Annotated in this window: 50 protein-coding genes and 2 tRNA genes; 11 read left to right on the top strand and 41 right to left on the bottom strand. The window is 51.2% G+C overall.

The features are described from left to right. Positions 1–405: 405 nt before the first annotated feature. The 3 genes from JOD20_RS12430 to JOD20_RS12420 all read left to right on the top strand — a co-directional run bounded on the left by JOD20_RS12430 (position 406) and on the right by JOD20_RS12420 (position 6,025). Positions 406–942: an RNA ligase family protein gene (locus tag JOD20_RS12430; RefSeq protein WP_204755567.1), complete on the top strand. Its 537-nt coding sequence runs from the start codon at positions 406–408 to the stop codon at positions 940–942. Positions 943–1,199: 257 nt separating this feature from the next. Next, positions 1,200–3,284, top strand: a complete 2,085-nt coding sequence (locus JOD20_RS12425; protein ID WP_204755566.1) for a glycosyl hydrolase — start codon at positions 1,200–1,202, stop codon at positions 3,282–3,284. Positions 3,285–3,889: 605 nt separating this feature from the next. Continuing rightward, on the top strand, positions 3,890–6,025 hold the full coding sequence (locus JOD20_RS12420; protein ID WP_204755565.1) for a sensor histidine kinase: 2,136 nt from the start codon (positions 3,890–3,892) through the stop codon (positions 6,023–6,025). A 4-nt stretch (positions 6,026–6,029) separates the two neighbouring features. On the opposite strand, the gene JOD20_RS12415 is transcribed toward JOD20_RS12420, so the two are convergent. The 8 genes from JOD20_RS12415 to JOD20_RS12380 form a co-directional block, all read right to left on the bottom strand. Beyond that, the gene (locus JOD20_RS12415; RefSeq protein ID WP_204755564.1) at positions 6,030–7,283 is read right to left on the bottom strand and encodes a glycosyltransferase; all 1,254 of its coding nucleotides are present in this window, start codon (positions 7,281–7,283) and stop codon (positions 6,030–6,032) included. A 235-nt stretch (positions 7,284–7,518) separates the two neighbouring features. Next, positions 7,519–9,108: a glycerol-3-phosphate dehydrogenase/oxidase gene (locus tag JOD20_RS12410; RefSeq protein ID WP_204755563.1), complete on the bottom strand. Its 1,590-nt coding sequence runs from the start codon at positions 9,106–9,108 to the stop codon at positions 7,519–7,521. Next, positions 9,108–10,706 (bottom strand): FAD-binding oxidoreductase, encoded by a 1,599-nt coding sequence (locus JOD20_RS12405; RefSeq protein ID WP_204755562.1) that lies wholly within the window; start codon positions 10,704–10,706, stop codon positions 9,108–9,110. Before JOD20_RS12405 ends, JOD20_RS12410 begins: the two co-directional genes overlap by 1 nt. Before the next feature lie 18 nt (positions 10,707–10,724). After that, the gene (fadR, locus tag JOD20_RS12400; RefSeq protein ID WP_204755561.1) at positions 10,725–11,420 is read right to left on the bottom strand and encodes a fatty acid metabolism transcriptional regulator FadR; all 696 of its coding nucleotides are present in this window, start codon (positions 11,418–11,420) and stop codon (positions 10,725–10,727) included. A gap of 638 nt (positions 11,421–12,058) precedes the next feature. After that, entirely contained in the window at positions 12,059–13,129 is a 1,071-nt protein-coding gene (locus JOD20_RS12395) for a GH39 family glycosyl hydrolase (RefSeq protein ID WP_204755560.1), read from the bottom strand. Between the two features lie 42 nt (positions 13,130–13,171). Beyond that, on the bottom strand, positions 13,172–13,510 hold the full coding sequence (locus JOD20_RS12390; protein WP_204755559.1) for a hypothetical protein: 339 nt from the start codon (positions 13,508–13,510) through the stop codon (positions 13,172–13,174). 86 nt (positions 13,511–13,596) lie between these two features. Further along, a complete protein-coding gene (locus tag JOD20_RS12385; RefSeq protein WP_204755558.1) occupies positions 13,597–13,824 on the bottom strand; it encodes a hypothetical protein in 228 nt (75 codons plus the stop codon). Next, positions 13,821–14,267, bottom strand: coding sequence for an NADAR family protein (locus JOD20_RS12380; protein ID WP_204755557.1), 447 nt, complete (start codon positions 14,265–14,267; stop codon positions 13,821–13,823). Before JOD20_RS12380 ends, JOD20_RS12385 begins: the two co-directional genes overlap by 4 nt. A 232-nt stretch (positions 14,268–14,499) precedes the next feature. On the opposite strand from JOD20_RS12380, the gene JOD20_RS12375 reads away from it, so the two are divergent. Next, on the top strand, positions 14,500–15,030 hold the full coding sequence (locus JOD20_RS12375) for a TM2 domain-containing protein (RefSeq protein WP_204755556.1): 531 nt from the start codon (positions 14,500–14,502) through the stop codon (positions 15,028–15,030). Between the two features lie 105 nt (positions 15,031–15,135). On the opposite strand, the gene JOD20_RS12370 is transcribed toward JOD20_RS12375, so the two are convergent. The 14 genes from JOD20_RS12370 to JOD20_RS12305 form a co-directional block, all read right to left on the bottom strand. Beyond that, positions 15,136–15,774, bottom strand: a complete 639-nt coding sequence (locus JOD20_RS12370) for an ABC transporter permease (protein WP_204755555.1) — start codon at positions 15,772–15,774, stop codon at positions 15,136–15,138. After that, complete coding sequence (locus JOD20_RS12365) at positions 15,758–16,732, bottom strand: ATP-binding cassette domain-containing protein (RefSeq protein ID WP_204755554.1); 975 nt, start codon at positions 16,730–16,732, stop codon at positions 15,758–15,760. Before JOD20_RS12365 ends, JOD20_RS12370 begins: the two co-directional genes overlap by 17 nt. Positions 16,733–16,930: 198 nt before the next feature. After that, positions 16,931–17,875: a glycine betaine ABC transporter substrate-binding protein gene (locus JOD20_RS12360; RefSeq protein ID WP_204755553.1), complete on the bottom strand. Its 945-nt coding sequence runs from the start codon at positions 17,873–17,875 to the stop codon at positions 16,931–16,933. A gap of 21 nt (positions 17,876–17,896) precedes the next feature. After that, the gene (locus JOD20_RS12355) at positions 17,897–18,550 is read right to left on the bottom strand and encodes an ABC transporter permease subunit (protein WP_204755552.1); all 654 of its coding nucleotides are present in this window, start codon (positions 18,548–18,550) and stop codon (positions 17,897–17,899) included. A 61-nt stretch (positions 18,551–18,611) separates the two neighbouring features. Next, on the bottom strand, positions 18,612–18,998 hold the full coding sequence (locus tag JOD20_RS12350) for a lipoprotein (RefSeq protein WP_204755551.1): 387 nt from the start codon (positions 18,996–18,998) through the stop codon (positions 18,612–18,614). Between the two features lie 134 nt (positions 18,999–19,132). Next, positions 19,133–20,242, bottom strand: a complete 1,110-nt coding sequence (locus JOD20_RS12345; protein ID WP_204755550.1) for a S1C family serine protease — start codon at positions 20,240–20,242, stop codon at positions 19,133–19,135. Between the two features lie 232 nt (positions 20,243–20,474). Continuing rightward, positions 20,475–22,766: a proprotein convertase P-domain-containing protein gene (locus tag JOD20_RS12340; RefSeq protein ID WP_204755549.1), complete on the bottom strand. Its 2,292-nt coding sequence runs from the start codon at positions 22,764–22,766 to the stop codon at positions 20,475–20,477. 147 nt (positions 22,767–22,913) lie between these two features. Further along, positions 22,914–24,980 (bottom strand): proprotein convertase P-domain-containing protein, encoded by a 2,067-nt coding sequence (locus JOD20_RS12335; protein ID WP_204755548.1) that lies wholly within the window; start codon positions 24,978–24,980, stop codon positions 22,914–22,916. A 47-nt stretch (positions 24,981–25,027) separates the two neighbouring features. Continuing rightward, positions 25,028–25,633 carry a deoxynucleoside kinase gene (locus JOD20_RS12330; RefSeq protein WP_204755547.1) on the bottom strand — a complete coding sequence of 202 codons (606 nt, stop codon included), beginning with the start codon at positions 25,631–25,633 and terminating at the stop codon, positions 25,028–25,030. 230 nt (positions 25,634–25,863) lie between these two features. Continuing rightward, entirely contained in the window at positions 25,864–26,754 is an 891-nt protein-coding gene (locus JOD20_RS12325; RefSeq protein ID WP_204755546.1) for an aldo/keto reductase, read from the bottom strand. A 46-nt stretch (positions 26,755–26,800) separates the two neighbouring features. Then, positions 26,801–27,160: a 2Fe-2S iron-sulfur cluster-binding protein gene (locus JOD20_RS12320; RefSeq protein ID WP_204755545.1), complete on the bottom strand. Its 360-nt coding sequence runs from the start codon at positions 27,158–27,160 to the stop codon at positions 26,801–26,803. Between the two features lie 50 nt (positions 27,161–27,210). Then, positions 27,211–28,221, bottom strand: coding sequence for a DUF4938 domain-containing protein (locus JOD20_RS12315; protein WP_204755544.1), 1,011 nt, complete (start codon positions 28,219–28,221; stop codon positions 27,211–27,213). Between the two features lie 52 nt (positions 28,222–28,273). Continuing rightward, positions 28,274–29,308 (bottom strand): zinc-binding dehydrogenase, encoded by a 1,035-nt coding sequence (locus JOD20_RS12310; RefSeq protein ID WP_204755543.1) that lies wholly within the window; start codon positions 29,306–29,308, stop codon positions 28,274–28,276. A gap of 198 nt (positions 29,309–29,506) precedes the next feature. Beyond that, positions 29,507–31,393, bottom strand: coding sequence for an ABC transporter ATP-binding protein (locus JOD20_RS12305; RefSeq protein ID WP_204755542.1), 1,887 nt, complete (start codon positions 31,391–31,393; stop codon positions 29,507–29,509). Between the two features lie 140 nt (positions 31,394–31,533). Between JOD20_RS12305 and JOD20_RS12300 the strand changes: the two genes are divergently transcribed. From JOD20_RS12300 to JOD20_RS12295, 3 genes are all read left to right on the top strand, one after another. Beyond that, complete coding sequence (locus JOD20_RS12300; protein WP_204755541.1) at positions 31,534–32,241, top strand: zinc metallopeptidase; 708 nt, start codon at positions 31,534–31,536, stop codon at positions 32,239–32,241. A gap of 50 nt (positions 32,242–32,291) precedes the next feature. Further along, positions 32,292–32,414 carry a hypothetical protein gene (locus JOD20_RS26725; RefSeq protein WP_269083554.1) on the top strand — a complete coding sequence of 41 codons (123 nt, stop codon included), beginning with the start codon at positions 32,292–32,294 and terminating at the stop codon, positions 32,412–32,414. Between the two features lie 104 nt (positions 32,415–32,518). Then, positions 32,519–33,940, top strand: coding sequence for a protein kinase domain-containing protein (locus JOD20_RS12295; RefSeq protein ID WP_204755540.1), 1,422 nt, complete (start codon positions 32,519–32,521; stop codon positions 33,938–33,940). Positions 33,941–34,214: 274 nt separating this feature from the next. Here JOD20_RS12295 and JOD20_RS12290 read toward each other — a convergent pair whose 3' ends face one another. The 13 genes from JOD20_RS12290 to JOD20_RS12230 form a co-directional block, all read right to left on the bottom strand. Continuing rightward, on the bottom strand, positions 34,215–35,321 hold the full coding sequence (locus tag JOD20_RS12290) for an NADH-dependent flavin oxidoreductase (protein WP_204755539.1): 1,107 nt from the start codon (positions 35,319–35,321) through the stop codon (positions 34,215–34,217). Between the two features lie 147 nt (positions 35,322–35,468). After that, positions 35,469–35,696: a hypothetical protein gene (locus JOD20_RS12285; protein WP_204755538.1), complete on the bottom strand. Its 228-nt coding sequence runs from the start codon at positions 35,694–35,696 to the stop codon at positions 35,469–35,471. A 12-nt stretch (positions 35,697–35,708) separates the two neighbouring features. Continuing rightward, positions 35,709–35,936, bottom strand: a complete 228-nt coding sequence (locus tag JOD20_RS12280; RefSeq protein ID WP_204755537.1) for a DUF6504 family protein — start codon at positions 35,934–35,936, stop codon at positions 35,709–35,711. Positions 35,937–36,319: 383 nt separating this feature from the next. Next, positions 36,320–36,673 (bottom strand): DUF309 domain-containing protein, encoded by a 354-nt coding sequence (locus JOD20_RS12275; protein WP_204755536.1) that lies wholly within the window; start codon positions 36,671–36,673, stop codon positions 36,320–36,322. Continuing rightward, complete coding sequence (locus JOD20_RS12270; protein WP_239583830.1) at positions 36,666–36,899, bottom strand: hypothetical protein; 234 nt, start codon at positions 36,897–36,899, stop codon at positions 36,666–36,668. The genes JOD20_RS12275 and JOD20_RS12270 overlap by 8 nt, the downstream gene beginning before the upstream one ends. A gap of 40 nt (positions 36,900–36,939) precedes the next feature. After that, on the bottom strand, positions 36,940–37,434 hold the full coding sequence (locus tag JOD20_RS12265; protein WP_204755534.1) for a zinc ribbon domain-containing protein: 495 nt from the start codon (positions 37,432–37,434) through the stop codon (positions 36,940–36,942). 161 nt (positions 37,435–37,595) lie between these two features. Continuing rightward, positions 37,596–38,306 carry a dTMP kinase gene (tmk, locus tag JOD20_RS12260; protein ID WP_054535159.1) on the bottom strand — a complete coding sequence of 237 codons (711 nt, stop codon included), beginning with the start codon at positions 38,304–38,306 and terminating at the stop codon, positions 37,596–37,598. Positions 38,307–38,348: 42 nt separating this feature from the next. Next, positions 38,349–40,049: a R3H domain-containing nucleic acid-binding protein gene (locus JOD20_RS12255; protein ID WP_204755533.1), complete on the bottom strand. Its 1,701-nt coding sequence runs from the start codon at positions 40,047–40,049 to the stop codon at positions 38,349–38,351. 39 nt (positions 40,050–40,088) lie between these two features. Beyond that, the gene (locus tag JOD20_RS12250; protein ID WP_152976653.1) at positions 40,089–41,096 is read right to left on the bottom strand and encodes a hypothetical protein; all 1,008 of its coding nucleotides are present in this window, start codon (positions 41,094–41,096) and stop codon (positions 40,089–40,091) included. A gap of 631 nt (positions 41,097–41,727) precedes the next feature. Beyond that, on the bottom strand, positions 41,728–42,300 hold the full coding sequence (locus JOD20_RS12245; protein ID WP_204755532.1) for a hypothetical protein: 573 nt from the start codon (positions 42,298–42,300) through the stop codon (positions 41,728–41,730). 4 nt (positions 42,301–42,304) lie between these two features. Further along, entirely contained in the window at positions 42,305–43,720 is a 1,416-nt protein-coding gene (locus JOD20_RS12240; RefSeq protein WP_204755531.1) for a 4Fe-4S binding protein, read from the bottom strand. A 17-nt stretch (positions 43,721–43,737) separates the two neighbouring features. After that, positions 43,738–44,070 carry a FixH family protein gene (locus tag JOD20_RS12235; protein ID WP_338034187.1) on the bottom strand — a complete coding sequence of 111 codons (333 nt, stop codon included), beginning with the start codon at positions 44,068–44,070 and terminating at the stop codon, positions 43,738–43,740. A gap of 116 nt (positions 44,071–44,186) precedes the next feature. Then, positions 44,187–44,534 (bottom strand): hypothetical protein, encoded by a 348-nt coding sequence (locus tag JOD20_RS12230; RefSeq protein WP_204755529.1) that lies wholly within the window; start codon positions 44,532–44,534, stop codon positions 44,187–44,189. Between the two features lie 122 nt (positions 44,535–44,656). On the opposite strand from JOD20_RS12230, the gene JOD20_RS12225 reads away from it, so the two are divergent. The 3 genes from JOD20_RS12225 (at position 44,657) to JOD20_RS12215 (ending at position 46,279) form a co-directional block, all read left to right on the top strand. After that, complete coding sequence (locus JOD20_RS12225; protein WP_204755528.1) at positions 44,657–45,010, top strand: hypothetical protein; 354 nt, start codon at positions 44,657–44,659, stop codon at positions 45,008–45,010. Positions 45,011–45,102: 92 nt separating this feature from the next. Then, a complete protein-coding gene (locus tag JOD20_RS12220; RefSeq protein ID WP_204755527.1) occupies positions 45,103–45,597 on the top strand; it encodes a disulfide oxidoreductase in 495 nt (164 codons plus the stop codon). Continuing rightward, positions 45,590–46,279 carry a DsbA family protein gene (locus JOD20_RS12215; protein WP_204755526.1) on the top strand — a complete coding sequence of 230 codons (690 nt, stop codon included), beginning with the start codon at positions 45,590–45,592 and terminating at the stop codon, positions 46,277–46,279. The genes JOD20_RS12220 and JOD20_RS12215 overlap by 8 nt, the downstream gene beginning before the upstream one ends. A 54-nt stretch (positions 46,280–46,333) precedes the next feature. Here JOD20_RS12215 and JOD20_RS12210 read toward each other — a convergent pair whose 3' ends face one another. Then, positions 46,334–46,765 carry a MerR family transcriptional regulator gene (locus tag JOD20_RS12210; RefSeq protein ID WP_204755525.1) on the bottom strand — a complete coding sequence of 144 codons (432 nt, stop codon included), beginning with the start codon at positions 46,763–46,765 and terminating at the stop codon, positions 46,334–46,336. A gap of 76 nt (positions 46,766–46,841) precedes the next feature. Here JOD20_RS12210 and JOD20_RS12205 point away from each other — a divergent pair, with 76 nt between their 5' ends. Next, complete coding sequence (locus JOD20_RS12205; RefSeq protein WP_204755524.1) at positions 46,842–47,096, top strand: hypothetical protein; 255 nt, start codon at positions 46,842–46,844, stop codon at positions 47,094–47,096. 51 nt (positions 47,097–47,147) lie between these two features. Here JOD20_RS12205 and JOD20_RS12200 read toward each other — a convergent pair whose 3' ends face one another. The 5 genes from JOD20_RS12200 to fusA form a co-directional block, all read right to left on the bottom strand. After that, positions 47,148–48,818 (bottom strand): hypothetical protein, encoded by a 1,671-nt coding sequence (locus JOD20_RS12200; protein WP_204755523.1) that lies wholly within the window; start codon positions 48,816–48,818, stop codon positions 47,148–47,150. Between the two features lie 159 nt (positions 48,819–48,977). Further along, a tRNA-Met gene (locus tag JOD20_RS12195) sits at positions 48,978–49,053 on the bottom strand. 47 nt (positions 49,054–49,100) lie between these two features. Continuing rightward, positions 49,101–49,175, bottom strand: a tRNA-Met gene (locus JOD20_RS12190). A gap of 41 nt (positions 49,176–49,216) precedes the next feature. Further along, entirely contained in the window at positions 49,217–50,173 is a 957-nt protein-coding gene (locus tag JOD20_RS12185; RefSeq protein WP_204755522.1) for an STAS domain-containing protein, read from the bottom strand. Between the two features lie 128 nt (positions 50,174–50,301). Next, positions 50,302–52,407: an elongation factor G gene (fusA, locus tag JOD20_RS12180; RefSeq protein ID WP_204755521.1), complete on the bottom strand. Its 2,106-nt coding sequence runs from the start codon at positions 52,405–52,407 to the stop codon at positions 50,302–50,304. Between the last annotated feature and the right edge of the window lie 24 nt (positions 52,408–52,431).

The raw sequence follows: 52,431 nt of genomic DNA, 5'->3' as shown, positions 1-52,431 counted from the left end.
CCTCGGCTGGTTAGCGGATAGGGTTTGCACCATCCAGTATACCACCCGAGGTCGTTCTGTATCCTCGGTTTAAGCGTCCCTGTCCGCCCTTAAACACCTAGCGGGAGAGGGGCTTTTGGTTTAAGAGGGGACTTTGTAACCACGAGAATCCCCAACCTGCGACCGATTTCACTACAACTACTTCAGCCTATGCTTAGCAACGTTAACTTTTACGTGTAATGGTTTATTGCGTTAACGATGGATTGCCCCCTAACCCCCGCTCCCGCCCACGAGGCGAGGGGAACCACGAAAACAGTGCTCCCCTCGCCCGCGTTCAGTGGGAGAGGGGGCTGGGGGGTGAGGGCATGAATCTCGTTGCCAATCTAACGAACCACTATATGGACGTTCTATCGAATGAGGTGAACGATGAGTGATGAGTTTGTAGCCTTTCCCAAAATTGCCCGCCTAGCCCGCCAAGTCATTGTGACCGAGAAAATTGATGGCACCAATGCCTGTATTTCGATTAACCAACAGGGCGAGATTCGGGCTGGCAGCAGGAGCCGCTGGATAAGCGTGGATGATGATAACTATGGCTTTGCCGCGTGGGTTGCTGCCAACCACAATGCGCTGCTTGAGCTGGGTGTTGGTACGCACCATGGCGAATGGTTTGGCCACCGCGTTGGCAAGCGCCAATATGGGCTGAACGAACGGCGCTTTGCCTTGTTCAATACCTCGCGCTGGAACGCCGAGAATCGCCCTGCTTGCTGCGAGGTTGTGCCCGTGCTCTACGATGGTATTTTTGATACTGCCGCTATCGAGGCATGCATGGAAAATTTACGCCTCAATGGTAGCCGTATGGTTGCTGGCTTTATGCACCCTGAAGGTGTGATTATCTATCACACTGCTGCCGACATCTTTTTCAAAAAAACCATGCCCAACGATGGAGCTAAAGGCAAAGTCTAAATTGTACTGACATAGCAATTAATCAAAAAGTCGCTGGATAGATATTTATCTGGCGACTTTCTTCTTTAAGATTCTAAAGAAATACTTAAGATTTTAATTGACTCTTTACAAATTTATACTATTATCGCTGATGGGAATGTTCCTGCATTCGCTCTGGACTCTTGGACATTCGCACGTGTAGCCATCGCATCCTAGCTTCGTTCTACCCACGATTAATACCCAACGCTGAGTGTCCTCAATCAAAGGAGATTGTCGCTATGTGGTCGAACCTAAGCCGTTCGCGGTCGTTGTTGACCATTGCGCTCCTTGGGGTCTTGCTTGGTTCACTGAGTTTGTTACCAACGCACACCACCAAGGCCGCGATTACCGCCTATCAAGCCGCCGATCCGAATCTCGCCCCGTATGCCCAAAATGTGCTCGATCGTTTCGTTCAATACAAAGGTCAGTATTGGCTCGGCGGTCAGCAAGAAGTTCACTGGGATAATGGCCGCAAAGACGAAATGTCGAACGCCGTCTATGCCCGCACCAATCCGCAACGCTACCCCGCGCTGCGCGGCTGGGATTTTCCCATCGGCGGCGCATTGCCTAACGATGGTCAATGGATGATCGACGCGATCATCAGCGATTGGACCAACGCCAAAGTTATTCCAACCATCAGCCAACACTGGACACCTCTCGCGAGCCAAGGCACAAACCATCAAGATATGTTCACTGTGGTTGATATTGATCGCATGTTTGTTGATGGCACTGCTGAGCGCAATAATTATCTGATTTGGCTCGATAACATTGCCGATGATTTGCAACAACTCGAAGATGCCAACGTGCCAGTGCTGTGGCGACCATACCACGAGGCTGGTGGCGGTTGGTTCTGGTGGGATAAAGATAACGGCGCGACCAACTATCGCCGCCTTTGGGATGATATGTTCACCTATTTGGTGACCACTCGTGGCCTGCACAACTTGATCTGGGTTTGGACACCTGGGGTCAAAGGGGTCAGCACCGCTTGGTATCCCGATGGTCAAGCAGATATTTTGGGCAGCGACGTATACAACGAAACCTCGGGCAACTACGTCAGCTGGTACGAAGATCTTGGCCGTTTTTCGCAAACCAAAATTAAAGCCTTGAGCGAAACCGACTATATGATGGACCCAGCGCTTTTGAGCAGCGCCCCCTTTGCCTACTTTATGATCTGGCATACCGATATGTTTTATCGCAACACTGATAGCCGGATTCAAAGCACCTATGCCCACTGGGCAACCTTGAATCGAACCAATGTTGGCCAGCTTTGGAATGGTACGCTTGGGATCGCTCCCACAGCAACGCCAGGCACGCCAACCCCAACGCCATTGCCTGGCATCGTCGTCAGCGATTTCGAAGATGGCACGCTGCAAGGCTGGACTGGCTCGAATTTGGTTTCTGGGCCGGTCGTAACTACCGATTGGGCCGCCAATGGCCAACGCGGTATCAAAGCTCAAGTTGATTTGGCCGCTACGCCAGCAGCAATTCAGCTACCAATTCAGCTAAACTTGGCAGGCCAATCACGCATCCAAATTCGCTTGAGCGCCCAAAATGTTGGGAACGGTCTCAACGCCAAGCTCTACATCAAAACTGGCAGCGCTTGGAATTGGAAAGATAGCGGCACAGTTCTGCTTGATTCAGGTACGAGCTTGCTGACGATTGAATTAGCTGGCGTGCCAGATATTAACCAAGTGCGCGAGTTGGGGGTTGAATTCAATGCCTTGACTGGCAACACTGGCACGGCAACGATTTTCGCCGACTATCTGACGGTTGGCGTGATCAATAACAATCAGCCAACCCCAACCACGGGGCCAATCGCCACGGCTACGCGCACCCCAACCCAAGCGCCAACCGCCACTTCAACCAGCATTCCAACCGCAACCCGCACGCCAACGCAAGGCCCAACGTCGACCGCAACCAGCATTCCAACGGCGACTTCGACCAGCGTGCCAACCGCAACTCGAATTCCAACTCAAGTGCCAACCGCCGTCCCAACCAGCACTGGCGGTGCTTGTAAGGTCGAGTTCAAAGTCCCAAGCCAATGGGGTTCGGGCTTCATTGCCGATGTTACTGTGACCAACCTGCAAGCAAGTGCCTTGAATGGCTGGAACGTCAAGTTCAACTTGCCCAACGGCCAAACCATCAGCAACCTGTGGAATGGCACGGTCAGCCAAACTGGCAGCGCAGTCACGGTCAGCAATGCTGGCTGGAATGGCTCGATTGCAGGCAATGGTGGCAGCGTCAACTTTGGCTTCCAAGGTGTTGGTAGCCCACCAAGCTTGGCCAGCAGCGCCTTCCAACTCAATGGCGTAAACTGCCAATAAACTACATTTCAACGCACCAACGACGATCGCAGCAATGGGATCGTCGTTGGCATTTAAGCACCTCGATCATTACTCGTAGACTTTTGTTGGCCTGTACTACGGGAAGAGTTGAGTTAATAATGATGGGCTATTAATCTTGTTATACTTCGAACCAAAGCATGGTTTGTTCATTTCTCGATGATTACTATCCATTTGATGTCATTTAGGGGGTGCAGGGGGATGAAAACCCCCTGCGTTTCCCGCTGGCGGGATGGAAGGGTGGTGAACCCAGATTGCTCTCTAATGATTGATTTGTAATGCTATATCAGGTTAACCACCGCCTGATCCCCTCACCCCAACCCCGCTCCCGTCCGATGGGCGAAGGGCTTTACCGCTGTGGTTCTTATGCAATTCGTCGGTAAAAATCGATGCACCCCTCGCCCGCGTTCAGTGGGAGAGGGGCTGGGGGTGAGGGCATGAATCATGGTTACCAACCTCATGAACCATTACAATTGATTAAAAATCCTTTTTCCGTATTTTAGGCTTAGTATGAGGCAGTTCGTTTTGCACCTAGGTGCTAGCTTGCAGCTGGTATGATGAAATCATTGGCTTATAGGTAGCACTCAATGATTTTTATTCTGCAATCGATTGCCCTCGCAATTTCCATTTTTAATGCAATTATCTGTTTATGGTTGGGCATGACTGTCACGCTTGATGGCGGGCGTGAACGTGGCCCGCGCTTGGCAGCGGCTGGCTTGCTGATGGCTGGCGTGTTCTTTTTGATTCACGCGGCGATCATTGGCCGTGGCCCGCCGGTAGTTGATGTTGGCTTGCCCTTTTGGTGGCGGGTTATCAGCGTGGTTTCGTTGCTCGCACCCTATGCCTGGTATGCCACAATGATTTGGTATACCGGGGTTAGCGGCCAAAGCCTGCGCATTCATAAATTGCTACTGTTTACGATGGGCATTTTTATTGGGATTTTGGGCCTAGTGCTGACCGCAATTTACCCATTGCCCCAAGAAGCCCGTATTTTGGCCTTGAAATTCGTGCCCGCATGGCTGGTTGCCAACTTGCCATTTATCGTCGCAGGCTATCTTTTAGCTTTGATAATGTGTTTTAGCTTGCCAATTCATGCCTTGTTGACTGGCCCTGGGCGGCGCAATAACCTGCCACATCAAGCGTGGTTGCGGGTGCGCTCGTGGCTGATTCGCACCTCATTGCTTGGTTTGCTGGCGGGAATTGTGGCCCTGATCGGTGCCGTGGTGGTCTTTTCGCAAGGCTCCTCGGTGCGCACGCCAGAGGTGGCATGGCTGGCCGATCGCGCAATCGAACTTTTTTTTCAATTAGATGTGATGGTGCTGATTGTGGTTGCCGCTGCCTTGGGTGCTGCTGGCCAAGCAATGGGTGCCTATGCCGCCTTTACCGATCGGCCCTTGCCACAGTGGAACCGTATCGATCAATGGCGTTGGTTGGTGGCGATTGCAGGCGGTTTTGCCTTGATGGTAGGCGTTAGTTCTGCCTTGCAAGTTGCCTCGATCTATATTGTGTTGTTTGCGACAACCTTGGCTTCGTTGGCCTATGGCTTGTTGAGTTGGCGCTATCGGGTTGAGCACGAGGCCTTTATGGAGCGCTTGCGGCCTTTCGTCGGCAGCTTGCACTTTCAAGATCGCTTGCTCGATGGCGGAGCCAGCCTTTCGGCTTCGGTCGAGGGCCTGGTCGAGGCGATTAGCCGCGATGTGTTGCGCGCCGAACGGGCATGTTTGTTGCTGCGTGATGCAGTGCCTGGCTTGCCCAAAGTAATTAGCTATCATTGGGGCCAAACGCCAACCCCCATCCTTGAGCAATTGCCAATTTCCTCGGAACGCCGTACCTCGGGGATTCAATTAAAAGCTCAAAGTGGCGCTGAATGGGCCATTCCATTGTGGGATGGTCGCGGTTTGGCTGGGGCCTTGGTGCTTGGTTCGCCCCAAAGCGGCGCGGTGTATAGCGAAGAATTAATGGAAGTTGCGGCGGCATGCTGTGCGCGTTTAACCGATGCCTTGGCTGGCGAACGGGCGGCGCGCATGTTGGGCGATGTGTTGCGCCAGCGAATTGCCGAAGTTAAAGTCTTGGGCAGCCAAGGTCGCCGCACCTTGCACGACGATGTGTTGCCCCAAATTCACGCCGCGCTGATTCATTTGAGCGCGGTTTCGGCCAACGATCCACTAGCCCAACAAACGATTCAGGCTTTATCCGAGGCTCATACCAAACTTTCGGCGCTGATTCGCTCGTTGCCGCCTGCAACGCCACATCGTTTGGCTCAAGGTGGCTTGGCGCAAACCTTGCACGATATGGTTTTGGTTGATTTTGGCAATGCCTTTGATCAGGTAACGTATCGCGTTGCGCCCGCTGCTGAAGCCCGTTTGGCCGATACGCCACAATTTATTGGCGAAGTAATTAGCTATGCCTTGCAAGAAACATTGCGCAATGCAGCCCGCCATGCTCGTGGCAACGACCCACGCCGCCACTTGAATCTCAATGTTGAGATCGATTGGCAACATGGCTTGGTGGTCGATATTTGCGACGATGGCGTGGGCATGAGCGCAAATCCATCAAGCTCTGCTGGCAGCGGCAGCGGCCTGCGTTTGCACCGCGGCTTGTTAATGGTGATTGGCGGCAGTCTGACAATTTCCACTCCTGCCCAGGGCGGCACACAGATTCATATGCAAGTGCCTGAAGAGTTGTGGAATTTGCCAGTGCTTGAGCCAGAAGAAATTGCTTGAATGCTTAGCGACCTAATACCCGATGAATCTGATCGATTGCTTGGGCCGTGCCATGCTCAGCTTGAATCTGCTCGCCAAGCTGGGCTGCGCGCTCGCGAATCGCTGCGTGCTTAGTTACCTGATTGATTGCCGCCACCAAGCGATCGAGCGTCAGTTGCTTGCGCGGAATGGGCGCAGAACCCACGCCAAGCTCAGCAACCCGCCGCCCCCAGAATGGTTGATCGAAGGAAAATGGTACGACTATTGAGGGCTTGCCACTACGTAACGCCGCGCCAGTTGTGCCAGCGCCGCCATGATGCACAATCGCCGCCATTTGGGGGAAAAGCCAATAATGCGGCACATCCTTAACGAACAATAGCTGATCATTGGCATCCGTCGTTTCACCTAAAGCTCCCCAACCGCCAGCTAAAATTCCCCGTTGGCCAGTGCGTGCTAAGGCCTCGCTCACAAGTTTGGTTAATTTCTGTGGATCGCCGCCCATCATGCTGCCAAAGCCAATATAAATCGGCGCAGGCCCAGCAGCGAGAAAATCGGTTAGTTCAGCTGGTGGCGACCAGTCGCTAGGCGGCGGCAGAAACCAAAAGCCTGTAACTTGGTGTTGAGCGGGCCAGTCGTTTGGGCGAGGCATCACATAGTTGCTATAGCCATGCAATCGCAAGGCAACCTGCCCACGAATTTTGGCAAATGGGCTGCTGAAGCCATACGCTGGCAAACCAAGTACCTGCGTTCGCACCCGATTGACGGTAGGTCGGAAAATTTGCCAAAAAATCTGCTCAAATCCAAGGTGGGTCAGATAGTTGGCAAAGCCACCAAGTTTCAGCCAGCTTGGGGCAATCGGCGATGGAAATGCGCTGGTGGGAGTTACTGGTTGCAGCACAGCTTCGATAAACGGCACTCCGACTTTTTCGGCGAAGCTGGCAGTTTGGGGACCGGTGCCAATGATGCAATCAGTGCCTTGGCATGCGTGTAAGGTTTCGTGGGCAACTTGCTCAATCAGCTCATTCAGTTCATTGCGCAAGCTTTTTAACAAACGGATCGAATTGTTCGATTTGCCTAAACTTGCCATTCGTTCGCGCAAGTAGGCTTGGATGTCAACCCCAACCGAGGCAAACGGTACGCCTGCTGCTTTGCTCAAATCGGCGAAATTGGCAGGGCCAATCAGCTTAACAGTATGCCCAACGTGATGTAATGCTTGACTAAGCGCCAAATAGGGCTGTACATCGCCCCGCGAACCGTAACTCACAATCGTAATATCCATCGACGATACCTCATGTCTAGGGCATGTATGGATCGGTTTCGCTTGATTACTATGTAATAAATATCACAATCTAGGGCAGGTGTCTAGGATAAAGGGATGAATTGGTTGCGGAAGCAAAAAAGCAGCTAAAACCACAAACGGCTCGCATAATGGAGCCGCTTGTGGGAGAGAAGAGAGAGGAGAAGGTTTGATTGCATTATAGCTTGCTTGGCTGGATTGTCAAATTAGAGCAACATTAACGAGCCTCGCTTGGCAACCCATAATGCTGGGCAATTAATTGTTGATACTGCTGCCATTCGTTGGCCCAGCGCTGCGCATCCCAGCCCAATTCCTCGGTGCAGATCGCCTGAATTTGGGCCTGATAGGCTGCTGCGCCATTTGGCAGCAACATGCCCAAGCGACTGCGCCGCAACAGCAAATCGCCCAAATTGGTCACTGCTTCGTAGCGAGCAGCCCAGCGCATTTCGGCCCATAAACTTGGCAAGCCTTCGATGGCCGCAAACTCATGGGCTGGGAGTGTTTGTAGCATCGCTGGCGCTTCGGCGGCATAACGGCCTAACAAACGTTGTTTGATCTGTGATGCTAGGTTGCCAGCTAAATCAGCTGGCGCAGGATTGAGCCGTGGTGCATGCGGCCAAAGCTTAATCTGGGGCAAGCGTTGGCGTAAAAGCTTCAAGGCTTCTAGCGCAATTAGGCGAAAGGTCGTTAATTTGCCGCCCGTTACGGTGAGCAGCCCTTGCTCTTGCCACAAAACATAATCGCGCGATTCCTTGGATGGATCGCTGGCTCCCGTATCGACCACAGGCCGCACGCCGCTCCACGTTGAAATGACATGGGTTAAATCTAAACCCAAGCTTGGAAAGGCGGTTTGCACTGCTTCGAGCAAATAGGCAACTTCGGCGGGGCTGATACTTGGCTCTTGCCATAAGTCTGGTTCGTGATCAAGGTCGGTTGTACCAACGATGCTCACACCTTCCCACGGTACAAAAAAGACTGGTCGCCGATCGCGGGGATGCTCAAGGTTAATCGCTTGGGCTAGCGGCAATTCGGCATGGGCAAACACCAAGTGGCTGCCACGTAATGGCCGCATTTTAGCTGGTGCTTGAATCTGTTGCCGCAGCTGATCAACCCAAACCCCAGTTGCATTGATAATTGCTTTGGCTTTGAGGGTTTGCTCACGCTCGCTGAGTTGATCGCGCACCACAACGCCCACAACTTGCTCAGCTTCACGAACTAATTGCGTAACTGCTGCATAATTCAATAAGCTTGCACCTGCTGCCGCTGCTTCGCGCAAAATGCGCAAAACCAACCGTGCATCATCGGTTTGGGCATCGCTGTAGCGCAACCCAGCCGCTAATTTGGTTTCATCGAGGTAGGGCGCAAGCAAACGCAAATTGGGCAGGCTTAAATAATGGGCTTCGCTGCGCCGAGCCAAGGCATCGTAGGCCAATAATCCCGCCTGATAAACCCAGCGCTTCAGCGGCTTGCCTTGGGGCAGCCCAATCAAAAAGCCCAACGGCCCAACTAAACCAGGTGCTTCATTCAAAAGTTGTTCGCGCTCAACCACCGAATCGTAGGTTACCCGTACTTGGCCTTGGGCCAAATAGCGCAAGCCGCCATGTACTAATTTCGATGAGCGGCTTGAAGTTCCCCAAGCAAAATCGCGGGCTTCGAGCAAGAGCGCATTGAGGCCAGAGCGCGTCGCTTCGCGCAATAAGCCTGCTCCGGTGATGCCACCGCCAATGATGATCACATCCCATTCTTGCTGTAGCTCGCTCCATGTGCGTTCGCGCCAAGCAGCATTCCATTGCAAACGTTGGTTCATTAGCCGTCCTCATATAATTTGGCGGGGTTTAGCAAACCCTGCGGGTCGAAATGGTGGCCAAGTTGTTGCAACGCGCCAATTCCCAAACTCCCTTTTTCAGCCTCAAGATAAGGCCGATGATCAAGCCCTACGCCATGTTGATGGCTGATCGTGCCACCTGCGGCGACTATTGCTTGGCTAGCAGCGGTTTTGAGTTTTTGCCAACGCGCCATGGTTGCTTGGGCATCGTCGCTCAACCGAAACACATAGGTGGTGTAAATGCTTGAGCCTGTGGCGTAGAAATGCGACAGATGGGTGAAGACGTGCACTTGTTCGTGCTCAGCGGCTAAACCATTGCGCAAGCGATGTTCCAGTTGCTGCAATAAGGGGTCGACGTTTTCCCATGTTGTGGCGGTTTCGACCGTATCCACGCCATAGCCCAGCTCCCAGAGCCGATTACGCAGATAGGGTGCGCGAAAACGCCCAGCTTGCCACGCTTTGCCAAACGTTTGGCCGATATGAACCCCGCCATGCTGCCGAGTCAAGCTCAAAACAGCGTGCCGGCTCAAGGCAACTTGGGCTTTGCTGCCGATGAATCCAACCAATAGCATACATTTTTCGGCCCCAACGCCACGTAATTTTAAAAAGCCTTCTAGCAGGCCAATTGCCCGTTCGTGGCCAGCTAAAGCCAAGTTGGTCATGGTTTCGGTGGGCGTGCTCAGGCGCAGCATTCCCAACGGCACATGGGCTTGGGCAATCGTGCGCGCCGCAGTTTGGGCTTGCTGCCAGTTCGCAAAAAAGATCGCATGCACCACATCAAGCTCAGGAATTGGCCGAATTCGCACGGTGGCCTCGGTGATAATGCCATAGCGGCCTTCGGAGCCAAGCAGCATTTCGCGCAGGTCGGGGCCAGCCGCCGAAGCAGGAAACGGCGCTAATTCGAGCGCGCCTTGGGGTGTTTCAACGCGCCCGCCAGCCCATAATTGCTCAATGCGCCCAAAACCAAGTGATTGCTGACCACTTGAGCGGGTGGCAATCCAGCCGCCAAGCGTTGAAAGCTCAAACGATTGAGGAAAATGGCCGAGCGTAAAGCCCAAGGCTCGCAATTGGGCTTCGAGGTCAGGGCCTTTGATCCCAGCACCAAAGCGGGCCAAGCGTGCCGTTGGATTAATATCGAGCAAGCGATTGAGTTTGGCAAGGCTGACGGTTAAAATTGGCCGCTCGCCTGCAACAGGGTTGATATGGCCTGCTACGCTTGTGCCGCCGCCATAGGGAATCAAGGTTACATTATTGGTGCTGGCCCAATCGATCAACTCGCGCACTTCTTGGCTGCTTTGCGGCAAGGCCACGCCATCGGGAATTTGGCCCAAATCGCCGCTACGCGTAGCTACCAAATCGGCAAAGCTCTGGCCGCGTGCATGGCGAATTCGCAATTCAGGATCGGTGCTAATCAGATCGTGCTGGGGCAAGCGTGATGCTGGCACGTTGGCCAGAACATCAGCCAAGCCTACATCCTGCGGTGCTGTGCCAACCCCAATAAACTGCTTCAATAAGCCTAAAATGCCAGCTTTAACCGGATAATCTTTCGTTTCATCGCCCCAACCATTCCAACGACGCATACTAACCCCTTTGTTCAGTTATTGATTGGTGTTTGTGCTTAATTGTTGCCAAAGCTCGATGCTTTGGTGCATGGCTGCATAGCTGGCTTGGCGGGCCAGTGCCACATCGTGCGTCTTGGCTGCCTGCAACAGGGTTTGATAAAAATCCGCCGACTGTTGCCGCGCCTGCGCTAGCTCAAAATAGCTCAAGGCCATCATGCTATAGAAACCGCGAAAGCCATTTAAAATCAAGGTATAAATTGGATTCGTCGAAGCGATCGTTAGTTGATGCTGCAATTGCCAATCGAATGCTGCATAAGCCGCAGCAGTATCAGCCAATGGCAGGGCTGTTTGCAACAAGCCTACAATTTGCTCGGCATGATGTTGAATTGCCAGCGCCGTATAGCTTGGGGCCAAGTCGAGGCGCACCGCCAGCAATTGAGGCACAATTTGGGCTGGTAGCTCGGCGCTATGTTGCACCAAACTGCGTAGCACGCCTAGCCCGCCATCATGCCAAATATTGCAGACCATTGTTGGCTTGCCTTGTTGTACCACGAGCCAGCCATCACGCGCTAAGCGTTGAATTGCCTCGCGCAAGGTTGGCCGCGTAACGCCCAACTGTTCGGCTAGCTCGCGTTCGCTGGGCAAGCTCGTTCCAGCGGCATAGTTGCCACCAATAATCCGTTTGATCAATTGCGCTTCGCAATACGATGCAGGTCGTTGTAATTCGCTCATATTCACCAACTGGTCAGACCACTTACCAGTTGAGTATAGAGAATTGTGTGAACGCTGTCAAGATGCATAGGCGAATTGATCCACGAAGGGCACAAAGGATAGAAACCACGAAGGACGCGAAGTTGTATTTTTTTGCCACGAATTCCACGAAGGAAAATGATCGGGGGTTAGGAAATATAACAACAATCCACAAAATAAATATTTGGGGGTACAGGGGGCTGAAAACCCCCTGTGTCTCCCGCCTTGAGGCGGGACGGAAGGGTGGTGATCCTTGATGTAACAATATGCTTTTGAGAATCTTATCAAGGACACGAAGAGCACGAAGGATAGAAACCACGAAGGACGCGAAGAACGCGAAGTTGTATTTTTTAGCCACAGATTGGCAAAGATTGGCTCAGATTCATGTTTTCAACCGCCCATGGCAACAGCCATCATTTCTCTGGGCATCTGCGTTAAAAGATCGATCTACGAAGAACGCGATGGCTAGAAACCGCGAAGCTGTATTTTTTAGCCACGAATTGCACGAATTCCACGAATAATGTTCTGATAGCCACAAGCCCTAATTTTGACTTTTGATTTCTGCCTTTTGATTTTTGACTTTTATGCTCTATGTTCTATGTTCTATGTTCTTCATCCTTCTAATTCAGTTGGGTAAATTCCTGCACAGCATAATAAATTGCTTTGGGCGTGCCATCAGGAGCCACAAACGTATAGTTATCAGCATAGGTATAGGTCAAATTGGGTAACGAGAATTGCCAAAAACCGACAGTTTGCATCCATGGCCAATGTTCTTCGGCCCATGTATAGGCGGCAAGCGTATTTTGCACCCGAATTGGTGGCGCTACGGCGTTGGGCCAGCGCGGATGGTCGTTCCAGCCGCCTTCAGTAATATAAAACGGCACGTCGTAGCCCGCTGCTGTAACTAAATCATAAATCAGTTCTGTGCGACGAAAGTTGGTCGTGCTGGGTTCGGGCGCTTGCTCAGCAGGATTGATCGAGCCATAGGCATGCACCGAAACTGCATCAAAGGGTGGTTTTTCAGCTAAACATACTTCTAAAAAGCTCAGATCATTAACACTCAAGGTTTGGGGATCGATTGGCCCAGTCGGGCCACCAGGCGCTAGCCCAGCCAAGGTTATCAGCGCATCGGGCGCAACCGCTTTGACCCGTGGATACACCGCTTTCAAAAGGTTGGCATAGGCTACTGGATCGGGTGCACGGTCGCCCCATTCAAAGCGCAAATTTGGCTCGTTCCAGATTTGCAGCACCCGCACACCTTGCGGCACATAGCGTTGCGCAAACGCCGCCACAAAATCGGCATAAGCCGCATAGTGATCAGGATCGATATAGCGATCGTTGGTGTTGGCTGGTCGCGCCCATGCTGGCACAAAATCGAGCCGCGCAATCACCGTAAGGCCTTGACGTTGAGCGTGGGCAATCAACATATCGCTGCCTGTCCACTCGTAGCTATTGCCTGAACGAGGCTGAATAACCGCCCACGGAAAGAGATCGATGATGGTGGTTGCGCCCATCTCGCGCACTTGCTGCAACGTCCGCCGAATTGTCGCCTCATCCAAACCCATCAGGCGGGTGTGAATGCCAACAATTGGGTGCGTGGTTTGAACGCGAGCTGCTGTGGGCAGATCAAAGGCTGGTGGTACGCGTTGGCGATACAATTGCAAACCGGCGATGCTCAAAACTGCAATCATCAACAAGCTCTTGATTAATAGACTGCTTGATAACCGCATAACTTAGAGTTTTTCACGCAAAATTCGCAGGCCACCGCTGCGCATCGATTCTTTGCGCGAGGTCTGAATGGCATCGACTAAGGCAAAATTACCTGCTGCTTCTAATTCTTGCACCAATTGTTCAATTCCTTTGCGATCGTAGGAGACGACGACCGAAGGATTGGAGATTTGCAGCGTGCCAAAGCCGCGCAATTGAATTTTGCCGCCCAATTGATCAACCAATTCTGAGAGTCGCGCCCGAATAGCTTCGCGCTGTGCTTCAAGTTCGCTTAATTGATCTTCGACGGCGACAAGATCGTTGCAGAGGCTTTTGAGTAACAGTTGATCAGCGGGGTTTAGCATGGACGGCTCCTTCAAAAAAACTGCTTGCGCCATCGTACATGATTCGGCGGTGCTTGCCAACTAGCGCTTGTTGCGCCAGCAAATGCTCAATCGATTGCCAGGCCATCATTCAAAACCAAACTGCTGCTTGGGCTTTCCGCAACATCGACATTTGCGGCAAGTGGCGGCAACGGGCCTGCATTGATTAATTGGGTGCCGCACCACGGGCAGTACCAATGATCGCGGGGCGGAGCATCGCCAATGCTCCACCAGCCGCTACATGCGCCACATTGAAAATGGTGTAATTGCTCGATTGAAAAATGTACATGGCTCATTTATGTTCCTCATCACGTAGGGTTTGCCGGATTTCAACTAATAATTGCCCAAGCATATTTTTGCCTGAGCCATCAGCGCCGCAGCCCCAATAATAATCGCCTGGCGCGTTTTCGACGATTGGTTGATCGCCGGTTGCCAACAAAATCATCCGAATATCGGCATGGCTGCGAAATTTTGCCAGCAAGGCTTGGCGCATTACATCGTCTTTGATCGCTTCCCAATCGCGGCGCAGCGGTTGTTTGCGGCTGCGACCTAAGCGCGCGGCAATCGCTGGCGATTTGGCTAGCCGAATAGTCGTAGCATAGTCAGTGCCAGCAAACTTTTGGGCTTGAAAATAATGCTCGCTGGTTGGCCAATAGTGGCCATCAAGTTTAAAGCCGTGGGCCGAAAAGTTCGAAAAGCAGCCGAATTCTGCCGAAACTGCGTAAAAATAGATCGTCATGATTGTACTCCACCCAAACATTTGCGATGCTATTTTCGCTTGATTGCTGCTTTGAAGCTATCTGCATACGACCGATTTAAGCTGCATCTCGCGACTGATGATGAGCTAGGCATTTATTGGTATGCTATGCTTGAAACAAAAGATCTGCGCAAAACGTCTTAATTACAGACGCACTTTCAATTAAGTTTCTGCTACTTTAACGGCGCACTTGTTGGCGCTAAGGAAATTTATTATGACCCAAGCATTTTATAAAATTTGCCCAACCTGTAGCACCCAAACCCATCCTGATGTGATGTTTTGTACCAATTGTGGTGGCTCGATGCAAGGCAGCCCAGTGCATGGCGCGCAAACGGTCGCCTATCCGCAAAATCCCGTTCCAACTCCGGTTGCCTATCAACAATATGATCAGCCAGTCCAACCACCACCATATCAAGCCAGTTATCAACAACCCATGGTAAGCTACCAACAGCCCTACCAAGTGCCGCATGGCTATGCGCAGAGCGAAAAAAATAAAGTTGTGGCTGCTTTGTTGGCGTTCTTCTTGGGGCCATTTGGGATTCATGGTTTTTATTTGGGCAATAATCAAATGGGGATGATTTTCTTATTGTCGAATTTGATTTTTCTGCCCTTAACCTGTGTGGTAATTGGCTTTTTCGGCTATGCCATAACTGGGATTATCTGTTTGGTGCAGACGGTATTGTATCTGGTGGCCTCAGATGCTGAGTTCTATCAGAAGTATGTTGTGCAAAAAAGCTGGTTCTAAGCAGTTTATGGCGCTGCGGCGCTGCTCGTAACTATCGTATGGTTTGGCTATAATTGGAGCTTGCGCTAGCTTGCAATCGTTGTTGCAATCTGGGCGCGGCTCCAATTATATTTTTGGCGTTAGGCGTTGCTCCAAAAGCGCCAAAAGGCCATAACACACCAAGGCCAAAACTGCAATGCTGATCGTGCCAGCCCAAATCATATCGGCGCGATCGAAGGTAATGCCTTGAAACAGCAATTGACCCAAGCCGCCAACCCCAATCATCGCGGCAATTGAGCTAATTGCAATGCACATGATCGCGGCAATTCGCAAGCCAGCTAGCATAATTGGCAAGGCCAAGGGCAATTCAACTCGCCACCAAATTTGCCAAGTATTCATGCCTAAGCCCCGCGCCGCTTCGAGCACCGCCCGATCGATGCTTTGCATGCCAACCACAATGTTGCGCACCAAAATCACTTGGGCATAGATTACTAAGGTCACAACCACGGTGGTTTTGCTCAGGCCAAAAACTGCAATTAACATAATCAACATTGCCAAACTTGGCACAGTGTAGAGGATGCTGAGCAGCGCCATGACGATGCCCGCTAACCAGCGCACTCGCACCACGAGCAAGCCCAAGGGCAAAGCAATTAGGCTGGCAATGACCAAGCCAAGCAGGCTAATCGTTACATGTTGGCCAAGTAATTGCCACACATCAGCCCGTTCAGCAACCAAATAACTCAAGCCATCAACGATGTCGTTCATGGATGACCTCTGGGTGTAGATAGGCGTGAATTGCTGCCAACGAGAGCAGTCCAATTGGTTGATTGTGCTCGACGACCAGCAATTGGTCGCTGCTGCTGGCCAGTAATTGATTTAAACCGTCGCGCAAATTGTGGCTACTTTCAATGGTGTTGAGGCTTGCATCATAGCTCTTGGGCAATGGCTGAAGCACATGCCGCACCTGAATCAAGCTCAAACGGCGCACCAAATCATCGGCTCCCAGCAATTCGGCCACATATTGGTTGGCGGGGTTGCGCAATAAATTCAAAGGCGTATCGTATTGCACGATTGTGCCTTCGTGGAGAATTGCAATTTTATCGGCCAAGCGCAAGGCTTCTTCAACATCGTGGGTCACAAATACGATTGTTTTATGCAATTGCTGTTGAATACGCAACATCTCATCTTGCAAAATTGTGCGCGTAATTGCATCGATTGCGCCAAATGGCTCATCCATCAACATCACGCCAGGATCAGCTGCCAAGGCGCGGGCTAAACCAACCCGTTGAGCTTGGCCGCCAGAAATTTGGGCGGGATAGCGCTGGCGAAATTGAGCAGGATCAAGCTGAATCAGGCTGAGTAATTCATCGATGCGGCTTTGGATTTTGGGCTTGGGCCAGCCAAGCAACTTGGGCACGACCGCAATATTTTCGGCCACCGTCATGTGGGGAAACAAACCAACTTGCTGAATCACATAGCCAATCTGTTGGCGTAATTTGGTAGCGTTGACCGTCTGAATATCGACTCCATCGAGCAAAATTGTGCCGCTGCTTGGCTCGATGAGGCGATTGATCATCTTCATCAAGGTTGTTTTGCCACAGCCTGATGGCCCAAGCAAAATCACAAATTCGCCACGATTGATCGTCAGCGAAATATCGGCGAGCGCCGCAGTTGTGGCCTTGGGATAGATTTTGCGAACATTCTGAAACTCGATTGTGCTCACACCTGCAACTCCCTTTATTTTGTGACAATGGATGGTGAAAAAACGTTGACTCCCCCTCACCCCAACCCCTCTCCCGTGGCGCGGGCGAGGGGCTTTAACTCTCTGGTTCTCCCGCAACTCCTTGGCGAAAAACGTTGGCTCCCCCTCGCCCGCGTTCAGTGGGCGAGGGGGATGGGGGGCGAGGGAACGCTAATTCGTTTACTTGAGCAAGCCTTGAGCGGTTAAGAACTCTTTGGCCACATCTTCGTACTTGCGATTATTGCCACTGACTTCGAAGTTGAGTTTTTGCATGGTGGCATCATCGAGTTTCGGAGCCAAGGCGTTGAGCAACTCGGCCACTTTGGGGTTGGCATCTAAGACGCTTTGGCGAACCAAGGGCGCAATTTGGTAGGGTGGGAACATTGCGCGATCATCTTTCAAGACAACCAAGCCATAGTTAGCAATTTCGCCATCGGTGCCGAAAGCCACGACCACATCAGCATTGCCTTCGACCAAGCCCTTGTATTTGAGGCCTGGATCAACAGGCACATATTCTTTAAGCTCGAAGTTGCCATATTTGGCTTGAATGCCTGGCAAACCATCTTCGCGCTCTTGGAATTCTGGTGGGCCGATCATGCGCAATTCGCTCGCTTTGGCAGCCATATCCGAGATGGTGATAATGCCAAATTTTTGCGCGCCTTCTTTGGTCATGGCCAAGGCTTGGGTATTGTTCATTGGCGCTGGGTCGAGCCAAGCAATTTTGAATTGTTCGGCGTAGCCCTTTTTAACCGTTTCGTAGACGGCTTTGGGATCGGTTTGGGTGGGCAATTTGAGCACAGTCAACAACCCAGTTCCCGTGTATTCGGGATAAATATCGATTTCGCCTTTTTCCATGGCTGCTTGGGCCACATCGGTTGCGCCTAAGCCAATTTTGCGCTCAACTTTGTAGCCTGCTTGCTCCAAAATGAGGGCATACATTTCGCCAACAATAAATTGCTCGGTGAAATTCTTGGAGGCAATCCGAATCACTTGATTCTCACTGCCACTTGGTGCGGGAGTGCTATTGCCGCTTGGGACGCTGGTACTGGTTGCATTATCGCCACACGCCGCTAAGATCGTCATCAAGAGCGTGAGCAACACCGTTCGCTGGATGAAACGTCGCATGAATCCTCCTGTCCAAACAAACTAAAACTGTGGTGGTCGTACCCATCGCAACAGCCCCGCCATTACGATTTCGGCCACGATGGCCAGCAATGCCACCGGAATAGCGCCAACAAGCAAAATATCGACGCGGCTCATACTAAATCCTAAGGTGATAAAACTGCCCAACCCGCCAGCCCCAATAAAGGCCGCCAAGGTTGCGCTGGCAATCACCTCAACCAAGGCAATTCGAATGCCCGAGAGGATGACTGGCGCAGCTAGCGGCAATTCGACCCGCCATAATTGCAGCCATGCGGGCATGCCCATGGCTTTGGCTGCTTCGCACACTGCTGGGTTGAGCGTGCGAAAAGCAGCGTTGGTATTGATTAATATCGGAGGTAAGGCCAAAATCGTGAGTGCCACGATTGCCGAACGAATGCTCAGGCCATAGCCAGGAATCGCAACGAAGAGAAAGAGGATGGCAAGGCTTGGGATGACCCGCAGAATATTCGTCGTGTTGATTGCAAGTGCGCTAATGATGCGTGAGCGACTGCTCCACCAGCCAAATGGCAAGCCAAGTAGCAGTGCAATTGCCATCGCACTGGCCACAAGCTGCCCATGTCGACTGAGTGCCGCGCTTAATCGCGCCAAATTGCGCGGCTCAAGCGCATACGCCAAGGCCTGCTGAAATTCACTCACACCGATTCCTCTATGCTGGAAACCTCAAAAAGCATACCACAATTTAGGCCAAAAAGTAGCTCTAAAGTGCTTGTAATAAGGCCACTAATTGATCACGCAAGTCGGATAACCCTGCCCGAACTTCTTCGGAGCTTGGCAGTTCGACACTCAAGGCTTGGCTTAATCGGTCAAATTGGGCTTGAATATTGCTGGCAATATCGGGAAAGGCAGCCTCGACTGGCACGCGCAAAGCGTTCCAACCTTGCTCGACCGTGCTAAACAAGGCGCGAGTGCGTTCCCAATCGTTGTTGCGCACAGCTTCTTCGATGCCCGATAAACGATTAACCAAATCTTGGACTGAGGTTTCGCTTAATTGCTGGACTGTATCGGAAACTTGGGTAGCGATGCTACTGCCGGAACAGCCAGCGAGCAACAATACAAGGCTCAGACCTACAAACCAACGACGCATTATCGACCCTCCTTTGGGTTAAGTTACGTCTGTCATTCTAAACCGTGTGTAAAGGGCAAGTGCTATGCCACAACCAAAAAGCCCCTCGTTGGCAAACGAGAGGCTTTAATCCTGGGTTAAGGGCAGATTGTGGTTTAGGATGGACGTTCGGTGAGCGTAATTTGCACCTCTTGTTGTTGGCCGTTGCGCTCAATCGTGACGGTAACCATATCGCCTGGTTTATATTGCAGCAACAGGCGTTGCAACGAATGGCGTTGAGTAATTTCCTCGCCATTGACCGCCAGAATAATATCGCCACGGCTAACCCCAGCACGGCGGGCAGGTGTGCCTTCATCGACCTTGGTTACAAAAGCGCCCTTATCGTTGGCGATGCCAAGCTCGGCGGTTTCGGGTGAAAGCAGCTCGTAGCTAATGCCCATGTAGGGCCGCACAACTTGGCCATTGGCAATCAAGGTATCGCTGACTTCGCGCACAATATTCGATGGCACTGCAAAGCCCAAGCCTTGTGCTTCATCGACACTGCCAATATCACCGCGCACAACCAAGGTATTGATGCCAACAATCTCGCCTTTGAGGTTGATTAATGGCCCGCCACTGTTGCCATGGTTAATTGCCGCATCAGTTTGAATCAAGCCTTCCATACGATCGATGGTGCGATCGAGGGCGCTGACCACCCCAACCGTGACACTATTTTGAAATTTGCCAAGCGGGCTGCCGATGGCGACAACCGTCTCGCCAGGTTTTAATTCATCTGAATTGCCCAAGGAAATGGTGGCTGGCACTGCATCGAGCACCCGAATCACCGCAATATCCGAAAAAGCATCAGTGCCAATCAATTCTGCATTGTGGCTTGTGCCATCGGAATAGATAACTTGCAAGCGATTTTGGCCTTCAACAACGTGATTATTGGTGATGATATAGCCATCTTCGTTGATGATTGCGCCTGAGCCGCTGGCCTGACCGCCAGCCACAGTGCTGATGATTTTGACCACTGCTGGCGAGGCATTGGCCACGGTTTGCACCACCGCATCGTTGCTGTTGGCGACCACTGGTTGGGCAGTCAGATTGGCGTTGGTTTGGGGGGTAGCAGTGGTTGGGGTAACAACAACCGCCGTTGCCGTTTGATCAACCTGGGCTAAGCGATAGCCTGCCACACCCCCAACCATGCCACCACCAACCCCTGAAAGCACTAAGGCGGCAATGATCAAGCCGCCGAAACCGACGGTCCGTTTTGGATTACTCATAACGATTCCTCGTAGCTGCGTGTTTTTATTGCTGCTTGTATTGTAGCAAGATTTAGCTAAAACGCAGGCTAACGTAGGCTAAATGGTGGTTTAGAAAAATGGCTGTTAATCGGGCTTTTGCTCATTCAGTATTTAGCCAATCCTTCATCAAATCTTCACACCGATCGGCTAGAACCAAAAAAAGAACCCGTGGCTAAACCACGGGTTGCTTGCGGCGAACGCTCCAGCTTATTTAGGCATCCTTACTCACCCACGGCAGATAGACCGGAATCAGGGTTGGGCCTGTGGTTGCGCTTGGGCTAGCGGTTGGTGTGTTGCTTGGCGTAATTGTCATCGTCGGCGTATTGGTATTCGTCGGCGTATTGGTATTCGTCGGTGAAACCGTACTTGTTGGTGTATTGGTTGGTGTTGCTGGGGTTGTGCTTGGGGTTGGCGTAACACTTACACTCCCCGTTGGCGTGACGCTTGGGGTTGGGCTATTGGTTGGCGTTTCAGTATTGGTAGCCGTCACCGTGATTGTTGGGGTTGCGGTTTCGGTTGGTGTGCTGGTATTAGTTGGGGTTTCAGTTGGCGTACTGGTATTGGTTGCAGTTGGCACTTCGGTTGGGGTTGCGGTTGGCAGCGCCACACAACCCATAATTTGGAAGTCATCGATGGCAATCCCAGCGAGATTGACACTCGTATCCGAATCAAGATGGTAAAGCACTTTGATCGCTTGGCCTTTGAATTCACTAATATCGTGTAATTGGCGGCTCCAAGCAGTGCTTTCTTGATAGGTGATATTTGTACCAACACTATTCGTCATGGTTGCTGCATCAAATTCATAGAGTGTTTTGGTAATAACACCTGAGCCAATTGAAGCTGTGTAATGATCAAACGAGGCATTTTCCAGTTGATAGCGTTGTTGCCATTGCAAATAGACTGGGCCTGCAACGTTGGGAATACTGATGCTTGGCGAGAAGAGATTGGCAACACTATTAGTTGGGTAATTCCCATCAAGATTCGTCTTCCAGCTATTGACTCCGCTGTAGCTACCGATTAATGGGGCGGCAATTGGTGCGCCATATTCCCATGAATCCAAGGTTCCGCTATGGGTGAAGCCACCATCGTTGGCCTCAAAATCGTTGCTGGTGATAGTTGTCATGGCGGTGCCATCGGGACAGCTTGCTGGCGGAGCAGCACAGAGTCGAATACCCCAATTTTGGAGGATTCCTCCATTGCCTGCTGTATCATCGTGAATTAACAATGTCCATGTGCCAGCAGTACGCCCACCATCAAACCAATCGAGGCGATAATTCAACTCAGGAATAGAGCGCATTCCCGCGACAACACTGAATGATCCAATTGGAATCGCCGCTTCATCATCTAAATCAAGATTCATTGTGGTTTGGCTATTTGCGCCAATATCGGTAAAGAGGCCAACAACATTGCCATCTGGCCCTTGCAACTGCACATCCAAATCAGGCATGGCAGTATGGGTCAGCTGAATACTGACATCAAGATCGGCAATGATAAAGCTCTCAGGAACATTCAACGTCGAGGTAATGAAACTCGTGGTTGTGGGAATCGTTTTAGGGATATTACTGCTACTATAGGTTGTACAGTTGGCCTGCTGCGCGGCAGGAAACACCGTTACACCTAAGAGATAGGTGGCTGCTGCAGGAATACTGGTGCTAGCCGTTGAAACGAGCACATAGTAGGTGCCACTTTGCTTAACCGTCATAAAATGCGCTTCAGCATTCGGCGAGGTCACACTGCTATCATCAATTAATAACGTAAAGTTATTAAACGTGCCGATTCCAAGCAAACCATTCCAGGTAGTGCCATCGCGCTCTGGGTTAAGGTCAAGGCTGGTAAAAATAGTATCACCAGCATTCAGATTAAATTGGACATAATCAGAATCGGTCACACTAGAGAGGGTTCCCGAGAGAATCCCGCTTGGCGGTAAGATTTGAGCTTCGGGAATAGTATTATTTGGCTCTTGTTCAGCTGTCGGTGCTCCGCTCAAGACACGCACGTGCAAATCGTAGTAGCGAAGCTGGGTTGTACCAGTGCTGTTAACTCGCAGGTAATAGGTTGCAGTCGTTGTGACTGGAGCTGAGCTAATGACCGATGATGAAGCGCCAAAAAAGCCATCATCATTATCAACTTCAATGATGGTGCTGCCATTCGAGGCATACAGGGTTAAGGTTGAGTCACCATTGGTACTCGCCGAAGCTGAGGTCATCGTGGCTGCACTGAGCCGTTCACCTGCCTGCAATTGGATGCTGTAGAAATCAACATCGCTAGCCCAAACATTAGCCCGCACAATGGCACTACTAGCCAAAATCGGATTGGCGGTTGCTGGCGTATTATTGCTCTCCTGCTCTTTAATGCGCACCGCACCGTGCGGAATAGTGGCTTGCTGAATCTGTGGGGCATTTGCGTTACTGGGTGCTGCTTGGACGTGCTTGAACGAGCGAAAACTGCCAGTTAACCCAATCAAAGCGATCATGAGGCCGATAAACCCAATCCGGAGACGCATGCAAACCTCCTAAACCAAGGCTGTTGCTAAGGCAAGAATGTCGGGGATTGGGTAAGCATAGGCTACAGATTCAAGAAATACAAGGGTGAATTAGGGGGAACTGCTCCAGTCGGGTATCCCCCAAACTGGAGCAGCGGTCAAGCAATTTTAGTAATTTTCGAGCACGAGCGGCAGATGGATGTAGAAGCGCGCTGGGTCAATCGTTGGGCTAGCGCTTGGGGTTGGCGTGAGGCTTGGGGTTACGATGGGCGTTGCGCTTGGGGTTGGCGTAACGCTTGCCGTTGGGGTGATTGTTGGCGTAATTAAGCCAGCAGCAATACAACCAGTAATTTCCACATCATCAATTGAGATGCCCGCATAATTATCGTATGAATCGCTGCCAAAATCCCATTTCAGCTGCAGTGTCGTTCCTGCATTGCTGCTAATATCATGGCGTTGCAAACTCCAACCGGTGCTTTGCTCCAGCGTTTGGGTTGGGCTGTTAACCTGCGTTCGCATCTCGGCGCTGCGATGTTCGAACAAGGGTGAAAAGTCGGTGAAAGGCGCTGATGTTTTGCTTACGACATAAAAATCATTCAGGCTATTGCCAAGTTGATAGCGTTGATACCAACTGGCATAAATTGGCCCGCTGACGTTGGTAAGATCAATACTGGGCGAGTTCAATTCCATGCGTGTGCTATTGGGGTAATTGCCAGTTAAGTTGGTGTTCCAGCTGTTTTCACCGCTATAGTTGCCTGCAATTGGTGGGCTATTGCGATTGCCCCAAACCCATGAGTAATCATTATCGTCAGCGCTGAAGCCGCCGTTATTGGCCTCAAATTGGCTGCTATAAATCACGCTCCGCGCTTTGCCAGTTGGGCAATCGGCGGGAGCTGGCATGCCACAAATTCGCAGACCCCAGCTATTGAGCGTGCCACCATTGCCGTCAGCAGTATCATAAATTGTCAGCGTCCATTGGCCTTGCGCTTGTTGGCCTGCAAACCAATCGAGGCTGAAATTGGACTCTGGGGAAAAATGTACGCCGTTCAAATTGTGATAGCTGCCTAAAGCCAAGGCTGCTTGCTGATCGATCACGAGATCGACATTAGGGCGCTGAGCGCTGCCAATATCGGTAAAGAGCGCAACCACGTTGCCATCAGGCGCGGTCAAGGTTACATCCAATTCCGACATCAAGCTATGCTCTAAATCAAGCAGCACATCAATATCGGCAATATTGGCTGCTTGCGCAACCGTTATGCTCGATTGCAGGACCGATCGATTGGGGCCAATTGCTTGAGCTGCTTGGCTGGTAACGGTTTGACAGTTGACCTGGGTTATTGCTGGGATAATCAGAACTTGGGCCAGATAGCTGGCTTGAGGGCCAACAGCAACCGTCGATCCAATGCTAATTTCATAGCTGCCTGCATCCTTAACGGTCATCACATTGGCTTCTGCATTCGGTGAGACAGTGTTGGCATCATTGGCTTCGAATGTGGCATCTTCCCAGCTAAATCGCAGAAACCCGTTCCAGGTTGTGCCATCACGCTCAGGGTCAAAATCAACTGTGGTGAAAACTGTATCGCCAGCATTGAGATTAAACTGGTAGCGATCAAGATCGTTGCTGGCTGAAAGCACACCACTGATGCTAGCTTGGGTTGTAATGGCTTGAGCAACTTCATCGTTGGGTTCTTGCTCGCTCACGGTTGTGCTCAAAACCCGCACATACAGATCGTAGGGGTAGATGGTGGTGGTGGGAGTGCCACCTGCAACGCTGATATAGTAGCTGCCTGTGGTCGTTATTGATTGCGAGCTAATGACCGATGAGCCATTGGTATGCACGCCATCGCTCAAATCGGTTTCGATGAGCGTCAGTGTAGGGTCAAGATTGTTGCCATTCGAGGCGAATAAACTGAGCGTTGTGTCGCCAGAAGCGATACTGGCACGTGTAATGGTTGCTAAGGCCACTCGTTGGCCAGCAGTCAAATCAATTTTAAAATAATCAATATCGTCTTGCTGAATCGAGCCACGCACGATTGTATTACTGCCAATCAAGGCATTCGCATTGAATGGGAAGTCATTCGATTCTTGCTCTTGAATTCGGGCAAAGCCCTGAGGAACTGACGTTTGATCAGCTGTTTGGGGCTGGGCTTGGGCCACATACCTAGGGGTTTGAATCGCTTTACCAACGGTGATCATGAACAAAAGCGCAATGATCACACCAACACGAACACGCATAAAACCTCCTGAGATTCACATCTAGACTCACAAAACCTATCGCGTCATTATATACTCAATAGGCTCAGAATAGTTTCAATCAATTGGTGTTGCTGTTGCGGGTTGGGTAAGTGATTGCTGCTCCAATCGAGGGTTAATAGCGGAGTCGTAATCGTTGCAGTCCACTGCTCAAGCAAGGCCTCAAGTTGCGCTAAATCGGCGCGTTGGGCAATTTCTAGCGGGCGATTGCGTTGCTGATAGCGTTGAATAATGACTTCTAGCGGTGCTTCAAGGCTGATGATCAGATCTGGCTGACCTAGGCCGGCGCGTAGTTCGTGATAGAGCCGTTCGCAGAGCGCAAATTCAGCACCCGTTAAGTAGCCTTGCTGCTGAAAATGCTTGCTAAAAATCCAAAAATCTTCATCAAGGCCACCGTCTTGCACCCCAATGCCTGGCTGAGCACGAATTGCCCGCTCTTGTTCAGCCCGCAATAAGAGGTAATCGAATTGGTTGGCGAGGGCATAGCGTTGGAGGTTTTGGGCAAATAGTTGTTGAAATGGTCGTTCGGCGTGGCTCTCGAGGGCCGCAAAAAAGCGCTGATCGCTACACAGCAGATTGGTGAGGGTAGTTTTGCCAATGCCCGCGTTGCCTACAATCGTAATTAATTTGCCCATGATGTTGTCCTTGATTGTTGATTGACGTGTTGCTTTTGTACCCGAAAGCGGCCAAAGTTGCAACTGCAAACAACATCAGGGCAAATTCCCACGCTGCGAACTCTAAAAATCACACATCTACGCTCAAGGCGATTGTGGCAGGCTGGCCAAGTGCTGCCTATAGACGAAAAGTCCCAAATTGTTGCTTTTTTAGCGCAGCAAGCACCAACGTCGTGATGCTTGCTGGCTGATTAGATTTGGCCAACCCAGCCGCGATCATGGGCTTGAAATTGGCTGGTGAGGTAGTGATAGAGTTGTGGTTCTAGCGGGCCTTGGTTCAAAAGATCTAAATTGTGTTGCATATGCGCAAGTTTGCGCGAGCCAACAATGCAGCTATGTACGCCTGGCGTGTAGGCCGTAAAGCGCAGCGCAATGCCTAAGAGTTGCTCAGGGTCAAGATCAAGCTGCATGGCTTGCAGGCGCTCCCAATAGACTTCTGCATAATCGCCAACTGGCCGCTGTTCAAAGCGCCATGCAACATTGGCAACTGGGCGTTTGGCAATCACGCCAAGCTGGTGTTGCTGGGCTTGCGGCAAAATCTGGCCAATCACTCGTTGATCGGCAAGGTTCACCGAGCATTCAATTGCCCCAAAATGGCCAGCTTGCACCGCCCATTCCAAGGGTGCGTTATCGCCTGAGTAGGCTGCGACTCGCACTTTGCCTGCTTGCACGGCCCGATCTAAGGCTTCGATAACCTCGCCTGCGCGCAAGGTTTCGAGTGGGCAGGAATGAAAATGCACAATATCAAGATAATCGGTCTGCATTTGGCGCAACGCTGCATCAATGCCCGCTGTGATAATTGGACTCGTCCAATCGTCGTAGCCCTCGATGCCATAGCCAATTTTGGTCGAAAGCACAAACTCATGGCGACGTTGATGCAGATGCCGCCCGATACGCTGCTCGGAAAGGCCATAGCCCCGCGCTGTATCGATTAAGTTAATCCCGAGATCGAGCACGCCATTCAGGAGTGTGCCAACCTCTGATTCAGTTAATTCGTTGCCGCCAATATGGCCTGCGCCAAACCCAAGGGCCGAAACCTGCAAGCCAGTTGCGCCAAATTCGCGCAGCGATCCACCATTCATTCAGTTCCTATTCAACCAAGCATCTCAACGTGGAGATGCTTGGTGCTTAAAGCGGGCGTTCGAGCCATTCAGGCTCTGGAGTAATGCTATCTGCTGGGCGTGGGCCAGGGTCGGGCAAGCCCGAATCGCTTAATGTCATCAAGGGCTGAAGCTGCATATCAGCTTCGCAGCTAATTTGGCAGGCCAAACGCACGCCAGTTAATTTGGCCTCGGCCAATTTAAACGATTCTGCCTTGGTGATTGTGCTTGGCTCTCCCGCCTGAAACTCAACCCGACAGGTTGTACAGCGGGCGTTGCCGCCACAGCGGTGCAAAATATCAATGCCATGATCTTCTAGGGCGTTGACCAAACGGCTGCCACTTGCTACCTCGAATGGCGCTTGTGAACCAACAGTGATCTGGGGCATGCTCCACCTCCTAGAATAATGATCGGTTAATTGCCTAAACTGGCGTTACTCTATCGATCAAGTGCGCCAGTATCGAGCAATTGTTGCAATTGATTGACCACCAATCCCAACAATGGTTGTTGAATGCTGGCTGGTTCTTGGGTGCGCTGAAGTTGCACAACTGGGGCCGCAGTGCGCCGCGCCAAGCCAGCAGTGCGCTGATCATCGGCCAACAAAATGGTGTTCCCAAGCTCATCGGCGGTTAGGGCTGGCAAGCCTGCTGCCAAGGCTTGTTCTTCAGGCAAGTCGCTAATGCCCAACACAACCCCAATTGTACAGCGGTTAAAGGCTAAACCACGCTCAACGACATCTGCTTGATCCAAGGCAACAACGAATAACTCGGCATCTGGTTGAACCAACGCTTGGCGCACGCTGGCATAATCGCCTTTGGCAATATGCACGACGTTTTGCCAACCAGCAGCGGTTAATCCTTGGGTAATCTGTTCAGCTGCCAATGCTGCTCCAAGCCCGCCAATTGCAATCAAGGGCACGCTGCGAATTTGCTCCCATGGTGGGTTGACCGCAAGTCCAAGGCTAAGTTGGGCTGGATCAAAGCGCCAGCCACCGCTGCCTGTGCCTAGCTGCAACATGCCATCGCCAACCGGCAAGACTGGAATCACCCGACCTTGGGCTTCGGCACGCAATTGCAGCAATGGCAACACTGGGTCGATGCGCATGCGTTGGCGGCGCAAGTCGAAGAGCGCATCATCGTGGCTCCAATCTTCATTTTGGCGTTCGGCAGCCAGAATATCGTCAACTGCATGCTGCAAACTTGCTGCGCCAAGTTGTGGATGATTGCAAGTAAAACTCAGGCTTAATTGCCATGTTTGCTCGTCACGTGGCTCGATTTTCATACGCAAATAGCCGATGATCAAGCCAACTGCTTGGGCCCAGGTTTTGAGTTGGCGACCGAGTTCATCGCGGAGATCGTGGCTGACCTGCAAGCTTGCCGCTACTCCAGCTTGGGGATAGTAAATATTTGGGCCTTCTAAAACGCGAACATGGTCGATTGTGATTGACATGAATTAATTGCTCCCAGCCTTCGTGGCACATCTGCTGCGATTGGGCTATCGCTTAGGGAATGGCGATGACGACTTTACCAAATTGCTCTGCTGATTCAAGGTAGGCTTGGGCCGCTCGAATCTCGCTCAGTGGAAACACTTTATCGACCAATGGCGCAAAGCGGCGTTCCCAAAATACTAAGCGCATAATGGTGTTAAATTCACGATTATTGGCCATTGTTGAGCCAATTAGGTTAAATTGTCGCCAGAAAAGTTTGCGAATATCGATATTGACAATTGGGCCAGTAGTTGCGCCATAGGTTACAACCGTGCCACCTTTGGCGACGCTGCGCAATGAGCTTTCCCACGTCGCTGCGCCAACATTTTCTAATACTACGTCAACGCCACGCTTTTTGGTTTGTTGCCAAATTTCGCGGCCCCAATCGCCATCTGATCGTACCACGTAATCGGCCCCAAGTTCTTTGGCCCGCGCCAGTTTTTCGGCTGAGCGCGAAGCTGCATAAACGGTTGCCCCAGCATAGCGGGCAATTTGAATTGCCGCACTGGCCACGCCGCCACCAGCCCCCAAAATCAAGACACTTTGGCCAGCCCGCAGTTGCGCTTGGCCGATCAAGGCCCGCCATGCCGTCATCCAGACAAGCGGCACTGCTGCTGCTTGTTCAAACGAATAATCAGCAGGAATCGCATACAAATTGCGGGCTGGCACGGCGATATATTGGGCGAAGCCACCAGTTTGGTGCTCGCCAAGTACGCCATAGCTATCGCACAAGGTTTCTTCGCCAGCGATGCAAAATTCGCAATGCCCGCACCAGATATTGGGATTAATAATTACGCGCTGGCCTTCATTCCAGCCAGTTACGCCCTCGCCCACCGCTGCAATTTCGCCAGCAATATCACAGCCGCCGATATGCGGCATGCTTAGTTTTAGGCCGGGCAAGCCTTCGCGCACAAACAAATCAAGGTGATTAAGCGCGGCAGCGCGGATGCGGACTAGAACTTCATCTGGGCCAGCCACCGGCTCCGCCAAATCGCCATATTCGAGCACTTCCAGCCCACCATGTTGGCGAAAAAATCCTGCCTTCATCATACCGTCCAAGCCTCCTTGCTCAAAACAATGGCTATAGTGTAAAGGATGTTGGCGCGTTTTGATCCACGAAGAGCACGAAGGCTTGAAACCGCGAAGATCGCGAAGATGGGCTTTTGGCTATGGGCTATTGGCTATAGGCTTTTCTGCTTCTATGCACGTTCCGATAGCCCAAAGCCTGATCCTTTAACCCTAGCCCCTTCATCCTTCATCCCTTACTAATTCTTCGCGCTCTTTGAATTGGGTATGATAGAGCTGAGCGTACAGCCCTGCTTGGGCCAGCAACTCGCTATGGGTGCCGCGTTCGAGCACTCGGCCTTGATCGACGACCAAAATCAAATCTGCTGCCAGAATTGTCGAAAGCCGGTGGGCAATCACAATGCTGGTGCGATCTTTGAGCAATGGTTGTAAGGCTGCTTGAATTAATGCCTCTGAGCGCGAATCAAGCGCCGAGGTCGCCTCGTCGAGCACTAAAATACGTGGGTTTTTGAGAATAACCCGCGCAATCGCGATGCGTTGTTTTTCGCCGCCAGAGAAGCGATAGCCTCGTTCGCCAACCACAGTATCGTAGCCATTTGGTAGGCTCATGATCAAATCGTGAATGTTGGCGGCGCGACAGGCTGCTTCTAACTCTGCATCAGTTGCATCGGGCTTGGCATAGCGCAAATTAACCCGTAAACTCTCGTGAAACAAGAAGGTTTCTTGGGTAACCATGCCAATTGCTTGGCCAAGGCTATCCAAATCCAATTCACGCACATCAACGCCATCAATCAACACCCGACCACGACTAGCATCATACAAGCGCGGCAGCAAATAGGTTAGGCTGGTTTTGCCCGCCCCAGAAGGCCCTACCAAGGCGACCAATTGGCCTGGCTTGGCAGTAAAATCAATGTCTTCCAAGGCCCATTCGCGGGTGGCAATTGGGCTGATGAGGGTGGTTTCTTGGCCATTGCGTGGGCTAAGCATCGGATCATCATCAGCTTGATAGCGAAACCAGACATGCTCAAATTGAACTTCGCCGCGAAGCGTCTCTAGCATTTTGGGTTGAGCTGGATCTAAAATTTCCTGCGGCAAATCGAGAATTTCAAACACCCGCTCGAATGACACCAGCGACGAAGCTAATTCAACTCTGGTGTTGACCAAGGTTGAAATTGCGCCATACAAGCCAGGCAAATACAAGGCCAAGGCAATAATATCGCCGGTGCTAAAACTATTTGAGGTAATCGCCAGATAGCCGCCAAACCAATAGACCGAGGTTACGCCAACTGCGCTGACCAAACCAACCATCACAAAAAACGAGCGCATCACCAACGAGGTGCGAATGCCAAGATCGCGCACTTCGCCTGCATGCTGGCTAAATTTGGCCACCTCGTCGTTGCGCCGCCCAAAAATCTTGACCAGCAACGCGCCGCTGACATTCAAGGTTTCGCCCATTAATGCGTTCATATCGCTGTTGGCTTGCATTTGCGAGCGGGTTAATGTGCGGACAATTTTGCCAACTCGCCGCGCTGGCAGCATAAATAATGGCAATACGAGCAACGCTAATAAGGTTAAACGCCACTCAATCGTCAACATAATAAATAGGGTAATGCTGACCGTGATGATATTGGTGATCAACGTAATCAACGTGCCAGTAACCGCCCGTTGCGAGCCAACCACATCGTTATTGAGCCGCGAAACCAATTCGCCCGATTTGGTGCTGGTGAAAAAGCGCAGGCTCATGCGTTGCATATGGTTATACAAAGCGCGGCGCAGATCAAAAATAATTCCCTCGCCAACCAGCGCTGAATTGCGCCGTTGCCAAATATCCAGCAAACCGCCGATCAAGGGAATTGCGACCAAGCCGACGGCAACGAGATTGAGCCGCCCAAGATTGCGCTGCGGAATCGCCACGTCAATCAAATGGCGCACCAACAACGGCGTAATCCGATCCAACAACGTACTGATGAAAATTGTAAACAAGACCACAATGATGCCGCTGCGATAGGGTCTGGCATAACCCCATACACGCTGCAACAACATGCGGCTGATGGTGGGTTGTTCGTCGTCGTTCGCGCGAACAAACCCTCGCCAGCCTCCACCATTCATGGAAACTCCTTCGATAGTGTTTGAGTGTGCATTATTAATGTCATGCTAACACGCCTAGGCCCAGAGCTTGCTATACTTAAGGTTAGAATTTTCTGTCCATACGGACAGGAACATTGACAAGCATCCTCTGGAGGATACCGATGATCTTCGACCCGATGTATTTCATTTTCGCCATTCCTGGCATGCTGTTTGCTTTTTGGGCGCAGTGGTATGTGAAATCAACATTTAGCAAATATGCGAATGTTGGCAACATGCACCGTATGAATGGCTTCGATGTGGCCCAACGTTTGATGAGCGCCGAAGGTCTTAACTATGTGCGGGTAAATCAAGTTGCTGGCCAACTTACCGACTTTTACAATCCCGCCGATAAATCGATTAATCTCTCGCAATCGTCGGTTACGCCATCGGTTGCCGCAATGGCAGTTGTTGCTCACGAGTTGGGCCACGCCTTGCAAGATCGCGAAGGCTACACGATGTTGCGTTTGCGTAGCTCGATTGTGGGCATCGCCAACATTGGCAGTAGCATTGGCACGTGGCTGGTGATGGGTGGCTTGATGTTTGGTGCTGCTTCACGCAGTGGCGGCTTCGGCTTCACCATGGCCTTGATTGGCTTGGTCTTGTTTGCTGGCGCGGTGCTGTTTACCTTGGTAACTTTGCCGGTCGAATTCAATGCTTCAAGCCGAGCCAAAAAAATGTTGATCGCCAATGGCTTGGTTAGCCCCCAAGACCAAGCTGCGGTTTCTAAGGTTTTGAATGCTGCTGCTTGGACATACGTTGCTGCTGCGGCGCAATCAATTTTGACCTTTGCCTACTTTGCATTTCGGGTTTTTGGCGGTCGCCGCGACTAAGAATGTTATACTAGCGCCTAGCACCGTTTTGATATAGGAGGAATAATTCAATGGATGATGATTTGAAGCGTCGGGTTGTCTATGGTTTGTTAAGTTTGGCGTTGGGGACGTTGGCCACCCGTTTGGCCTTGTACATCACCAACAAAATCTTGGGCGAGCCAGAAACAATCTAAGCTGCTCCGAATAATTGGCAATGAGAGGCGTAATCCTACGCCTCTTTCTTATTTAAGCCTGCTATAATCGCTGCAAGATTGGCGCATAAATGAAGGATGCTGCAATGAATCAAACCTTGGCAAATCGCTACCAATTGTTGGCAACGCTTGGGCAAGGTGGCATGGCGACGGTTTATCGCGCCCATGATTTGCTGCTCAAGCGCGATGTGGCCTTGAAGGTCTTGCGGCCTGAGTACGCCAATAATCCAAGCCTGAGCCAGCAATTTAGCGCCGAAGCCCAAACGGCGGCGCAATTGAGCCACGCGCATATTGCCCGCATTTTTGATGTTGGCCACGATCCAAGCGTGGGGCCGTTTTTTGTTCAAGAGCTGATCGATGGCCAAAGCCTTGATCAAATGTTGCCTGTGGCCGCGCCCCAAGCCTTGGTTTGGACGCGCGAAATTGGCTTAGCCTTGGCGGCAATTCATCAACAAGGCTATGTGCATTGCGATGTCAAGCCGCAAAATATTAAAATTAATCAAGCTGGGCAGGCGATTTTGCTGGATTTTGGCATCGTGCAGCCAATTGGCACAACCAACCACGATCAAGTGTATGGCACGCCCCAATATATCGCGCCAGAACGGGCTGAAGGCGGCGCAACGACCGCCGCCAGCGATATTTATGCCTTGGGCATTATGCTGTATGAGCTGTTAACTGGCCGCGTGCCACTTGATGGCGATTCGGCCTGGGCGATTGTTCAGCGTCATTTGAATGAAGGTGTGCCTGCACTGCGCCAAGCGTTGCCCGGCACCGCCACTGCCATCGAACAGCTGATCAAGCGGGCGACTGAGCGCGAACCAAGCAAGCGTTTTGCTTCGGCTCAAGACTTGGCAGGCGAGATTGAGAGCATTCAACAGGGCGCAAATTCGGCGACGATTGCCATGCCAGTGCGCCAACGCTCGACCGTATCGATTCATAATATGGAAACGACTGCTGTGCGTGTGCCACCAAAAACCGCTGCTTTGGTTCAGTCGCAAGTACAACCAACCCCAACCAAAGCCTTGATTGCCATGCCCAAACCAGCGGCTAAAAAGCAAATTGGCCTAACCCTAGCAGCGCTAGCATTTGTGGCCGCAATAGCTGTGGCCTTTGCCAAATTAAGCGGCAATGCCGAACAACCGAGCACAACTGGCAATCCTGTGGCCGAGGCAACTGCCACGCTTGCGCCGGTGGCCGAAGCAACCGCAACCGTTGCGCTCGAAGCGACCCAAGCGCCAGAGCCAACCGCTGCCAGCGAGCAAGCGCCAAGCATGCCCAATTTTGTTGGCCTCAAACGTGGCGAGGCCGAGCAACAAGCCCGCAACTTGGGGCTAAGCATTAATTTTATTGAGCAACCAAACGATCAAGCCAAAGATCGCATTCTGAGCCAAGAGCCAGCGGTCGGCAGCCCAATTGCCGCCAATAGCCAAATCAATTTGGTCATCGGAGTCAAAGAGGCCAAAAAGCCCAAAGGCCCAGGCAATGGCAATGGCAAAGACGATGATTAGAGCATAGAGCAAAGAACATAGAACATAGAACATAGAACAAGGCAGAAGGCAAAAATCAAAATCAAAACAAAGAGGATAGAAATTGGAGGTCGGGTTTTGGAGATTAGGCTATTTAACGCAGAGGCGCAGAGCAGAGGAAGGATGAGGGATGAGGGATGAAGGATGAAACCACGAAGAACGCGAAGTGATGGTGAACGATTTTAATCATCATTGACTAAACACGTTAATCTCTAGCCCTTCGTGTTCTTCGTGCTCTTCGTGGTTAACAATCTCGTTATTCGGCGGCGATTTTCACCCAACCAGCGCGTTGAATGATGCTTTCATACAATGGGCGTGGCAACGTGCAAATAATATCGCCATCTTTGGCGGGCAAGGCTTGGCGCAAATCAGTGCGGCCTGCTTTGACCTTATTTGGCCAATCTGGCTCCCACAGTGCTACCCGACCAAGCGCAACCAATTCAGCGCCATCTTGCAATGGCAATTCTGCTTGCTCCACCGTTTCGATGCCACCAACCGCCATCAAGGGCACGCGACCAGCCAATTTCTCAATGACCAACGGGCTGAGGCGTTGGGTTGATTGTGGATCGCGCATTGAGCCAGCAGCATAATTGCCCAATGAAATGTGCAAATAATCCAAGCGGCAGTCGGCTAAACGATCAACCAACACCAAGGTATCGTCAAAGGTGATGCCTGGATTTTCAATTTCTTCAGGCGAGAAGCGATAGCCCACAATAAACGTATCGCCGACGGCTGCGCGTACAGCTTTGGCCAACGTCACTGGATAGCGCAAGCGGCGTTCCAAATCGCCACCCCACTCGTCGTCGCGGCGGTTTGAATGCGGCGAGAAGAATTGTTGAATTAGATAGGTGTTTGCGCCGTGGATTTCCACGCCATCAAAGCCTGCAACCGCAGCCCGTTTGGCCGCAGCAGCAAAATCAGCGATGCTCTTTTCGACTTCGGCGGCAGTCATGGCCCGTGGCTCGAGGTAGCCTTGGCGTTCGGCAGCAACGGCTGAGGCTGAGCGTGGAGCTGGCTCGCGCAGTACCTTGGGGTCGGCCATGCGCCCACCATCGTGAATTTGCAAAATTGCGATTGCGCCTTCGGCTTTGATTACGCTCGCTGCTTTACGTAATGAATCGAGCTTGTCGTCGTTATCACAGCCCCATTGGTTGATAAATGCTTGGCCATCGCGATCAACATAACAAGCGGCGGTAATAACCGTGCCAAAGCCACCAGCAGCGCGGCGTTGCAATAAGGCGACTTCGCCGGGGCTAATCTGGCCTTCTGGCGTGCCAGAATAGGTGGTCATCGGGGCAAGAACGAGGCGATTGGGCAGGGTAACGCCACTAACAGGCAGCGTATATGGCTCGAACAATGACATAAAATCCTCGTGACACAATATATCGAATTACGCATATGTGCGTATCCCAATATATTGTGCCACAAGTCGATTTTTAAAACGGGCAAGCTAGAGGAGAATTAACACAAATCTTACAGATGGGGAATTGGGCAATCTGCTTCCGGCAACCTACGAGCTAGCAACGATACCTTCGATGCCAACCCAAAAGTTATCTTTGCGGACATACGAGCGTGAAACGACGCGCACGCCCTCAACATCTTCGTTAAAAATCTGAGTAGCGTTAACGAGCACGACATTTGGACGTTCGCCAAAACGATCTTCATAGGCAAAGATGGCTTCGGCAATTTTGAACCGCAGTTCTTTCCGCGGATGATCATCAAACCAAGCTAAATACACGATCGGCCTCCTCTAGCGTTCAACGCACCACGCATTTAAGCGTACATCTTGAAAAATGTTGTAAACCTGATTGTTGGTGCAGCGCACCCGAAAATAGTGGCGTGGCGGGCGTGCCCAACGGGCCTCTCTGCTCCACACGCGTTCAATTCTCGCGACCTGATGGCTAATTCCACGCCATAAAAAGGCCATCGGCAAATAATTATGGCGTTTGTGGGTTAATAGAATAGGCTCAATCTGCATCTCGGTTACCCTTCGTGTTGTACTCAATTCGTGACAATGCTCCAAGCATCGCGGCTGGTAAAAAGCCTTGCATAGGGCTTGAAAAGCCCGCAAACGAGGGTGCGCACCGTGGATTACAAGCAGCAGCTTGGAGAATCTGTGTTTTTGAGTATACACGAACACATGTTCTATGTCAATTAAATTGAGCCTAAACCTCCAATTATTGGTCATGCCTAGATTGATCAAGGATCAAGCATTCAAAAATCAATCCATGCCAGTTTCATTGCTCTATGATTGAGTACCAGCAATTGTCCTTTAGGGGGTGCAGGGGGCTGAAAACCTCCTGCGTTTCCCGCCTTGAGGCGGGACGGAAGGGTGGTGATCATGAGAAATTTCTGACATCTTTAGATCTGAATTCGTGGAACCAGATCCCAATCAATGCGGCCTTGACCAGTGCGCAAATCAGCAGGAATGAGCTTGGCACAGGCCTGAATGTACTCGCGAATCCGCCCAATATCGAGGTTGTATTGATTGGTTTCAAACGGGGCCAGCATTTCGTGGGCGCTGGCAAGCAGTTGGCGTGGGCTATCGACAATGCCCAAACGCAGTTGGTTGAGCGCTACCGAAAGCCGAATTAGGCCGCGATAGAGATCGCTACGATTGGCAAACCATAATTCTTCCAATTGCAGCACACCATCAACAAAGCGCTCTTCGTTGAAGGCCGTGATAAAGCCTTGCCAATGCTCCTGCTCATTCATCGTCAACCACCTCAATCACAATCCCGCCGAAGCGTGCTTCCTTGGCGGTGCAATGCTGGCCGTTAATCCAACACTGGTCGGATGGATAGGCCGTTTGATCAGCGCGATAGCTGCCAGCGCAACCAGTGCCAAGCACGCCAGTATTGAAAAACTGCACTCCACGGCCATGCTCATCAGTTGCCAATGCCACGCAATCGGCGCAAACATAACGCGGATAACGTGGCATTAACTGGACAGCTTTGCGGCAAATTGGGCAAATCTGCTGCTTAGCGGGCGTACTGTTGTTCATATTCTGCTTGACGTAATGGTTGGCTGCTGATGCGGGTATTGGCGGGAGCTGCACAGTATGGGCAAACCTGCCATGTCAAATCGATGACCCGTTCGCAGTTGCCACAATTGCGGCGCAAATGGGTTTGGCAGTGAGGGCACAACACAAAATCGGCCTGAATGCTCCGTTGGCAATTCGGGCAGACATGCTCATCCTCAATATCGCGGCGCATAAAAGTTTCTTCCAATTCGCGCTCGTATTTTTGAGTGAGCGTTTCGCGCGGGCGCACCAACATATATAACAACAACCCTGCGAATGGCAAAAAGAAGGCCATTGAGGTTGAAAGCACTTGCACCAAAATATCGTTGGAGCGGCTACTAATATCGCGGTATGTCCATACCAGCGAGGCAACCCAGAGGAGCACCAAATAGCCCCCAACAATCATGCCGACAATCGGCAAGATGCTTTTAAGTTCTGCAATAATTTCTGTCATGTTCCTATGCTTTCCTGAAGAATGCCCCAGTATTGCGGGGCGACTGCATGGGTTTAGAATACTGGCACGTTGCCACGATTGGGCTATTGTACCATATCAAACCACAGCCCAAGCGCATCTCAGCCTGATACCCGACTGAGATGCAGCTTATACAATAGGGCTTAGCTCAAGGTTTGGATTTTGCTGAGATAGGGCTGGACAGCCGCCAGCAGTTGGGCAGTGAGGCTTTCACGTTCAATGTCTGCATCAAAAACCTGCCAACGTTGCGGATCGGCGGCGATCATTTCAAGGTAGCCGTTGCGCACGCGTTCGTGGTAGGCGATTTCGCGGGCATCGAGTCGATTCCAATGCTCGCTTTGGCTTGGGGTTGGTTGCGGCAAATGCGGCAATGGCAAGGCCAATTGGCTCGATTCGCGGAAATCATCGCGTTGCTTGCGTTTGCGCTGCAAGCCTTGCTCCACTGGCAAATCGAGGAAGAAGGTCACATCGGGCTGTAAGCCGCCAGTCGCAAAACGGGTGATTTCGCGCAGCTCAGTCAGATTGCGGCCCAAGCCATAGCCTTGGTGGGCAAAGGTCGAATCGGCATAGCGATCGCACAAAACGATACCGCCCAGCTTCAGATAGGGCAAGATCACCTCGCCAACTAACTGAGCACGAGCGGCAGCAAACAAAAGGGTTTCGGTTGTCGGCTCCATCGCCGTCCATTGACCATCAAGCACAAGCCGCCGTACAGCATCGCTAATCGGCGTTCCGCCTGGCTCGCGAGTTAAGATGACTGGATAGCCAGCCTGTTGCAGATAATCCTTGAGGTAGCGGGCTTGGGTGCTTTTCCCGCTACCTTCCGGGCCTTCAAAGGTAATGAACAAGCTCATGGTTCCCCTACAGTCCAACAGCGTTGAGGCCACGATGCCGATTTAGCGGAAGATCCGAATCCGGCGACGTGGTTCTTTGCCAGTACTTTCTGATTGTAGATTGTACCGCTCAACAATCTGATGTTGCAACCTGCGTACATACGAGCTTTGTGGGCTCAGTTCGATACTTTCGGTTGAGCCATCCATAACTTGGCTAATTGCCTCTTCGACCTCTTCCATGGCCTCGCTCAACGGGTCGCTGGGCGTGACGCTAATTTCGAAGGCCGAGCCAAGGCATTCTTCCATTTGGGTTTGGGTGTTCGAGCGCAACACATACACCGGAATGCCGCGTTCTTCGGCATCGCGCAGGCGGGTTGGGTGCTGGCGATAGTAATTTTTCAAGGTAATCACCATCGTCGCTTGATCCATCTCGCGCACCAAACTGGCGGTAATGCCCAACCGATCGAGGGCTTTTTCCAAGCGATTGCGGCTTACGCCAAAAGCAAAGATACGCGCTGGGGCGTTTTTGCCTGGCTTTTTGATCACGACGCTTGGTTCTTCGGTTTTTAAGTTTGCGCTCGGGCTAGCCATGGTCATCGCATAGCGTTCGCGTTCTTCGCGTTGGGCTTCGCGGCGTTCGCTTTTGCGCCGCCAATCGCGTTCACCATGGTCACGGTCGCGCTCACGCTCGCGGCTGCGATAGCCACCACGCCGCGTAAGCATCGTGCTGGCTTCGCTATCAGCCCGTTCTGGCCGACCTTCGTGCACCTCGACATGGCCTTGTTCGTCTTTGGTTCGTTGTTCGGCGCTTGGCTCATTGCCCTGCAAAATCGAATCGACAGCTGAAGCGACTTCTTGATAAATCGTTACGTCGTCCCAGCTTTGAATTTCGACCAACACATCGAAGGTTGGCGGAGCTTTGCGTTCGAGCACGGTTTTTTGCGTGCCACGCCGTCGGGCTTCTTCATCGCCCAAGGTCACTGCCTGAATCCCGCCGATCAAATCGGAGAGCGTTGGGTTGAGCATCAGGTTTTCCAAGGTGTTACCGTGGGCCGTGCCAACCAATTGTACCCCGCGTTCGGCGATGGTACGGGCAGCTTGGGCTTCCAATTCTGTGCCGATTTCATCGATCACGATCACTTGTGGCATGTGATTTTCGACTGCTTCGATCATCACATTGTGTTGCTCGGCTGGTCGAGCTACTTGCATGCGGCGGGCGCGGCCAATCCCAGGGTGGGGAATATCGCCATCGCCAGCGATTTCATTCGAGGTATCGACGATCACCACCCGTTTGAGGAAGTCGTCGGCCAAAACCCGAGCAACTTCGCGCAGCATGGTGGTTTTCCCAGTGCCAGGCTTGCCCAGAATCAAGATCGATTTGCCAGCCTCGACCAAATCGCGCACAATTTCGATTGTGCCATAAACGGCACGGCCAACCCGACAGGTCAGGCCAATCACCACTCCCGAGCGATTGCGAATCGCTGAAATGCGGTGCAGCGTGCGCTGAATCCCAGCGCGATTATCTTCGCCAAACTGGCCAATGCGTTCAGTCACATAATCGAGATCTTCGCGTCCGACCTCAGTTTCGCTGAGGAAACTTGATTGGTCGTGGCGAAAACGCGCTTCTGGCAAGCGCCCCAAATCCATGACAATTTCTATAACTTGATCTTTCTGTTCATGAGTTGCCAACGGCTCGGCCAAACGTGGCGGCAAGGTTGACAGCAACAGATCGATATTATGGGTAATTTCGCGACGATCTAACATGTTTAGTTGCATCCTTCTCAAACACACGCCGGAGTGTGTTTAGATAGACGGTTCGGAGCGAACCGAAGATGACAGCGACGGCTTAACGACGCTTTCTCTCGTTCCTTCCAGCACAGGCCGCAACAACGGGTTGCGTAATGGCACTGTCAGTTCCTTGACCGTAAGGCGTTGATCTCCAATATGTTCAAAGCCGATCTCCTCTAAGTTGTGATGCAACTCGCCATGATATTCTGGCAATAGGAGATAGACGACACCTTGATGAGCATTGGCCAATTGGCTCATTCCAAATCGAATAACCGACGAGGCTAAGCGTTGCTCAGCAGGATCGATCAGAAGGCTCATGACTGCGGCGTGTGGTCCAAGCCACACATGCAACGCCGCTCGTAAAATATCATCTCGGCCATCGCGCCCAAGCACCCATGAGCGCTGACGAACTCCATGACGCGCAACGACCGGCAGTTGCCATGATCGCGACGTTCGTCCTTCATATCGTACAACAGTCGCAGGGGTGATCGCCTCATACAATCGTTGGATTGCATGCGGGTCGCGGCGCTGTTGTGGGCGTAAAACGATGATTGAACTGCCTTCGGCAACATCGGGCGTTAAGGTGCGCCAAACCTGCCGCGTAGCATAACTTTGAAAGCCAAGTTGGCGAAAAACTTCCAAATAGGGTGAATTTGAAGCCAAGGGCGCAAAAACGCGCTCAATATTGCGCGAACCCATGCGCACCACAAACGCTTCGAGCAAACGATACCAAACATCAGGGTCGGTTGGCTGGCGCATGCCACGCCGAAATGGTTGCGATGCCAGATACACCAAATCTGCATCAGCACTATTTAATCGATACCAACCTTGCACATAGCCCCGTAGCCCACGCTCGTGATAGACCAGCGTATGGCGGTCTTGGGCGAATGGCAGCAAACAGCGCAGTGCAAAGCTCATCGGGCGATGACTGCCCGCCAATACTTGCTCACTGCCCAATAACATATAGGTGTACGGCGCGCGCCGTAACTCAAGACTATCGACTAATCGAACAGGTCGAATCAAGCCAGATTCTCCATCGCATAAGCTGCATTGCCCGATTCCGCTGTGCTACTTTGTACCTATCTATCATCGCACAAATTGGGCCAGAAAAAAACTAGCAGAGTATTAATAAGTATGAAGGATGAGGGATGAAGGATGAATGCAAAAGGCAGAAGGCAGAAATCAAAAGATGAAAGAGCATAGAACAAAGAGCATAGAACATAACGGAAGTCAAAAGGCAGAAGTCAAAAGGCAGAAGGCAAAAGGCAGAAGGCAATAGCCAAAAGTCCAACCCTCATAATCTGTGGCTCAAAAATTATTTTTGTGGAATTCGGGCAATTCGTGGCAAAAAAACGTTGGGGGTTATTGGCTGTTAGCTGTGGGTTAGCAATATCCCAATCATACTAATCTGTGAAATCTGTGGCTAAAAAATCGTGCTTCGTGCTCTTCGTAGATCAGTACTTAACGCAGAGTCGCAAAACATGCATTCAAAAGTCAAAAGGCAGAAATCAGAAGGATTGGGCTATAGGCTTTTGGCTATCGGAGTTTGGTTTACAATCCTACCAACTGTTCCAATAGCCCATAGCCCATAGCCTATAGCCTTACTTCGTGTCCTTCGTGGTTAAATAATGCCTGAACCCTGGCCCCTTATGCTCTATGTTCTATGTTCTATGCTCTTCTCTGCTTGTTGTTGCTTGAGCATGGCATTGCGGCGCATGGTCAGCGTCCAAATTGCGCCAACCATCAAAAATGGCGCTAAACAGATCATGGTCGTGATCCACGGCGGAAACGGTGGCGTAACCAGCACTTTAAATTGATGCTTACCCGTCTGATTGCCCGCCGTCACGCTTACATCAAGCGTCCAATAGCCTTCTTGATCAAACTCGATTTTTTGTTCGATGCTGGCTTTATGCCCTGTGCTCTGGCCTGTAGCGCTTGAGTTGCTTGGCCCAGTGCTATTAGCATCAGCAACGGCCTGAATTGCGATCGTCACTTCGCCATCAGCCATGCTGCTTGGCAGTTCAATATCGCTGTAAAACGTGCCAGTGCCCACATCGGGGTCGGCCTTCATCGAAAGCGTAAACTCGCCCAATTTTTGGTCGTAGAGCACGGTGTATGGCTCGCCAAAGTGGGCCGCTGCTGGCTGCAACGGCACAAGGCTCACCAGAATCAGGCTGGTTATAAACATTCCTCGTAAGAGAATCAGCCAGCGTTGGATGGTTTCCATGTAATTATCCTTCTAGAATGCCACGCATATCCATGGGTTGGCTCAAAAGCCACATTGCGCTGCCAGCCATCGCCACGATGACCAGCGCCCATGGCAGCCAAGCCCAGCGTTGGCGTTGTTTGGTGATTGTGGTTGTCGTTTGCCATGTGATGACTGCTGAAAGCACGCTGCCGAGCAAAATCATGCCCATTTGAAAGGGGTAAATCATCGCTTGCGGCACCAGCGGGCTTAATCCGGTGACGGGCATCCAGCTAAAATTGATGCCTGCTTCGGCCAACAGCGAGCGCAACACTGGCAAAATTGTCCAAAAGCCAATGATAAAGTGAAAGGCATAATGCGCTGTCCACATGGCGATGCCAATTGGCAAAAAGCCCTTCATAAAGCGATTGATGATTGCGATCAAGCGTTCGTTATGGCCGCTGATCCGCCGAAAGAGCCATGCTGCGCCGCCCAGCAACACGACTGGCTCAATCACCAGCGCTAAGATAAAGACTACACTCAGCAAAAAGGTTTCACTGGTGATCGCAAATTGCGCGGTCAGCCAATTGTAAAAGCTATAAACTGGGCTGATCATACCAAAGGCGTTGAGCAACGCGCCCCACGTAAACACCAACATCAGCAAACTAAAATCGCTGCGCTCTTCGATTTTGCCAATCCCCGAGCGTGGTTGGAGGCTAATCAATTCTTGACCTGGCACGCGTGCCAACAAGCCAATGTTATCGTGCGGGCAAGCATGAATACAATCCAAACACAGCGTACAATCGAGGTTGCCAACTTTTTTGGGCTGGAACAACCACAATTCACAGCCTGGCTGATCATCATCACGGCCCACGATACAATCTTTGGTTGCGCAGGTTTGGCAGCGTTGGGGCTGGCGCACCGCCACCTCGATTGGCGAGAGTGTGGAACTCAACATATTGAATTGGCCAAGCGGACAAACATATTTACAAAATGGCGCACCCTGAAAACTGCTATCGATCAGCAGCGCCGCCGCAAAATAGCTCACAATCAGCATCGCCGTCCACCACGGAGAGGCCCATAAATCAAAGCGCTCGTAGGCAAAGAAGAACAGCACCAACAAACCTGCCGCCAGCCATTTATTGCGTAGCCATGTCGGCCATTTAAAGCGCGGCTTGATGATTCGACGCGCCAGATTGCGCGGTAACATAAACGGGCAGGCCATGCAAAACAGATTGCCCACGACCAACAAGGCCAGCATCAAAAAGCCACGATAATGCACCCACACAATCACGGTGGCGCTATTTTTGGGAGCCAGCTGCGCGCCAGTCAAGCCATCCCAAACCATCAACATTGCTAAGGCAAATAGCGGAAGTTGTAGCGCAAATCGGGCATAGCGCCAACGCCCAAGCCAGCGCAAACCTGGTAGTTTCAGCAAATCGATTGCCGGAATCTGTTGCATGATCCAACTCCCTTGGGTTATTGAATGTTGAAGGCTGGTAAGGTTCGTTGCATCACTGCGCCATTGGCTTCAGTTACATTCACAATCAAGACCCATTCGCCAAGCATCGAAAAATCAATGCTGGCCTGATATTTGCCCGCGCCAAGCGCCTGCATTTGCACAATTTGCGAGGGCATGCCAGCGTGGGTCATGGTTGCTTCGAGCTGAACTTTGGCATTGTCGAGCGGCGTTGAGCCATCATTAATCACCAAAACAATGGTTTGTACGCCCATTGCACTTGGTGTTTGCTCAAGGCTCATCAGCAAACGTGGGTCGTCGCTTGGCGTGCGGCTACACCCGATTAAACTCACGAATATCAAACTCAGCAGGATTAACTGCCCATAACGGAATAGCATTGCAAAACCTCAAAAATACTAAATACCCCACAGCAGTGGGCATCGGGCCAATAATTCGACGCTTGAAACGATTAAAGAGTTTTTGGGGGTGGCACGTATTGCGGATGAAACCACATCGCGTAGCGCAAAAGCGGCGTTTCCCAATAGCGCCAGCGTTGTTTGAGTGGGCTTAACTTGGGCAAATTACTTGGCATCAGCCAACTTAGTGGGTTATACATATGGTCGGCGATTGGGTTGAGCGGCAACGAAAACGGCGCTTCGGGGCTTGATTGCGGCGCTTCGTTGGCTTGCGGCATACATGGGTAGAACCACCAGCGCATTGTTGGCTGGGGTTGATTGGCTTGGCCAATTGGCAGCAGAATCAGCACGATTAAGCTGCTGAGCCACCAATAGCCCAAAAATGATTGTTCGTATACCATGTTTGTTCCGCCCATTTAACCACAATCTGTACTATAGCAAACTCATTGGCAAACGCCAAATTTGGTCTTTTAAGCCGATTTTGGTATAGTATAGTTAACGAAAAGGATTGTAGGTTGCTTGTATGGCTCATGAATTGCACATTTTACGCACTATGACGTGGCTCAGCACCATTGTGTTGCTGCTGATTCCGTTGGTGCTTGCGCCATGCCAACCACGGATTTTGATGAGTTATCAATATCCGTGTGCGACCCAAGTCAGCCAAGGTTTTGCTGATGAGCATCATTCCGAACAGCCGATCTCTACGCCAGCAAAATCGCCAAGTGATGCTTGTGTCAGCCATGCAGCTCCATTTTTGCTGGCTACCAAGCAATTTGAGTTAATCCTTGTGGCTGATCAACTACATTGGATGCCCGATCCGATGCACTATCGTTCACCAAGTTTAGCCCTCATCGTTCCCCCTCCGAAATTCATTTAATCCTTCAACACCATGGTTAATGGTCAATCTGCCGTATCATCGGCTGATCTGATCGATCGGTGCGCTCGAAAACATAACCAAAGAAGGATGTTATGCAACCCTCAGTGATTGAATCATCGGATCTTGACGATCTTGATGATCGAACGAGTAGTTCATTTGGACAGCGTGTCCGCCAAAATCTTGGCTATTTCGCCTGGCTTCAGGCGGTGGTAGCCACACTTGGCAGCCTCTATTTTAGCGAAATCAAGGGCTTTCCGCCCTGTAATTTGTGCTGGTATCAACGGATTTTTATGTATCCCTTGGTGGCAATTCTCACCGTGGGGATCATTCGCCGCGACCCGGCGATGCGTTGGTATGCCTTGCCGTTGAGCATTGGTGGTTGGCTCATCGCCAGCTATCATTGTTTGCTGACCTATGGCGTAATTTCAGCTGAACTTGCGCCGTGCAGCGCTGGGGTTTCGTGCCTTGCCCGTTGGATCAACTGGTATGGCTTTATTACGATTCCCCTTTTAGCTTGGGTCGCCTTCAGCGTCATTACCGTTGCTTTGTTATTTGTTAAACCAGCCAAGGAGCTTGATCATGAGTAAATCGATTGCTAGCAATAAAAAACGCCAAAGCCGCACCCGCAAGCCGCAAGGTGGTTTGCCCCGTGAAGTTAAAATGTTGCTCTGGTTGAGTATTCCAGTTTTGGTGATTGTGGCTGTCGTGCTGTTGACCCAAACTGGAGCTAATTCTTCCCAGCCAGTCGATATTTCGCGCTTAATTTATGCCGATAGCCCCGTTTTGGGCAAGAACGACGCGCCGGTAACGGTGGTTGAGTTTCTTGATCCTGAGTGTGAATCCTGCCGCGCCTTCTTCCCAATCGTCAAAGATGTGTTAGCTCAAAATGGCGATAATGTGCGCTTAGTGGTGCGCTACTTCCCCTTGCACAACAACTCGGTTTTGGCGATTGCCGCCACCGAAGCTGCTGGCAACCAAGGCAAATATTGGGAGATGCAAGAGCTGTTGTTCACCAAGCAAAGCGAGTGGGGCGAAAAACGAACTCCCCAAACCGCATTAATGCTGCAATATGCCCAAGAGTTGGGCCTTGATGGCGATAAATTTGCCAAAGATCTGAGCGACCCAGTAGTTATGCAGAAGATTGAGCGTGATAATGCTGATGCGCAAGCGCTGAATGTGCGTGGCACACCAAGCTTCTTTGTCAATGGCAAACCGGTTGCAACCCTCAGCCAAAGCGCCTTGCAAAGCGCAATCGACGACGCAAAATAATGGTTGGTAGCGCTGCTTGATCGTCGATCGAGCAGCGCTTTTTAACTTGCTCCATCATTCGCAACCTTCGCTTTGCGTTGCGCCTGAACAACCCTCGTTACAGCCCTGCTCGTCGCTAATCCGACAATCTTCGAGCCGCAAGCATTGGCATTGCATACCATATGTGAGCAATGCTTGCATTTGCTGTAAGACCTGCATTTGCTGCGCAACTTGGACGAGTTTGCTGTGCGCCATGGTTTGCCAGCGCTCTGAGGGCGGTGTATCAGCTTCAAATCCATGCATTAATGTTTGAACTTCGGCAATCGAAAAACCAGCTTTGCGGGCCAAATTGATCAAGCTAATCCATTGCAACACGCTTGGATCATAGCGGCGGCGGGTATTATGGCGCTGGGGCTTGGGAATTAAGCCCATCTGCTCATAATAACGAATTGCTGACGTTTGAAGGCCGGTTTGGGCTGCGACCTCGCCAATTGATAATCCTTGCATTGGCCAAAACTCCTGCTTGACTTAAAGTGCACTTCACATGATAGCGTACACCTGTCAGGTTATAAAGGAGTATTCGATGAAACTATTGCAAGAGTGTTTTGGTGTGCTGCGTAGCAAGGTTGGTTTATTGCTGATTGCGGGGGTTATGCTTGGCATATTCTTTTTCGAGCGCAGCGTGTTGGGCGGATTATTAGCTGGTGCAACGCCAATCGTTATGCTGCTTGCTTGTCTGATTCCATGTGCAATTCCATTATTGTTCTTACGCCGTAAGCAACCAGCCAACCAGTGTGTTTGTGGCGACCCCAATTGTGGCGGCCTGACCAGCAAATAAAAAAACAGTCGCCCTTGATCAAACCAAGGGCGACTGCTCATTACTTAGTGCTTACCAACCTACGTTAGGGATTTGTTCGGCGGCCAAGCGCCCAAGTTGCACTTGAAATTGTGCTGGATTATCGGGATGCCATTCAAAACGGGCACGCTCAAACCATTGAGTCAATACCCGATCGCCATCAGGATTGGTTTCCAGATGCGGGGCGGTGAGCGGCAAGCCAAACAAGGCTAATGATTCAGCATAACTAACCCCAGGTTCGCCTAAATCGAGGCCATTGCTTTGCCAATAGCTCAGAAACGCGCCACAAACCTTGCGATCGGTGGTGGCAAAATGTTGGCATTGACCAGGCAATTGTTCTGCGCCAGCTGAGCTATCACCTTCGGTTTGCCAATTGCGATTGAGCGTTGCCAAGCGTTCAGCGCCTAAGCGACCCAACGAAACCTCATATGGCGTGCCTGCCAACTCAGGGTGATGCTCGTAGCGCTGGCGTTCGAGAAACTGCACGGTGTAGGTTTTGCCAGTATCTGCATTAACTTGGCTAAATTCTTCGCTTTGCGGATAGCCAAACACCGCCAAGCCGCCATTTTTTTGCCAATATTGCTCGAATAAACCGCCAAGCGAGTGCATGCTTTCTGGGTAATAGCTGCGATTTGCGAGCAAAGGATCGTTGGCTTGGCGCGGCGCAGTTGGTACAACCTCGGTGATTGGCCGCACATGAATCACTGGTTTGGCACCACGAGTATCGCTCCACGCGACCAGCGAATTATTGATCGTAATCAATGGACGATTACTATCGCTATAGCCAAAACGATCGATTGTAAACATGCTTTTTTGCCGAATATCAACCCCAACCAGGCTCAGTTCAGCAGTCGACTGTTCACCAAAATTGAGCGCTACCAAGAAATTTCCACTGCCAGCGAAACTAGAGAGCGCATCAAAACGGCAGTTATTTGCTTGGATTAATGTTTCGGTATTGGCCAATGTGCGAGCATATAAATGCCTGTCGTTGCAATAATAAAAGCTTTTATTGAGCAATAAATTTTGTTTAATCCCAATGTTACAAGCAGGTTCGGTTAATTTTTGGGGAGCTTGTGAGCCATCCAAGGCAAGATAATGGATTTCAGAGCAGACATTATATTTTACCGCAATTTGAGTAGCATACGACCAGCTAACAATTTCTCCATCGCTTTGCAACGAATCAGTGCCATAAATTGTGGCTACTTCGCTGCCAACCAACATGGGAGCCTGATTGCCCGCCAGATGCCATTTCCAGATTTGGTTGGTGATTTGGGGTGGTGCTCCTTCAAGTTCCAACCAAATCAACCAATCGCCAGCAACCGTCCAACGCATGTGGTTTTCTTGATGTGGCACTTGCAAAATGCTCTTGGTTTGGGTCGCCAGTTCATACTGATAGACATGTTGATTATCGCGCCAGATGACCCGCCCATTCGTAATAAAGAAATCATAGGTTTGATTTTGCACACTGCCAAGGCTAATGCTAGTTCCGGTCGTGAGATTGGTTACCAATAATTCACTGGTGTAATTGACGAAATCTGTGCGCCAAGTGCGCCATGCAAGCCAATTGCCATCAAGTTTAAGCCCTGTAATCGCATGCTCGCTCACAATATCGCGGCTACTGATTTGATTTTGTTGGGCGGATGCAGGCCGAAGTATAAAGCCGAGGCTCAACATTAAAAAACCTATGCGCCATAACCACTTCATCACTGGTCCTTTCTACATCAAGACTAATGTGATGATTATAGGCAGGGGCAAGCTGATTTTGGCTACATGCTGTGTGACATTTAACTTGTGGGTATCTGAGAAATAGCTGAGATAATTAGGAGTGAGTTGAGGAGATAATTGGGGCCTAAAATAAAAAAATGGTGCCGATGACTGGAATTGAACCAGTGACCTAACGATTATGAGTCGTTCGCTCTAACCCCTGAGCTACATCGGCACAGAATGAGCGGCTTGGTATAAGCAAGCCGCTCAAATCTTTAGTTGTGGTTGCGGGGAGAGGATTCGAACCTCTGACCTTCGGGTTATGAGCCCGACGAGCTACCACTGCTCCACCCCGCGTTGACCTATATATAATAGCACAACCTTGATTACTTGTCAAATTAGTGCTTGCTCACGCTATAAACGCTCTGTTCAAGCGCAATTTGGGGGGTTTGGGCGGTTTTGAACAACTCGCGATCGACCCCAAGATCGCCGAATTGCATGGCAATTTCTGCTGAAGCGCTGGTAACAGTAACCTCGCAGCCAAGCAAGCGAATTGCCTGAATCATGAGCAGCACATGTTCGGCTGCATCGTTGGCCAGCTCACGCACCCCAGCCATATCTAGAATCAGCAGGCGAGTACGTTGACGATGGATGGTTGCCAGCAAGCGTTTTTGAATGTGCTCAATTCGTTTGGTATCGAGTGCGCCGACCAAAGGCGCGAGCAACACATTGGCGGCAATTGTGACCGCTGGAGTTTCGAGGGTTTCAACCAAGGTAAACAAGCGTTGTTGCTCCTGATTTTGCTTGAGCAAGGCATCTGCTTGGTTGCGCATTAACGTTGATTGCGCTTTGATGCGGCGCTGTTCGCCATCGGATTTGCTGATTGTTTCGCGTAAGGCCAACAAATTTGTTTCATTGATGGTGCGAATCAGCACCATTGCAGCAACGATCAGGCCATAGGCAACCAGATTATCAACTGCTGCATAGACCCCATCGAAATTTGATCGGACGAGAATGCCACCATAGCCAACAACGGCGCTGATAATCACAGCCGTTGAAGAACCCATAATCAAGGCCATTAACGGCGGGATCAGGGTCATGAGGCTGACTGGCTGGGTTTTATCGACAAAGACTGCGCAGATAATTGTCACAAAGCCGACCATTAACCAGCGACTCCATTCAATACCGCGCCAATAGGCAACGCTAATTCCAATCAGTACCAGCAAAATGCTACCCATCAAGAGGGGTTCTTGCCAGCCATTGCGCAGGCCAAGCACTACATCAATTGCGGCAGTTGTGATATTTAACAGCACTAAAAGGGCAAGAATTGCTTGGCGTTGAGTAATTCGGATCATGGAGTTGGCTCCGGATTGCTGGAAGCAGGATTGCATCTGTGTGCTTTATTATACGCACAAAAAAGTTAAAAGAAAATGGGCCGATTGGTATACCCAATCGACCCATTTGGGGTGCTTTGTAGCAGGGTTTAGCTACGTGACTTTTCGACCAATTCTTCTTGCAAGTTGCGTGGAATTGGCTCGTAGTGATGGAATTCCATCGAGTAGGTAGCGCGGCCTTGGGTTTGTGAGCGCAAATCGTTGACATAACCAAACATGTTGGCCAATGGCACGAAGCCACGCACGACTTGAGCGTTACCGCGAGCTTCCATCCCTTCGATGCGACCACGGCGGCTGTTTACGTCACCGATGACGCTACCCATGTAATCTTCGGGCACAATCACTTCGATCTTCATGATTGGTTCCAAGATTTGAGGAGCGCCACGGCGAACGCCGTCCTTCAAGGCCATTGAAGCGGCAATCTTGAAGGCCATTTCCGACGAGTCAACGTCGTGGTATGAGCCGTCGAACAAGGTTGCTTTGACATCGACCACTGGGTAACCAGCGATAACGCCAGTTTCCATGGCTTCGCGGATACCGGCTTCGACTGCTGGTACGTATTCGCGAGGCACAACCCCACCAACGATACCATTGACGAAGATATAGCCTTCGCCTTCACCTGATGGTTCGAACTTGACTTTAACGTGGCCGTATTGACCTTTACCGCCCGATTGGCGTACGAACTTGCTATCGATATCGACGCTCTTGGTGATGCTTTCGCGGTAGGCCACTTGAGGCTTACCAACGTTGGCTTCAACCTTGAATTCGCGCATCATGCGGTCGACGATAACTTCCAAGTGCAATTCGCCCATCCCGCGGATGATCGTTTGGCCAGTTTCGACATCGGTGTTCAATCGGAAGGTTGGATCTTCTTCGGCCAAGCGTGAGAGTGCAATCGACATCTTGTCTTGGTCGGCCTTGGTTTTTGGCTCGATCGCCACCGAGATAACTGGTTCTGGGAACTTGATGCTTTCCAAAACCACTGGATCATCTGGTGAGCAGATGGTATCGCCGGTGAAGGTATCCTTTGGACCCACCACAGCAGCAATATCGCCTGCGTACACTTCCTTGATTTCTTCGCGGTGGTTAGCGTGCATTTGCAGCAAGCGGCCAACCCGTTCGCGCTTGTTCTTGGTGGTGTTCAAAACGTATGAGCCAGTTTCGAGCTTACCTGAGTAAACGCGGAAGTAGGCCAACTTACCCACGAATGGGTCAGCCATAATTTTGAAGACCAAGCCAGTGAATGGTGCATTTTCGTCGGCTGGACGCTCAATGAACTCTGCATCTTCAGCTTCTGAATCAACGCCTGGGCGCACAGCCTTGGTCACTGGAATTTCCAATGGTGAAGGCAAGAGCAACACAACTGCGTCGAGCATGCGCTGAACACCTTTGTTCTTCAAGGCTGAACCACACAAAACCGGCACCAATTTGTTGCCGATGGTGGCAGCGCGAAGGGCGCGGCGCAATTCTGGCACTTGCAATTCTTCGCCTTCGAGATAGAGCATCATCAGCTCATCGTCAGTTTCGGCGATTGCTTCGAGCATATAATCGCGGGCTGCTTTCGCTTTTTCAGCCAATTCAGCAGGAATTTCGCGTTCTTCTTGGACTTTACCAACATCGTCCATGTAGAAGATAGCCTTGTTTTCCATCAAGTCGATGATGCCTTGGAAGCGATCTTCGGCCCCGATTGGCAATTGGATCGGCACTGGCTTAGCGCCAAGGCGATCAACAATCATGCTGACGGTACGGTCGAAGTTTGCGCCCATGCGGTCCATTTTGTTGACAAAACAAATCCGCGGCACGCTATATTTATCAGCTTGTCGCCACACCGTTTCTGATTGTGGCTCCACACCGGCCACTGCGTCGAACACCACTACGCCACCGTCGAGCACGCGCAATGAGCGCTCTACTTCAGCGGTAAAGTCCACGTGGCCAGGCGTGTCAATAATATTAATTTGATAGCGTTGCTCAGCATATTCCCAGTGAGCGGTGGTAGCAGCAGCGGTAATCGTGATCCCACGTTCGCGTTCTTGTTCCATCCAGTCCATGGTGGCAGCGCCTTCGTGGACTTCCCCGATCTTATAGTTACGACCGGTGTAGAACAAAATCCGTTCGGTGGTAGTCGTTTTCCCTGCGTCAATGTGGGCAATAATCCCAATATTGCGTACTCTGTCGAGTGGTGTCGAGCGAGGCATTCCTTACTCCGTTACATGGTTAGT

It is taken from the genome of Herpetosiphon giganteus, from assembly GCF_016907925.1.
In the GTDB taxonomy this organism is placed as follows: domain Bacteria; phylum Chloroflexota; class Chloroflexia; order Chloroflexales; family Herpetosiphonaceae; genus Herpetosiphon; species Herpetosiphon giganteus.
This window is presented reverse-complemented; position numbering and strand designations above follow the sequence as displayed.

Coding starts and splice junctions, on each gene's coding strand:
- JOD20_RS12430 (WP_204755567.1), top strand. CDS start 406: ATGAGTGATGAGTTTGTAGCCTTTCCCAAAATTGCCCGCCTAGCCCGC.
- JOD20_RS12425 (WP_204755566.1), top strand. CDS start 1,200: ATGTGGTCGAACCTAAGCCGTTCGCGGTCGTTGTTGACCATTGCGCTC.
- JOD20_RS12420 (WP_204755565.1), top strand. CDS start 3,890: ATGATTTTTATTCTGCAATCGATTGCCCTCGCAATTTCCATTTTTAAT.
- JOD20_RS12415 (WP_204755564.1), bottom strand. CDS start 7,283: ATGGATATTACGATTGTGAGTTACGGTTCGCGGGGCGATGTACAGCCC.
- JOD20_RS12410 (WP_204755563.1), bottom strand. CDS start 9,108: ATGAACCAACGTTTGCAATGGAATGCTGCTTGGCGCGAACGCACATGG.
- JOD20_RS12405 (WP_204755562.1), bottom strand. CDS start 10,706: ATGCGTCGTTGGAATGGTTGGGGCGATGAAACGAAAGATTATCCGGTT.
- fadR (WP_204755561.1), bottom strand. CDS start 11,420: ATGAGCGAATTACAACGACCTGCATCGTATTGCGAAGCGCAATTGATC.
- JOD20_RS12395 (WP_204755560.1), bottom strand. CDS start 13,129: ATGATTGCAGTTTTGAGCATCGCCGGTTTGCAATTGTATCGCCAACGC.
- JOD20_RS12390 (WP_204755559.1), bottom strand. CDS start 13,510: ATGCTAAACCCCGCTGATCAACTGTTACTCAAAAGCCTCTGCAACGAT.
- JOD20_RS12385 (WP_204755558.1), bottom strand. CDS start 13,824: ATGAGCCATGTACATTTTTCAATCGAGCAATTACACCATTTTCAATGT.
- JOD20_RS12380 (WP_204755557.1), bottom strand. CDS start 14,267: ATGACGATCTATTTTTACGCAGTTTCGGCAGAATTCGGCTGCTTTTCG.
- JOD20_RS12375 (WP_204755556.1), top strand. CDS start 14,500: ATGACCCAAGCATTTTATAAAATTTGCCCAACCTGTAGCACCCAAACC.
- JOD20_RS12370 (WP_204755555.1), bottom strand. CDS start 15,774: ATGAACGACATCGTTGATGGCTTGAGTTATTTGGTTGCTGAACGGGCT.
- JOD20_RS12360 (WP_204755553.1), bottom strand. CDS start 17,875: ATGCGACGTTTCATCCAGCGAACGGTGTTGCTCACGCTCTTGATGACG.
- JOD20_RS12350 (WP_204755551.1), bottom strand. CDS start 18,998: ATGCGTCGTTGGTTTGTAGGTCTGAGCCTTGTATTGTTGCTCGCTGGC.
- JOD20_RS12345 (WP_204755550.1), bottom strand. CDS start 20,242: ATGAGTAATCCAAAACGGACCGTCGGTTTCGGCGGCTTGATCATTGCC.
- JOD20_RS12340 (WP_204755549.1), bottom strand. CDS start 22,766: ATGCGTCTCCGGATTGGGTTTATCGGCCTCATGATCGCTTTGATTGGG.
- JOD20_RS12335 (WP_204755548.1), bottom strand. CDS start 24,980: ATGCGTGTTCGTGTTGGTGTGATCATTGCGCTTTTGTTCATGATCACC.
- JOD20_RS12330 (WP_204755547.1), bottom strand. CDS start 25,633: ATGGGCAAATTAATTACGATTGTAGGCAACGCGGGCATTGGCAAAACT.
- JOD20_RS12325 (WP_204755546.1), bottom strand. CDS start 26,754: ATGAATGGTGGATCGCTGCGCGAATTTGGCGCAACTGGCTTGCAGGTT.
- JOD20_RS12320 (WP_204755545.1), bottom strand. CDS start 27,160: ATGCCCCAGATCACTGTTGGTTCACAAGCGCCATTCGAGGTAGCAAGT.
- JOD20_RS12315 (WP_204755544.1), bottom strand. CDS start 28,221: ATGTCAATCACAATCGACCATGTTCGCGTTTTAGAAGGCCCAAATATT.
- JOD20_RS12310 (WP_204755543.1), bottom strand. CDS start 29,308: ATGATGAAGGCAGGATTTTTTCGCCAACATGGTGGGCTGGAAGTGCTC.
- JOD20_RS12305 (WP_204755542.1), bottom strand. CDS start 31,393: ATGAATGGTGGAGGCTGGCGAGGGTTTGTTCGCGCGAACGACGACGAA.
- JOD20_RS12300 (WP_204755541.1), top strand. CDS start 31,534: ATGATCTTCGACCCGATGTATTTCATTTTCGCCATTCCTGGCATGCTG.
- JOD20_RS26725 (WP_269083554.1), top strand. CDS start 32,292: ATGGATGATGATTTGAAGCGTCGGGTTGTCTATGGTTTGTTAAGTTTG.
- JOD20_RS12295 (WP_204755540.1), top strand. CDS start 32,519: ATGAATCAAACCTTGGCAAATCGCTACCAATTGTTGGCAACGCTTGGG.
- JOD20_RS12290 (WP_204755539.1), bottom strand. CDS start 35,321: ATGTCATTGTTCGAGCCATATACGCTGCCTGTTAGTGGCGTTACCCTG.
- JOD20_RS12280 (WP_204755537.1), bottom strand. CDS start 35,936: ATGCAGATTGAGCCTATTCTATTAACCCACAAACGCCATAATTATTTG.
- JOD20_RS12275 (WP_204755536.1), bottom strand. CDS start 36,673: ATGAATGAGCAGGAGCATTGGCAAGGCTTTATCACGGCCTTCAACGAA.
- JOD20_RS12270 (WP_239583830.1), bottom strand. CDS start 36,899: ATGCCACGTTATCCGCGTTATGTTTGCGCCGATTGCGTGGCATTGGCA.
- JOD20_RS12265 (WP_204755534.1), bottom strand. CDS start 37,434: ATGACAGAAATTATTGCAGAACTTAAAAGCATCTTGCCGATTGTCGGC.
- tmk (WP_054535159.1), bottom strand. CDS start 38,306: ATGAGCTTGTTCATTACCTTTGAAGGCCCGGAAGGTAGCGGGAAAAGC.
- JOD20_RS12255 (WP_204755533.1), bottom strand. CDS start 40,049: ATGTTAGATCGTCGCGAAATTACCCATAATATCGATCTGTTGCTGTCA.
- JOD20_RS12245 (WP_204755532.1), bottom strand. CDS start 42,300: ATGGAAACCATCCAACGCTGGCTGATTCTCTTACGAGGAATGTTTATA.
- JOD20_RS12240 (WP_204755531.1), bottom strand. CDS start 43,720: ATGCAACAGATTCCGGCAATCGATTTGCTGAAACTACCAGGTTTGCGC.
- JOD20_RS12230 (WP_204755529.1), bottom strand. CDS start 44,534: ATGGTATACGAACAATCATTTTTGGGCTATTGGTGGCTCAGCAGCTTA.
- JOD20_RS12225 (WP_204755528.1), top strand. CDS start 44,657: ATGGCTCATGAATTGCACATTTTACGCACTATGACGTGGCTCAGCACC.
- JOD20_RS12220 (WP_204755527.1), top strand. CDS start 45,103: ATGCAACCCTCAGTGATTGAATCATCGGATCTTGACGATCTTGATGAT.
- JOD20_RS12215 (WP_204755526.1), top strand. CDS start 45,590: ATGAGTAAATCGATTGCTAGCAATAAAAAACGCCAAAGCCGCACCCGC.
- JOD20_RS12210 (WP_204755525.1), bottom strand. CDS start 46,765: ATGCAAGGATTATCAATTGGCGAGGTCGCAGCCCAAACCGGCCTTCAA.
- JOD20_RS12205 (WP_204755524.1), top strand. CDS start 46,842: ATGAAACTATTGCAAGAGTGTTTTGGTGTGCTGCGTAGCAAGGTTGGT.
- JOD20_RS12200 (WP_204755523.1), bottom strand. CDS start 48,818: ATGAAGTGGTTATGGCGCATAGGTTTTTTAATGTTGAGCCTCGGCTTT.
- JOD20_RS12185 (WP_204755522.1), bottom strand. CDS start 50,173: ATGATCCGAATTACTCAACGCCAAGCAATTCTTGCCCTTTTAGTGCTG.
- fusA (WP_204755521.1), bottom strand. CDS start 52,407: ATGCCTCGCTCGACACCACTCGACAGAGTACGCAATATTGGGATTATT.